34 protein-coding genes (2 of these 34 cut by a window edge) are annotated in these 57671 nt (G+C 48.6%); 22 read left to right on the top strand and 12 right to left on the bottom strand.

Translation table 11 applies throughout. The annotated features are described in order from the left end of the window. Both ACSYSY_RS04220 and ACSYSY_RS04215 read right to left on the bottom strand, forming a co-directional pair. Positions 1 to 790 carry the start of a M13 family metallopeptidase gene (locus ACSYSY_RS04220; RefSeq protein WP_491708050.1) on the bottom strand. Its footprint begins 1328 nt before the window's first position, so only the first 790 of its 2118 coding nucleotides appear in the window; its start codon is at positions 788 to 790; the stop codon falls past the left edge of the window. A gap of 29 nt (positions 791 to 819) precedes the next feature. Next, complete coding sequence (locus ACSYSY_RS04215; RefSeq protein WP_491708049.1) at positions 820 to 1647, bottom strand: acyl-ACP desaturase; 828 nt, start codon at positions 1645 to 1647, stop codon at positions 820 to 822. Positions 1648 to 1767: 120 nt separating this feature from the next. Between ACSYSY_RS04215 and bioB the strand changes: the two genes are divergently transcribed. Further along, on the top strand, positions 1768 to 2769 hold the full coding sequence (bioB, locus tag ACSYSY_RS04210) for a biotin synthase BioB (RefSeq protein ID WP_491708048.1): 1002 nt from the start codon (positions 1768 to 1770) through the stop codon (positions 2767 to 2769). A gap of 49 nt (positions 2770 to 2818) precedes the next feature. Here the strand turns inward: bioB and ACSYSY_RS04205 are convergent, their stop codons facing one another. The 5 genes from ACSYSY_RS04205 to ACSYSY_RS04185 are packed head-to-tail and all read right to left on the bottom strand — an operon-like array spanning position 2819 to position 8403. Further along, positions 2819 to 3592 (bottom strand): hypothetical protein, encoded by a 774-nt coding sequence (locus ACSYSY_RS04205; protein ID WP_491708047.1) that lies wholly within the window; start codon positions 3590 to 3592, stop codon positions 2819 to 2821. Next, on the bottom strand, positions 3589 to 4545 hold the full coding sequence (locus tag ACSYSY_RS04200; protein WP_491708046.1) for an MlaD family protein: 957 nt from the start codon (positions 4543 to 4545) through the stop codon (positions 3589 to 3591). Before ACSYSY_RS04200 ends, ACSYSY_RS04205 begins: the two co-directional genes overlap by 4 nt. Beyond that, complete coding sequence (locus tag ACSYSY_RS04195; protein ID WP_491708045.1) at positions 4545 to 5261, bottom strand: ABC transporter ATP-binding protein; 717 nt, start codon at positions 5259 to 5261, stop codon at positions 4545 to 4547. Before ACSYSY_RS04195 ends, ACSYSY_RS04200 begins: the two co-directional genes overlap by 1 nt. Positions 5262 to 5269: 8 nt before the next feature. Beyond that, the gene (locus tag ACSYSY_RS04190) at positions 5270 to 6079 is read right to left on the bottom strand and encodes an MlaE family ABC transporter permease (RefSeq protein WP_491708044.1); all 810 of its coding nucleotides are present in this window, start codon (positions 6077 to 6079) and stop codon (positions 5270 to 5272) included. Beyond that, positions 6076 to 8403 (bottom strand): adenylate/guanylate cyclase domain-containing protein, encoded by a 2328-nt coding sequence (locus tag ACSYSY_RS04185; RefSeq protein WP_491708043.1) that lies wholly within the window; start codon positions 8401 to 8403, stop codon positions 6076 to 6078. The genes ACSYSY_RS04190 and ACSYSY_RS04185 overlap by 4 nt, the downstream gene beginning before the upstream one ends. A gap of 141 nt (positions 8404 to 8544) precedes the next feature. On the opposite strand from ACSYSY_RS04185, the gene ygfZ reads away from it, so the two are divergent. Further along, complete coding sequence (gene ygfZ / locus ACSYSY_RS04180) at positions 8545 to 9378, top strand: CAF17-like 4Fe-4S cluster assembly/insertion protein YgfZ (protein ID WP_491708042.1); 834 nt, start codon at positions 8545 to 8547, stop codon at positions 9376 to 9378. After that, on the top strand, positions 9375 to 9788 hold the full coding sequence (hisI, locus tag ACSYSY_RS04175; RefSeq protein WP_491708041.1) for a phosphoribosyl-AMP cyclohydrolase: 414 nt from the start codon (positions 9375 to 9377) through the stop codon (positions 9786 to 9788). Before ygfZ ends, hisI begins: the two co-directional genes overlap by 4 nt. Here the strand turns inward: hisI and fghA are convergent. Beyond that, positions 9785 to 10639 (bottom strand): S-formylglutathione hydrolase, encoded by an 855-nt coding sequence (gene fghA, locus ACSYSY_RS04170; RefSeq protein ID WP_491708040.1) that lies wholly within the window; start codon positions 10637 to 10639, stop codon positions 9785 to 9787. The two genes, hisI and fghA, sit on opposite strands and share 4 nt — an antisense overlap. Beyond that, positions 10636 to 11757 (bottom strand): S-(hydroxymethyl)glutathione dehydrogenase/class III alcohol dehydrogenase, encoded by a 1122-nt coding sequence (locus tag ACSYSY_RS04165; protein ID WP_491708039.1) that lies wholly within the window; start codon positions 11755 to 11757, stop codon positions 10636 to 10638. Before ACSYSY_RS04165 ends, fghA begins: the two co-directional genes overlap by 4 nt. A 108-nt stretch (positions 11758 to 11865) precedes the next feature. Between ACSYSY_RS04165 and ACSYSY_RS04160 the strand changes: the two genes are divergently transcribed. The 3 genes from ACSYSY_RS04160 (at position 11866) to ACSYSY_RS04150 (ending at position 15182) form a co-directional block, all read left to right on the top strand. Further along, the gene (locus ACSYSY_RS04160; RefSeq protein WP_491708038.1) at positions 11866 to 12741 is read left to right on the top strand and encodes a bestrophin family protein; all 876 of its coding nucleotides are present in this window, start codon (positions 11866 to 11868) and stop codon (positions 12739 to 12741) included. Positions 12742 to 12794: 53 nt separating this feature from the next. Next, the gene (locus ACSYSY_RS04155; protein ID WP_489805279.1) at positions 12795 to 13385 is read left to right on the top strand and encodes a CarD family transcriptional regulator; all 591 of its coding nucleotides are present in this window, start codon (positions 12795 to 12797) and stop codon (positions 13383 to 13385) included. Positions 13386 to 13616: 231 nt separating this feature from the next. Then, complete coding sequence (locus ACSYSY_RS04150) at positions 13617 to 15182, top strand: tetratricopeptide repeat protein (protein ID WP_491708037.1); 1566 nt, start codon at positions 13617 to 13619, stop codon at positions 15180 to 15182. On the opposite strand, the gene ACSYSY_RS04145 is transcribed toward ACSYSY_RS04150, so the two are convergent. Together ACSYSY_RS04145 and ACSYSY_RS04140 are read right to left on the bottom strand one after the other, a co-directional pair. After that, a complete protein-coding gene (locus ACSYSY_RS04145) occupies positions 15176 to 19354 on the bottom strand; it encodes a translocation/assembly module TamB domain-containing protein (RefSeq protein ID WP_491708036.1) in 4179 nt (1392 codons plus the stop codon). The genes ACSYSY_RS04150 and ACSYSY_RS04145 overlap by 7 nt on opposite strands. Beyond that, positions 19354 to 21327 carry an autotransporter assembly complex protein TamA gene (locus ACSYSY_RS04140; RefSeq protein WP_491708035.1) on the bottom strand — a complete coding sequence of 658 codons (1974 nt, stop codon included), beginning with the start codon at positions 21325 to 21327 and terminating at the stop codon, positions 19354 to 19356. The genes ACSYSY_RS04145 and ACSYSY_RS04140 overlap by 1 nt, the downstream gene beginning before the upstream one ends. A gap of 169 nt (positions 21328 to 21496) precedes the next feature. Between ACSYSY_RS04140 and ACSYSY_RS04135 the strand changes: the two genes are divergently transcribed. From ACSYSY_RS04135 to ACSYSY_RS04065, 15 genes are all read left to right on the top strand, one after another. Then, the gene (locus ACSYSY_RS04135; RefSeq protein WP_491708034.1) at positions 21497 to 22462 is read left to right on the top strand and encodes a lysophospholipid acyltransferase family protein; all 966 of its coding nucleotides are present in this window, start codon (positions 21497 to 21499) and stop codon (positions 22460 to 22462) included. A 95-nt stretch (positions 22463 to 22557) separates the two neighbouring features. After that, positions 22558 to 23940, top strand: coding sequence for a tRNA (N6-isopentenyl adenosine(37)-C2)-methylthiotransferase MiaB (gene miaB, locus ACSYSY_RS04130; RefSeq protein ID WP_491708033.1), 1383 nt, complete (start codon positions 22558 to 22560; stop codon positions 23938 to 23940). Beyond that, complete coding sequence (locus tag ACSYSY_RS04125) at positions 23937 to 25019, top strand: PhoH family protein (protein WP_491708032.1); 1083 nt, start codon at positions 23937 to 23939, stop codon at positions 25017 to 25019. The genes miaB and ACSYSY_RS04125 overlap by 4 nt, the downstream gene beginning before the upstream one ends. Beyond that, positions 24988 to 25494 (top strand): rRNA maturation RNase YbeY, encoded by a 507-nt coding sequence (gene ybeY / locus ACSYSY_RS04120; protein WP_491708031.1) that lies wholly within the window; start codon positions 24988 to 24990, stop codon positions 25492 to 25494. Before ACSYSY_RS04125 ends, ybeY begins: the two co-directional genes overlap by 32 nt. Further along, the gene (locus ACSYSY_RS04115) at positions 25491 to 26408 is read left to right on the top strand and encodes a hemolysin family protein (RefSeq protein ID WP_491708030.1); all 918 of its coding nucleotides are present in this window, start codon (positions 25491 to 25493) and stop codon (positions 26406 to 26408) included. Before ybeY ends, ACSYSY_RS04115 begins: the two co-directional genes overlap by 4 nt. A 61-nt stretch (positions 26409 to 26469) precedes the next feature. Beyond that, on the top strand, positions 26470 to 27102 hold the full coding sequence (locus tag ACSYSY_RS04110) for a thioredoxin domain-containing protein (RefSeq protein WP_491708029.1): 633 nt from the start codon (positions 26470 to 26472) through the stop codon (positions 27100 to 27102). A 14-nt stretch (positions 27103 to 27116) separates the two neighbouring features. After that, positions 27117 to 31664, top strand: a complete 4548-nt coding sequence (locus ACSYSY_RS04105) for an AAA family ATPase (RefSeq protein WP_491708028.1) — start codon at positions 27117 to 27119, stop codon at positions 31662 to 31664. A gap of 127 nt (positions 31665 to 31791) precedes the next feature. Further along, the gene (locus ACSYSY_RS04100) at positions 31792 to 32451 is read left to right on the top strand and encodes a metallophosphoesterase (RefSeq protein WP_491708027.1); all 660 of its coding nucleotides are present in this window, start codon (positions 31792 to 31794) and stop codon (positions 32449 to 32451) included. Beyond that, on the top strand, positions 32441 to 32776 hold the full coding sequence (locus ACSYSY_RS04095; RefSeq protein WP_491708026.1) for a chorismate mutase: 336 nt from the start codon (positions 32441 to 32443) through the stop codon (positions 32774 to 32776). Before ACSYSY_RS04100 ends, ACSYSY_RS04095 begins: the two co-directional genes overlap by 11 nt. Positions 32777 to 32901: 125 nt before the next feature. Further along, complete coding sequence (locus tag ACSYSY_RS04090) at positions 32902 to 33279, top strand: glycerol dehydrogenase (RefSeq protein ID WP_491708025.1); 378 nt, start codon at positions 32902 to 32904, stop codon at positions 33277 to 33279. A 1-nt stretch (position 33280) separates the two neighbouring features. After that, positions 33281 to 35515, top strand: coding sequence for a pyrroloquinoline quinone-dependent dehydrogenase (locus tag ACSYSY_RS04085; RefSeq protein ID WP_491708024.1), 2235 nt, complete (start codon positions 33281 to 33283; stop codon positions 35513 to 35515). Positions 35516 to 35688: 173 nt separating this feature from the next. Beyond that, positions 35689 to 36969 carry a citrate synthase gene (locus ACSYSY_RS04080; RefSeq protein ID WP_491708023.1) on the top strand — a complete coding sequence of 427 codons (1281 nt, stop codon included), beginning with the start codon at positions 35689 to 35691 and terminating at the stop codon, positions 36967 to 36969. A gap of 144 nt (positions 36970 to 37113) precedes the next feature. After that, positions 37114 to 37674 carry a hypothetical protein gene (locus ACSYSY_RS04075; RefSeq protein WP_491708022.1) on the top strand — a complete coding sequence of 187 codons (561 nt, stop codon included), beginning with the start codon at positions 37114 to 37116 and terminating at the stop codon, positions 37672 to 37674. 418 nt (positions 37675 to 38092) lie between these two features. Continuing rightward, complete coding sequence (locus ACSYSY_RS04070) at positions 38093 to 42202, top strand: autotransporter domain-containing protein (protein ID WP_491708021.1); 4110 nt, start codon at positions 38093 to 38095, stop codon at positions 42200 to 42202. Positions 42203 to 42700: 498 nt separating this feature from the next. Beyond that, positions 42701 to 56761: an autotransporter-associated beta strand repeat-containing protein gene (locus ACSYSY_RS04065; RefSeq protein WP_491708020.1), complete on the top strand. Its 14061-nt coding sequence runs from the start codon at positions 42701 to 42703 to the stop codon at positions 56759 to 56761. Between the two features lie 90 nt (positions 56762 to 56851). Here ACSYSY_RS04065 and ACSYSY_RS04060 read toward each other — a convergent pair whose 3' ends face one another. Further along, on the bottom strand, positions 56852 to 57046 hold the full coding sequence (locus ACSYSY_RS04060; protein WP_491708019.1) for a heavy-metal-associated domain-containing protein: 195 nt from the start codon (positions 57044 to 57046) through the stop codon (positions 56852 to 56854). A 183-nt stretch (positions 57047 to 57229) separates the two neighbouring features. Here ACSYSY_RS04060 and ACSYSY_RS04055 point away from each other — a divergent pair, with 183 nt between their 5' ends. Beyond that, positions 57230 to 57671, top strand: partial view of a heavy metal translocating P-type ATPase gene (locus ACSYSY_RS04055; protein ID WP_491708018.1) — the beginning only. It continues 2018 nt past the right edge of the window; 442 of the gene's 2460 nt are visible here — the first part of the coding sequence; its start codon is at positions 57230 to 57232; its stop codon lies beyond the right edge, outside the window.

Genomic DNA, 57671 nt, shown 5'->3' with positions numbered 1-57671 from the left:
CACGAGGCCACTCCACTTTTGCTAAATTCGTTTCAAGCTCCAGAACGGCATTTGCATTGGCTGCAGGGTTATCCCACCCTGCAAGGGTCAGCATATGGGCGATATAATCCTGATAGGCCTTCTTTTTATCCTGAAGTTTGGGATCAGTATAATAGGAAATATCAGGCAACCCCAGGCCGCCGCTCACGCCAATGCTCATGCCTTGATCCACGAGCAACATATAGCGACTGGGATCCCTTTGATCCTGCTCGATATCAACGACAAAAGTGCTGAACATCAGGGAACGGGCAGCCTGACCAAAAACCCTGGCAATCTCACGTTGAGAGGAAAAAGATTTCAAATAGTCCAGATCTTTCTGCAGTGGTTTTGACCCGAGCTTATCTACTGCGTTCTGATCCATAAAGCTGGCATAATAAAGACCCAACTTACCGGCTTCGCTCGTGTCATCCATCTCGGTCTTGGACATCTGGTCCAATAAGTCTTTCTGACGGGCCAGAGACAATTCTGCAAGGATATGAAAAGCCCCATAACTGCTCATATCATCAGGGATTTTTAAATGATCGATATAATGACCATTGGAAAATTTATAAAAATCATCGCCAGGCTTGACGGTCAGATCCATCCCGAACTGATCGAACCCCCACCCGTTCTGATAAGGCTTCACAATATCCACAGTTCCAGCTCCATTACCAGCGGCCTGCGCTCCTGATACAGATAATGAAAGCCCGGCCCCCAGAGCCAGAAGGCTGCTATTATATTTCAAATGACGTATAAAACGTGACAAAATCATAATATCACTCCAGATAGATCAGGGATTTTTCAGCTCTGCAGACCAATTTGCCGGGCATATGCTCTCTGACGCCATTTCATGAGATGAAAGACCATATGGGCAATGGCTTTCTGTACTTTGGAATAAGGCGTCATACCGGACGTTTTGAAGATCATCGCCGTCACACGATCCAGATGTTTCTGCTGATAGAATTTCATTGCCCGGCCCATATAGGAAGCAATGCAGCGCTTGTGATCATAAGGGAGGTTATCAGCGTCATTGGTGATATAATACGCTGTTGCCAGTTCATCATCCTCACTTTCCAGAACGCGACTTAAGGCAATTTTCAGTCGTGCCCATTTCCCCAATTTTTCGCGCTCCAGATAACGGTGCATATGGTCGTAAAATAATTTGAAATGTCGGTATTCATCCGCTGCGATCTGCTTGCATAAGGCTTTGAGAACCGGCTCTTCCGTTGCGTCTGCCAAAGACGTGTAAAAAGAGGAAGTTCCGGTTTCAACCATGCAGCGCGCTATAAGCTCACCTGTTCTCGAACCACGGATAGAGGCAGAAACATCTGTATCAATCCGATAGGCGTCACGATAACGTTGAAACGCTTCCTTATAGTCCCATTCAGGATCGACGAGCATGGCCCACTTTCCCAGTGCATCGCCATGCTGCACTTCTTCCTCGGCCCAGTTGTCGGCGATTTGACTAAAAACGGGATCACCGACAAAAACATGTTTGAGATAAGCCGTATAATCGCGGGCATTACGCTCAACCACAGACGCTGCCTTGATCAGGGGAACAATGTCCGGATTTACTTTTGAGGGAACAAACCCTTCCCAGTTCATCTGTTCTATACGCCAGTGTTTCATATATTTCCCTCGTTTAAAGTGACAAACGATGTGGCTCTTTTCTTCTTGGCACAGAGATTCGGGTGACATGATACATCAATTTTGGGTAAGTGTAGGCACTCAAATGGAGACAATCTTTTCATGACCGATAATTTTCCTGCGTTATCCACCGCAAAAACCCCTCTTCGCCATGACTGGCAACGTGATGAAGTGGCCGCTTTGCTTGCTCTTCCCTTCCCTGAGCTGATTTACAAAGCGCAAACGATTCACCGTCAGTATTTCGACCCTACAAAAATCCAGATTTCCACGCTTCTTTCCATCAAGTCAGGAGGATGCCCGGAAGATTGTGCATACTGCCCCCAGAGTGCCCATCATGAAAAATCTGTTGAACGTGAAGCCCTGCTGCCTTTGGATAAAGTCATTCGCGAAGCAAAAGCCGCCAAGGCCTCCGGTGCTGAACGATTCTGTATGGGAGCTGCCTGGAAAGCCCCTAAAGACCGTGATCTTGATCCCGTCTGTGAAATGGTTAAAGCGGTCAAAGATCTGGGGCTTGAAACCTGCCTGACCATCGGAATGCTGACACCAGCCCAATCAGCGCGCCTCAAGGAGGCAGGTCTGGATTATTACAATCATAATCTTGATACGTCTGAAGAATTTTACGGATCTATTATTTCAACCCGCACCTATCAGGATCGCCTTGATACGCTCTCCAATGTGAGAGATGCCGGTATTAATGTCTGTTGCGGAGGCATTATCGGCATGGGAGAAGATGAATCTGATCGTGTCGGGCTGCTCATGACATTGGCAAATCTCCCCAAACACCCTGAGAGTGTTCCCATCAATCTGCTTGTCCGTGTTGAGGGAACCCCCCTCGGAAACAATGACGCCATTGATATCGTCAGCTTTGTGCGCGTCATTGCCACAGCACGTATTCTGATGCCAGCCAGCCATGTGCGCCTTGCAGCCGGACGAGAGAGCATGTCTGAATCAGACCATGCGCTATGTTTCCTTGCTGGTGCCAATTCCATTTTCTGGGGAGAAAAGCTTTTAACGACGCCAAATCCTGTAAAAAACAAGGATCAGCAATTACTTGACCTTCTGGGCATGACGGCTTCTGTTCCCTCCTGCTCGACCAGTCACTGAGATTTTTCCCCTATCCTGTAAATAAGGATAGGGGACATTCTCCGAAAAACTATTTCATCTCTTCGTCCTGCGCCTCACTGTCCTTTATCTGCTGACGAAGGCGCACAGCGTCCTCATATTGACCATTGCCACTATAAGCCTGAGCCTGAAGCTCCAGAGCCCGTCTCATGGCAATAAGGTCATCATTTTCCCGGCGGAGAGTCACCAGGCTGCGGGCATCCGAAGCGGCTTCCTGCCATTGATGATGAGAAAGTGCGGAAAGCGCTTCCAGCTCCAGAAGATTGGCGTCACCCCTCTTCTTCTCACTTTGTGACAAACGCTGAATTGACGTAGATAAAAGGGCATCATCATTTAAAGAAGCAGCATTATAACCCTCAAATGCCACGGCCTCTTCATATGTTCCCTTATCAGGCGAGGCTTCTGCTGTCCGAGCTTCCTTGATGGATTTCTGATACTCTTTTGTGCGGTAGAATGCAGCTGCCTTAATCAGATGCAAATCATTATTCTGCTTATAATCTCTGTCTTCGAGAGCCGTTAATGTTTTATCGACAGTCTTTAAGGCGTCACTGACATGATTTTGTCTGAGCTGTGAGGTTGCGAGATTAAAACCTGAATCATGGATTGCCTGTGCGTCATCAACCAGAAATGCCCTTTCAAAAGCTTTCTGGTATTTAAATTCCGCCTGAGGCAGACGACCATTTCCCAGAACCGTCGTCGCAACGCTCATATCATTGGCGTAATCTTTATCTTCCCAGGCTGTTTTATGACTGGCACATCCAGCAAGCGACAAAGAGGCTCCAGCGAGTAAAATCAATCGTTTCATGGACGCACCTCTTTGGCTGGAAGACGGTGATGAGCATCTTCCTTACCGCTACCGCCTAAAAGCCATAATGAGCGCAATTGATCCATAAGTTTCCGCAAGCTTGTCGCACTTGCTTCAGCTTCGATCATCAGGCTGGGCAAGTCATCTGACGTGAGCGCTGTGTTGTGAATGATCTTTTTCACATCAGGGGTCGTATTCTTCAAGTCACCTGAGATCTGATGGGCATTCTTGATCGTCCCGTTCGCTTCATTCAGGGCTGTATGAATCTGTTTTTCCAAAGGCTGGATGGCATTTATGGCATCATTTAATGTGCGCAGAACCGTATTGGCCCTGTCATAAATATCACGCTGCGTCACAAAAGCACCGATGGTGCCCTTCCCGGAACGCATATCCTTGATCAGACCATTGATCTGTTCGGTAATGGACTCAACATTGGTCATGGCAGGAACAAGGCGCGCCTTCAGCTCATTAACGATTTGCGTAATCTGGTCTGCCGGGTTCGCCTCGACCTTGGCATTCAGAACCGCATAAGACCAGTCGAGATTTTCATGATATCCCCTTGTCATTTCAATATAGCTGGCCCCCGCCACCACGAAACGCCGCCTGATCGTTGCTGTACTATCCTTACGGACAAAACGCTGAAATTGCGGCTCAATTGTGCCTTCAGCATACATCCGTCCAGAAGCGTTAAGCTCCAGAGCGCGGATTTCGCCTGCGCGAACGCCCATAACCTCAATATCATTTCCAACAGCCAGCCCGGCAACGCCGCTCTGAGGGAGGACGAAATGGATTTTCAAGGACGGTGACAGCCACTGCCGCAAAAGGCCCGTTTCAATAACAGCGGCTGCAAACAGAACCATTGCTGCCAAAACAAGCAATCCTACCCATTCATCAGCATAGCGGTTACGAAATAAAGGTCTGGCAGTATCAGATTCCCGACGCAGATGGAGCATTACATACCTCTCATTGTCATAAGACCACTATCACTCAGGCGAAATTTTTGCATATTATCCTGCTCATAATCCCTCCATGAAAACGCATTGGAGGATATCCAGACAATGGCACATCCCCGTTCCCGAGCCGCTGTCAGCTCACTCAGAAACGCATTATAGAGCTCATCAGGTTCAGACTGGACCGGCTCTTCCAACAACATTAAAGCCGGCTGTCCCATAAAAGCACGAACATATTCAGCGCGGCGTTTATCAAGAGGTGTCAAGCGGGAGGGCAGATCTGTTGGCAGACCGGGCAGCCCAAAACGCATTGAAAGTGTCACGGCCTCACTGATAAGAGAATCAAGTTTCGTCCTGGTATGATAGAGACTGGGCCAGAGAATATTCATCTGCATGGAATAAAGCTCAAGCCACTCCTCACCCTGATAAATGCGGCCGATATGCCCTCTCAGCGCTGACGCGCGTTTATCTTCCAGACTCTGCCAGTCCAACCCCATGCAACGGGCTCGCCCTTCCCCTATGGGCACAAGACCGGAACATAAATCCGTAAAAGCGGCTGCCTGTTGTTTATCTCTGCACTGAATAAGGGCACATTCACCGGCATTGAGTGAAAAATTGTAACGCCCATATGATAAACCCTGTCCCTCAAAAACAGGACGCGCGTTATTAAGTTCCAGAACAGGGCCAAAAAAACCTAATGAAGATAAACGATCTGACATATGCGCGCCTAGAAAATCATATCAAGGACGACATTAATCGCCATGACCGACATGATCCCTCTGGAAAACCCCTTGGGAAGAATGGTTGTAAGATCATCCTCGCTGGTAATATCCATCCCTGAAAGGCAGGAGCTTAAACCAACCGCAAAACCACTTAAAAGGAATTTAAGCGGGATACTGATATAATCCTCCGGATGGACTGAGCTGATCACCTGAAACATAAAGGTCCAGATCGGCATGGTGACGATATTTTTCATCCAGCAGACAAAATATCCCATCGTCAGAGCAATCAGGCTGAATATGATACCTAACGTAAATCCGCTCAGGGTCATGGCCAGGCTGCGTGGCAATAAAAGGGCGATAAACGGGTCAACGCCCTGTCCGTTCATAACCCGTAATTGCCTCTGAAGTGTCAGGTTACCGAGATCTGTCACAATCAGCATCCCTGACCGTCCCAGAAGAATGATCCCGACAAGAACAGGGGCAATTTCACGCACCAGAACGGTTGAAAGAATACTGCCTGTCATTTGCGCCAGACCGGCAAAACCCAGCCAGTACACTGCCTGTGCGACAATCCCGAAACCTGTCAGGGCAGCTACGAACAGAACGCTGACAAGCCCTCCTCCTGTCATCTGGCGTAAATTGCGCCAGAATTCGATCTGCACAGCACGGCGCCACGTTACAGGCTGTACGCCCTCACGTATCACACCCCATGCAGCACCGATCATAATCAGCATAAAACGTGGCTGACTGCGTGCAACATGCCCGAACGTGGCAAGTGAACGCTGGACAAGGGCAAATCTTTCGGAAAATATCATCTGCGACCTGCCATAATGTAACTACGCGTTACACCCTTCCCGGGAAGATAGAAATCACCTCTTGGCCGGAACAGGAAATACCCTCTGAGAAGCGTATAAGCTTGCTCGGAAACCTGTATCTGTCCCCCATCAGGCGCATTATGAGCCATAAGATCAGCCGTGTTGAGAGCGGCCCCCCAGACGTTGAAAACTGCCGGATGGTCCCCGATATGGGCTGCCATAAGAGGGCCGACATCCATGCCAATACGGAACATTATTTTCGTAGATAATCCAGAGATGGCATTGAGGCAGATTTCCCGAATAGTGATGGCGACATCTGCCAATCTCAACACACTGGCAACATCCGGCTTCTGTTGGCAGCTTCCCAGGAAAATAACCCTGTTCCCGGCCACCTGCATTGAAAATAATTCCGCCTTGCGCATAATTTCCTGAATCTGCCCTGTCACAGCATTAATGAGATTCAGATTATGCTGGGCTGTTTCTGCCTGAGTGGCGTATGATTCAAGGAATTCCAGAACCATGACCGGCACTGAAGGATAAAGCCCATCCTTGATCGGCCCATCCTCCTGATGCTCAGGATCCAGCAGGAACCCTGTATTCGTTTGAAATGCCTGAAGATTGTCCGATGTTGATGCGTCTTCAAAACTTTGGACCTTCTCAGGTAGAGACGACGACATCTTCTGATTTCTCTGCAAAAAGCGCAGAGCCTCGATAGAGGAAACCAGGGCAACTGTTCTTTCCAGTGCATCATGATGCGTAGGGTCTTCAATCAGGATAACACCAACCGGATTATGCTGTTCCTGAATGGGCACGATCAATAGATGATGCGCATCAATATTACGCATAAACACATGTTGCAGAGACTTGAATCTTTCGTCCTTTGCAGCGTCCGGCACATCTATATGCTGGGCGTCATTAAGACATTCAAACAAACCGGGATAAACATGCTTTGAAAGTTCCATCCCCGAGCCATGGGCGTCATGCTGACTGTCAAACATATCTTCACATAACAGACGCTCACCATCGGGAAGAAGACGCCATATACTTGCCCGTTTGGCGCCACCGCGGTCTGTCAGAACTTCTGTCATGACAGGTATTTCCTTATCCGGATCCAGCAAGGCGGGCGTATTGGCAATTTTAAGCAGGCCCGCACTTTCCTCCTTAATCTTCTCACGCCCTCTTTTCAGGGTCTTTTGATAACGGATAATCCTCCGCCCCTGATAAATCAGCCCCAAAGCAAGGAAACAGGACAAAGTAATAACGACAAAGGAAAAATAGATATTCTGTTTCTGGACCTTACGCGCAAAGCTTGCAAAATCACTGGCAGGCGCATTCAGCAACAGGACCCATGATTTTTTCGCAACGGTCATGGCTGAGGCAATCGTGACAAACCCCTTGCCTTTAACCTGCACGTAGCCGGCACCATCGCCTCTGATTCTGAAAATGTTCAGTGTGCGCAGGAAAACAGGCTGTGTTGCCTCATCAAGTTCAATCTTAGAGGCATCAAATCCAGGCTTGCTGATTTTCGTCATATTCTGGCCGGCAATGACATGACCATTCACGTCCACAATTATGGCACGACCGCTCTTGCCAACCTTCAGCCCATTCACAAAGTTGGTCAGTTCATTAAGCGAGATACTGATGGCGAAAACCATACGACGCCCATCAGTTGTTTTAAAGGCGGAGGAAGCAGTAAGAATGAACTGATTTGTAGAGAGATATTGATAAGGTTTCCGCCAGAAAATATTTTCCCTGACCGGTTTATTCATACGGCTGATGGCACCCTGATACCAATCATGTTCCTTTGGAATATAAGCGTCGTCCGTATCGATTGAATCTTTACTGACAAAGCGCCCATCAGCATTGGTCACATTATGAAGAAAGGAATGACGACCCTTGCTGCTCTGGTAGGATGTTTCTTCATAATTGCTGGCTTTGCCATCTTTGCTATCGCGCCGGGAGACCATCCAGAAATGCCCCTCATCGTCAGCAAGATAGAAGCTGAACACCTGGGGAACATTTTTAAGAACAGACCGCCCGAGCAGCATGAAATTTGCCGCATTCCGCTCAACATTATCGCTATTGAGAATATCTCTGGCCACCATGGAGGTGGAACGCGCCGGAGACAGATAATTTGTAACTTCCTGAGTGATATAACGCTGATCGCTCAATAACAGGCTTCTGGACAGCTCTATGGCACCGTCACGTGTCGTCCGGAAATTATGTACCGAGACGATGATAATAGCGCTAACCACCAAAATCACGCCCAGAATGGGGATCAGGAATTGAGCGATTCGCCAGCGCCGATTTGATGGGCTGGACATGGGATTGACGATTTCCTCTGCCGGCAAGAGCGTTATCCCCCTCTATTTAAATAAACATACCAGACCATCCTATTATGAATGGGCTGCTTTAAAAATAGACTTATTGTCCTTTATATTAATCTGATTATCATAAGAATCCTTATGAAACAAAACCACATTTCCTGCCGTCACGTTCTTTGCCTTAAAGGCCCGGACCGTTTTTCATTCCTGCAAGGGCTCATCACCGCCGACCTTAATGACTTGAAATCAGGGCATATGACGTTATCAGCCCTGCTGAGTCCACAAGGTAAAATCCGCTATTTATTTTATATTTTCCGCACTGATGAGGCTCTATACCTCGATTGTAGTGAAGAACAGGCGAGTTCTCTTGTTAAACAACTACTTATGTTCAAATTACGCGCTGATATTGAACTTTCAATAACTGAGCTGAATGTTTATGCAGGCGGTACAGAAACGCTCCCCCCAAATGATGCGCTGATTGTGGCGAAAAGCGATGGCATTTTTATTCCTGGATGGCGCGCTTTAAGCACAATGGTGCCATCCCTTCCTGGATCGGGAAACAAAAACTGGTTAAGACGCCGCCTGGAAGCCTGTGTTCCAGAAATTGAAGATATCATCCCTGATAAAATGATTGCCCTGGAGGCTAATCTAGATTGCCTCGGTGCTATATCATGGACAAAGGGATGCTATATGGGACAGGAAGTCACCGCGCGATCACATTATCGTGGTCTCATAAAAAAACGTCTTGCTCCTGTGAAGCTGCAAAAAGGCTCTTTTCCTGAAGAAGGCGGCGTAATTATCTCAGGGGATTATCCTCCTATGCCCCTTCTCTCACGCTCCGAAAATCTCGGGCTTATCCTGCTTCCAAGAGCGTTATGGACCAATGCGGAACTGACCTATGAGGGTGAGGCTGTCACGACGGCTTATCCCCGGGAATTTACTGAAACTTTTTTATCTGAAGGGCCTTTATCATGACATGGCGCGCTCCGGGCATTGAAGCTCTTGAAACTATTTTACAGACTGTAAAATTTGATGAAAATGGTCTGATTACAGCCATTGCGCAGGATGAACATCACAACGTGTTAATGCTCGCCTGGATGAATAAAGAGGCTTTGCAGGAAACATTGCTGACAGGGCGTGTCTGTTATTTCTCGCGCAGCAGACAAAAATTATGGCGCAAGGGCGAAAGTTCAGGTCAGGAACAAAAGCTCATTTCCGCAGCCCTGGATTGCGATGGTGATGCCTTGCTCATGACCGTTCAGCAACAAGGTGTTGCCTGCCATACCGGGCGCAGAAGCTGCTTTTATCAGCAGATTACGCCCGAGGGATTACACCCCAATAGTGAGGTGATTGTCAAACCTGAGATTCTTTACGGCAAAAGCTAACCCTTCAGAAGGGCGGCATGATGAGCCATATGATCTTCGATAAAGCTCTGTACAAACCAGTATGAATGGTCATAACCGTCGTGATGTCTGATTTGTGCCGCTTGTCCTGATTTATCAAAAGCCGTTGCCAGTGTCTCTGGTTTGAGGTCGTTCCAGAATTCATCTTTCAGGCCCTGATCAATCAGGATCGTGGCAGGATGTCTGCATCCCTGATCAAGCAACAGACAGGGGTCATAATGCGTCCATTGCGCGGCATCCCCACCAAAATAGGTTTCTGTAACTTTCCGCCCCCATTCTACGGCAGCAGGATTGCCTATCGGGGCGAAAGCAGAGACGCTTTTCCATTTTTGCGGGTTACGCAAGCCAAATCCCAGAGCGCCCATGCCTCCCATAGAGTGGCCCATGATACCGCTTTTTTCTGGATCTATAGGGAAATAAGTTTCCACAAGGCGGGGAAGTTCCTCACCTATAAAGCTGGCCATCTTATAATGTTTTTCCCACGGCGTCGAAACTGCATCCACGTAAAAACCGGCCCCCGCACCGATATCGGGATCAGCCGTCTCATCTTTTGTGCCTGTGTCACGGGGAGACGTATCAGGCGCTATAAGAGCCACACCCCATTTAGCGGCAAAACGAACCGCGTTTGCCTTGACAATGAAATTCTCGTAACTGCTTGTCAGCCCTGAAAGACAGTAAAGAACAGGGCATTTTTCACCTTCTTTCAGATGAGGTGGCAGATAGAGAGCAAAAGTGGTTTTACTTTGAAGCGTCTCTGAATAAAGACGGATAAAACGCAGATTTCCGCCAAAGCAAAGATGTGACTTCAGTGTTTCAAACAAAATATCACTCATGATTCATACTCCACGACGGTGCGAATACCCTCTCCGCGCTCCATCATCTCAAAGCCTTTATTGATGTCTTCCAGAGGTAGTTTTCTGGTGATCAGATCATCAATATTGATCCGGCCTTCCATATACCAATCCACAATTTTCGGGACATCTGTGCGCCCTCGTGCCCCTCCAAAAGCTGAGCCAATCCAGCGTCTTCCCGTCACCAGCTGGAAAGGACGCGTGCTGATTTCCTGCCCTGCCCCGGCGACGCCAATCACGCAGGAAACCCCCCATCCTCTATGGGCACTTTCAAGAGCCTGCCGCATCAATTTAACATTTCCGACACACTCAAAGGTATAATCCAGTCCGCCACCCGTCATTTCGATAAGGTGCCCGACAAGATCGCCCTTCTCACCCAGATCACGGGGATTAACAAAGTCTGTCAGCCCGAACTGGCGCCCGATTGCTTCACGTTCCGGGTTGATATCAATTCCAATAATGCGTTTGGCACCGACCATTCTGGCCCCCTGCACGACATTGAGACCAATCCCACCAAGACCAAAGACGGCAACTGTGGACATTGGCTCTACTTTCGCCGTGAATAAAACCGCGCCAATTCCTGTTGTCACACCACAGCCAATATAACAGACCTTATCAAAGGGCGCATCGTGACGGATTTTTGCCAGAGCGATTTCCGGCATGACCGTATAATTGGCAAAAGTGGAACAGCCCATATAGTGGTAAACCGGTTTCCCTTTATAGGAAAAACGCGTCGTGCCATCAGGCATAAGCCCCTTTCCCTGCGTACTTCTGATGGATGTGCAGAGATTTGTTTTACGCGACAGACAGGAAGGGCATTCCCGGCACTCAGGCGTATAAAGCGGGATCACGTGATCGCCCACTTTCAGATTTTTTACGCCTGCCCCGATTTCACGAACGATCCCGGCACCTTCATGGCCCAATATGGATGGGAAAAGTCCCTCAGGATCCGCCCCGGAAAGGGTGAATTTATCTGTATGGCATAGTCCGGTCGCCTTGATCTCTACCAAGACCTCTCCTTCCCGTGGCCCCTCAAGCTGGACAGTATCAACCACCAGTGGTTTCCCGGCTTCAAGGGCCAAAGCAGCACGAACGTCCATCAGAATTCTTCCTTTCCAAGATGTAACTTGTAACCATTGCGTAAATACGTCTCAGTATAATTTAGCAGAAATTTTTCAGAATGTTCAGAAACACATGGAGAAAGACTATTGATTGTTAAAAGACGCTATGGCCTGACAATCCTTGTTAAAGAAACGCTTCCTTCCCTGACAATTCTGGCATTATGGGACTTTGTGGTTGTCATCATGTTCCAGATTTATCATCAGGAATGGATGGAGCAGCCGGCACTACCTATTTCGCTTATGGGCTCGGCGCTGGCTCTTTTTCTGGGTATTCGTAATAATGCAGCCTATTCCCGCTGGTGGGAGGGGCGTACGTTATGGGGCAGCATTACAAATAACTGCCGGTCATTCGGCAGGGAGGTCGCTTCCCTGCTGAATGGCAGCCCTGAACTCGTCAAGGCAATGGCGGCCTATCCCTATCTGCTCAAAGCCGCTCTCAGTGATGGTGAAACGGGACCTGAAATTGATAAGCTCCTGGATCAGGGCTTCAAAAAACGGGTTTTTGCGTGCACAAACCGCCCCAATGCCCTGCTTTATGAAATCGGGCTTAAAGTGCGTCAGGAAGTTGACCGTTATAAAATCGACGGGGCTGTGCATGGAACCATTGACCGTATTCTTTCTGATCTGGCCAATGCCCAGGGCGGTCTGGAACGAATTCAGAAAACACCTTTACCTGTACAATATTCTGTTCTTCCCAATATCGTGACGCATCTTTTCTGTATCATGCTGCCACTTTCCGCTGTGCAGACATTGGGCTGGATCACACCGCTCGGCTCCAGCATCATAGGTCTTTTGTTCCAGATGCTCGATCGTAGTGGCCGTGACTTACAGGAACCTTTCAGCAACACCGTCCATGCACTGCCTATGCTCACAATGGCGCGCACTATAGAGAGGGACCTCCTCCAGCCTGTGCAGCTCTCCCCTCACGAAATGGTGGCCATTACCAATGGCGTACAGCCATAGGAATAACAAACCGCCCTAAAGACAGGGACATTTTTTTTTGGTATAATGATATTATGAGCAGCAATTTTAGAATGCCTCAAAGAGGCGGTGTCACTGAAGATATGGCGCGCGATGCAGCCGAGCGTACAGCACAGCAGAAAGATCCCGGCCTGAAAAATGATCCTTTTCAGGTTGGAGATTCGATCGTCTATGCTGCCCACGGTGTAGGACGTGTCGAAAATATTGGCAATGTTGAAGTTGTCGGGACGATGATTGAGATGATTGAAATCTCTTTTCCCGGCAACCAGATGACGTTGCATATTCCCTTGGCTAAAGCGCGTAAATCCGGCCTGCGCAAAATCGCAACACGCGAAATCGTCGATAAAGCGATGGCCGTTGTGAAAGGGAAGCCTCATATCAGCCGTGGTATGTGGGCGCGTCGGGCGATTGCCTATCAGGAAAAAATCAATTCCGGTGACTTGATACAGATTGCTGAAGTTCTACGGGACCTTCGCCGCAATGTGGACAGTCTTGACGGAAGTTTTTCAGAGCGTAAACTTTTTGAAGCTGCACAGGAAAGGTTTGTCGCTGAACTGGCTGTATTGGAAAATAAGGATTCCGAAACAGTTCTAAAAACACTTACAGAAACAATGAAAAAAGCCTGAAAAATAAGTGTGTTCCAGCTGGTCGGTATCCTGCCCTTTCAGCCGGGACACACTCTGTGCTTCGAGCCCGATAAGCAGCACCCTGTAGCCTTACCTGATACTTTATAATAATAGATTGTCCATTATATATTTTGACTATAAGTCAAACTCAGTACAATACTCTATTAAGTTTCTACTCAGACGCGACATATACTGGCACATAAAAGATACGGGGACTTGATGAGGCCACATATGGATCTACAACCTTTGGCCCTGCTTCGTCGTAACCCAAATGAGGCCTTATTATTATCCGTTACAGAATCTCTTCAAAGTGAGGATATACGTTCTTTCTGGAAAGGCTGTTATTATTTCCTCAAAGATGATTATGTACAAGCAGCCCGTCACTTTCGTCAGGCCATGGAAAACGGATTGCACAATCCATTTTCGAGACTTCAGGAAGAATTACAAACCGAGCATGAAGAAAAGACTTTTCTGGCATTGCTTGATACATATGAAACCCTTTACCACTCATCTGAAGCGCTTATAGGGTTAAAAGGGTTGTCACTTGTTCAGCTTCACCGCCTTTATGAAGCTGAGACGCTTATAAGAAACCAGCTGAAATCATCTCCCGACGCTTTTGTTTTAAAAACCGTTCTTGTCCGTATCTTATGTGAACAAGGCGCCTTTGGAGAGGCTCTAAACCTCCTTTACGGCCTTATTGAGCAATTACCCGATAGCTGGAATGTCATGAACAATCTCGGCTATATTTATAACAATACCGGGGCCGTTGAAGAGGCATTAACCCTTTACCACCGTGCCATTGCCATCGCCCCGAATGAACCTCTTTTACGGCTGAACCATTCAATCGCACTTCTGAAAATAGGGCGTTTTTCCCAGGGATGGCATGAACATGAATGGCGCCTGAAACTTCCTTTGCACACCTCTCTGCCTTTCAGCAAACTTCTCCCGACGGTAAGGCCCGGCACATCCTTGAGAGGGAAAAAGATCCTGGTCACCCATGAAGAAGGTCTGGGTGATTCAATCATGTATTCCCGCTTTCTCCCTCTTCTGGCCGAAACGGGGGCTTCTATTCATGTATGGGGAAGCGGGCAGCTTTCTTCACTGATAGGGAAAATCGATGGCGTCATGACCTCACAGGTAGGAGGTATCTGCCCTGAATATGATTATCACTGCCCCTTTATCAGCCTGCCCAGAGCGCTGACAGCCTATCCTTCCATGCCCTTTAGAGCCTCACCGCCCTATTTATCAGTTGCACCCGAAAAATTGGCAAAATGGCGTGAGAAACTGGCTTTTATACCCCCTCATATCCTGAGAGTTGGCCTGGTCTGGTCGGGCGGTATTCATGAAAATGACCGTTCTTCCCGCCTTATTGATTATCATCGTTCCATGAACCTCAAGGAGCTGGAAAGCCTTTTTGTTGGCGATCCTTTTATCCAGTATTTCAGCTTGCAAAAAGGCCCCAGAACGTCTCAAAAAGAGCCCTACTGCCGCCATCTCCTTGATTACATGGATGAGTGTGACACAATGGAGGATACGGCTGCCCTGATTGACGCTCTTGATATCGTCGTTACGGTTGATACCTCTATTGTTCATCTGGCAGGTGCCATCGGCAAGGAAACCATTTTAATGGATCGTTTCTGCAATTGCTGGCGATGGGGTATCCATCAAACTGAAACGCGGTGGTACCCCTCAGTACGGATCATTCGCCAACCTTATTTTGATGACTGGCAACCTGTTGTTCAGCAAATTTCCCGAGAATTGACAGAACGCGCCCTGAACAAGGCCTTGTCTCAATAATCAATACCATAGGACAACCCCAGTGAAGAGCCGGGATCATTCTCAGGTGTTGTAAAACCTGTAATCTGCCCTCCCGTGCCGACGGTTGTATTGAATTTAAGATGTTTTGTTATATCCACCCTCACCTCAGCTTGGGTGTTATTACCGGAAAGCCCTTCTTTGGCACCAACATAGACCCCTTTCATCACATATTTTCCCGCTTCCAGAGTGGATTTTTCTTTCCCATCCTTGCCACCATTCGTGCTGCCAACAGAAAGTTCATCCAGCCCCAGAGTATTTCTGACCATGCTTAACGGATCAAAAGCCGAACCCCCACCTATCTGGACGACAGCCGCTCCCAGAGCAGCAAGCTGGGTGGGAGAAAGGGACGCACGCGTGCTGCCAAACAACAGGACTGACAAGACTTCGTCCTTGGGGCGTTGTGGGGCGGAGACAAAACTCAGTTTCGGCTCGCTGGCATAACCTGACACCAATAAACTGGCGACGATCCCTTCAGCAGAGCGGTCTGCCCGGAAATCAAGGGTTGGATCAAGCCTGTGACCGACACCACTGCCATTAAAGGCAACGCGGCCTTTGGTGAAATTAAGGCTGATCCCCGCCAGATTGAAGTTACCCTGCCTTAAATCGAACCCTCCTGTAATTTCTGGCGCAAGATTTGTGCCTTTGACATGCAGCTTTCCGCTCATTTCAGCAAAAACACCATGCCCCCGGACGAAAAGTTGGCCAGGTGAGGCAACATCCACATTCAGATTCACGATCACGGAAGGATCCGGCTTTTTTTCATGCTCTTTTCCCGGCTTGATAATCTCCAGCTGAGGAACAGAAGCAGGCATGGAATTGGGAATATTAATGTTGGCTTCTGGAATTTTAATCTGTCCATCCACATCGATTTCAGAGCTTGCACGACCATGGACATGAAGTGAGGCATTGAGTGTTTCGATCAGCAGATCACTGATCACAGGCTGGGCCTTATCCATTGAGAAAGTCAGATCCAGTGGAATTCCGGGACGCAGAACACCGATCTGCCCTGCAAGAGACATTGTCCCCTTTCCGGCTTTCAGGTTGAAATTACTGATTTTCAACGCATCATTCTGCGCTGTAATATCACCCTTTATGTCTGTCAGGTGAACGCCCTGTGCATAATGGGTGAAGTCTCCCTGCTGAATGTGAATCCCTCCTGTGAGGTTAGGATGATCGAGCTTACCCTGAGCCGTGATATCCATATCCACGAGCCCTTTCACCCCCATACCGGAGGCCCCTAGGACAGCATTCAGCAAAGTCAGATTCAGTTTTCCGGTAGAATGAAGAGATAAGGCTCCTTCTTTGGAAAGAGGAACCATACCATTTGCACGAACCGTCAGACGATCTCCCGAATGGGCGTCAAGCTGTAACTGTGCCTGCTTGTGAGCAAGATTTGCCTTAAGAGAGAAAGAAGAACGTGGAAGCGAGGCTGCATATCCCATATTCAGATAAAGATTTTGCCCCTCTGCTGTAATTGACCCGGCTGGGTCAGCAAGAGTGCCAGACAGGTTGCCCCTGGCCGTAATCGTCCCCCCTCCCTTTAAGCCCGGCACAAAAGGTGTGGCCAGGGCCGGTGTGACCCGGTCAAGTGCGAAAGTCAGATCAAGCTTTGGTTTAACCTGACCGTTAACAGATAAAAGAGCAGGCACGCTCTGAGGCGACGTGCCAGATAATTTGAGATGTTCAACGCTCAGTAACTTCCCATAATGAATGATCGTCGGTGACTGAAGGCGCAATGTTTCGCCTTTGACAAGGCTCTCCAGTCTGCTCACCGTCACTTGTGACTCTGGAAGGTTCGCAAGGACAGCAAGTTCAACTCTGGCCGGCGCCTTCATGACATTATCAAACCTGCCAGACACATTCAGCCCAAGGGCTTTTTCCGGTCCTTTAAGGGACAGACGGGCCTCTCCATTTATCTCCCTGGCTTTCAGGCCCCCTATCTGGGCTGACAGATCAAAAACAGGGTCCGTGGAAAGATGGTTCACATCTCCATTGATGGTGAAGGAACGCACAGCATAATCAGCCATACTGAGCTGGGATTTAAAATCCAGATGGACCCGTTCCTGCGACTTCTCCCCTTGCTGTTTTACCGTCTGTAACCCCAGGGACAATCCTCCCTTTACAGATTGGCCGATCAAGGATGAAAAATTCTCAAGCCTGGTGATGGAAACATCCATATCCCCACGAGGAATCTTCGCCCCCGCGGGAAGATTAATGAGGCCGTGCCCCTTTAACGTCTTCCAATCCAGCTTATTGAGGATGGCTTCCATATTTCCCTGCCTGTCTTTGTGAAAAGACAGGTCCAAGGCCAAAGGCACTTTATCGAGTTCACCCTGCGCCGTCAGTGTGCCATCGGGGAAGTCGGGTAGATGCTCAATGGCGGCTTCTATAGTGACTGGTCCAGGCGCTATTTTTATCTTTGGTGATGAAGCCCCTGCGATGGTTTTAATATGCACGCTGCTTTTCAGATCATTTAAAGGACCAGTCGCATTGAGCGTGGCCTCCATATGTCCATGCGCAACCGGGTAAAGTGCTTTGAGATCAGACAATGAAAGGGAAAGGTCAGACTTTAGGAAATTATTTTCTTTAGGGTCGAACTGTCCCGCCCCTTTTATGTGTAAGGTCCGTCCAGAAATATCCAGCCCTTCAAGGGCAATCTTTCCCTGTGAGCTCCTCTGCACATTCAGAGCAAATTTACCGTCTTTCCCAATAAGTCCTACAGCCTGTGGCAAACCGGAAAGAACCTGTATTTCCCCTTTTACGGCCGCTTGCTGAGCAAGCTCTTTCTTCCCTGGCAAGGCAAGAGCAACCGCAATGTGCGAGCGCCCTTCAAGAGCGATCGCGCCAATCTTTGCCAATGGCTGAAGATTGGGAAGGGTCAACTCAAGATGCCCCTTCAAAAAAGGTTTAACCGTCCCGTTAAAGGCAATCTGAAGGAGATGATGCTGCACATTTACACTGAAAGGCTGTACTTTCTGAAAAGGCTGATAAAGCGCATCTATCTTAATAGGAGAGGACGCCAGTAACAGTGGTGCCTTTCCCGGAAGTCTCAATCCGGATAATTTTCCCGTTAAGCGCAATTGGCCGTTTTTATGAAATAACTTTTTGTGATCTCCCTTGTACTGCACATCAATAGAGTGAGCCATCACTGAAAAAGCCGATAAATTGGCAAGTTCGATCGAAGCGTCTCCTCCTGGAGCTGTGAAAGCTCCATCCAAAGACGCTTTGAAGGCCAGATGATCCCAGCCAAGATCCGGCAGGATCGTCATTGCAGGAGATATTGCCGTCAGGGCGATTTTCCCACGTTTTTTATAGAGATTAACCCGCCCATATTCACTGACATTCAGCTGTGATTTTAAAGGACTGCCTGCTCTTAAATCCAGCTTTGTATTAAATTTACGGTATGGCCCTTTAAAACTGATTTCCACATTCAAGGGATCGAGCGCCGGCATATGAAGCATGGTTGCGAAGAAACCATTCGCTCCCTCGTTAAATTCGATTTTCCCTTTGGCGCGCCTCCATCTCTTATCAAGCTTGACCGAAAGTGTTGCCGGCTCATCATAACGGTGTGCCACCGCATCAATCATGATAGAGGGGAAATTTTTGACACTGACCCCTTGGATAAAGGGATTTATGCTCGAAATTTTCGTCTTGCCGGAAAGTGAGAGTAGCAGACGTTTTTGCGTTAATTCTGCCCCTATTTCGATATGAGGTGCCGTCAGAGACCTTATATCAACGGCTAATGGCAGATTAAGAGGCTTTGCATCAGGATCGGAAGGAGGCGAAGGTTCACTTGAATAGGGCAGACGCTCAAAAACAAAACGTTCAGCAGTGAATGTCTTCACTTTGGCTTTCATGTGAATCAAAGCCAGAGGCGACCATCTTAAATCCGCCTTGTCCAATTCCAGCCAGACGCCTTTTTCATCAACAAGGGTTAATTTTTTCAAACGGATATGAGATGGGAGAAAACCTGAAATCCCTTCCAGGTGCACCATATTCCCCGTTAAGGAAGGGAGGCTTTTTTCTGCGTAATGCTGAACATGGGGAAGATTCAGGCAGACCAGAAGGGCCGTAACACTCATTCCCGTTACGGTCATGATCAGACCTGTTATCAGGACAAGGATATAATAAAGGCGGCGGGTAAAATACATCAGAATGTTTCTCCCAGCCCGATATAAAGCTCCCATTTATCTCCACGATCAGGGCGGTGCATGGGCAGGGCTATATCCACGCGGATAGGACCGATGGGTGTGAAATAACGCACCCCGGCCCCATAGCCGACTCTCAGCTTGCCATGACCCGGCATTGACCCTCTTCCCACCTGCCCGGCATCAGCAAAAAGAGCCGTCCCGAAGCTTTTGAAAAGCCGCTGCCTATATTCCACTGTTGCTGCGTCCATGGAGCTGCCTCCAATTGCATATTTGCTGTGCCGGAATTGCGGTCCCACCCCTTGATATCTGTAACCGCGAACCGTCGCCTGCCCACCTGCATAAAGACGCTGGTCAGGCGGAATATCCCACGTTGTAGCGCCCTGGATGGAGCCAACAGACCCTCGCAGAGCGATAACACTCCGCCCGGGACGCGAAAGGCCAATATTATGCAGATCAAAATAGGTCGAAATCTGGCCATTCAATATAGCAAAAAATGACGTTTTATGTTCCATCGATTCCGATGGAGATGCTGAAATGGATATTTTGACGCCGTGAGTTGCCGGTTCAATAGCATTGGGGCGATGGGTCGTATCATAATCAGCCCCTATGGGTAATGAGACGATAAAATAATCTCTCGAACTGCCGAATTGCCTGATTTTTTCCTGCTCGAGTGACAGAGCGCCATTAACGTTCCATTCATCCCCGACAGGTTGAGAAAACCCGGCTTTTACCAGAAACGCGGTCTGGTGATAGGAATATAATAATTGCCGAACAGCCTCTACTCTTACATTCAAATCACGCCCACGATCGAAAAAATCCGGTTTGCTGAAGTCAACATAGCCATCATAGCCCAACCCTTGCTGAGCAGAACCTCCCAGACCTGTAGCCAGAGCAGAAACTTTCAGACGCTCTCCGCGACCAAGAAAATTACGGTGCAGCCAGCTGGCCCCGAGACGTCCTCCAAGATCAGTTGAATAGCCAACCTCCCCGGAAACACGCCTGCGTTTCCCTTCCTGGAAATCAAGATTGAGCGGCATGGCCTTATCGATATCCTTAACCTCGCTCTTTCTGGATGGGATTGTGATTACAGGAGGCGCGTTATTAATCTGAATTGATGAAAAAAGACCGGTACTGCTTAAATCCAAACGTGCTTTTTCAATGGCTGAGGGCTGATAAAGCTCACCCTGATGCAGGAGAATGCGCTTTTGCACATAATCCTGCCTGACATGTTTCAGCCCTTTAAAGGCAAGGGGACCAATGACCAGTCTGGGACCTTTATCAACAAAGATCCTGACCGTAATGACATATTTTTCCTGATTCAGGATTGCCTGTGGCCGGGAAACATTTGCTGTGCCGTACCCTTCTTCGAGGAGAAAATCACCTAATCGGGACTGTGACGCCAGAATCTTTGCGGCGACAGCCTCATCTCCCACCTTTATTCCCAGTGCCTCATTTTCCTTATGAGACAACATGATGTTTCCACCGGTGCTTTTATCCCCTTCTTTCGGGGAAGGCTTTATCTCGATCGCCCCTATATGGAAAATCGGCCCTAACGTGGCAGAGACGGCAATCTTAATAGTTGTTTTGCCTGTTGCCTCCTCAAGGGCTGCCAACATGGCCGGATCACGCCCTTCATAATCATGTTTCCCGATTGTGACGGTAATCTTGAGCTGACCGGCGTAATATCCCTGCGACTGCAACGCACCATTGAGACGGTCATAATCACTACGGATACGTCCGGCGAGCGCATAGGCCCCTACCTGATGTGTTTTCTGCAAGGTTAAAAGTTGGGAAGACGCTTTCAGGGCATCATCTACTGCCTCATGAGACGTTGATTTGATCGTCGTCTCATAAGCGAAAGTGATTTCCTTTTGCCCTGATACCTCACTTTCCGCAAAAATCTGCCTGGCCCCACAAAAACTGCATGCCAGAAGCATCAGACACAAACCAGACGTCCTTAATAATCTCACCATCTCTCCTTGACGTGTTCTCTCTCTTTTATCATGTCAGATACGCCCGCTCTTTTCCACTGCTTCCGATATGATCGATAGAGGGCAGCAAGTCTATTTGCTTATTGTTTTCTTTCGCTCTATGGGTGGATTAAGATTGTTTCCGCACTGAAAAACCCTTATCAATCGCATTATGTCCGCTCCATACACGTCTCCGCACAAACATAAACCGGGATCCTCTTCCCGCCCTGTTTTCGATCCTGAAGCTCTTTTTGACAAAAATGAGCCCACATCTCCGCGTTCGATCGGCCGTAACCTGCGTTGTGTGGCCAGACTTCTGGCTGTTCTGCTCTGGGGCTTCCTGGCGTGCTGCCTTCAGGCCTTTCTCATCCGGGTTCCAGGCCGCCTTCATGTGAGATTTCCCTGTTTTTTCTGGAAAATCGTCTGCAGGATTATGGGAATTCAGGTGAACCCTATAGGAAACCGGGCTGGAGGGATTTATACGGAACGTGACCTGAAAAACGGTAAAAAGCCCGTTCTCTTCATCGCCAATCATACATCATGGCTTGATATTCTGGTTTTAGGGTCCGTGCTTCCCACCTTGTTCATTTCAAAGCAGGAAGTGCGGAACTGGCCTTTGATTGGCATTCTGACCCGTCTGGGCGGCACGATCTATATCAGCCGGAACCGTCAGGAAACGGGACAGGAAGTCACAGAAGTCACCAACAGACTGAAAGAAGGTTATAATATCGCTCTCTTTCCGGAAGGGACATCGTCTGATGGAATGCGGGTCCTGCCATTTCTTTCCTCTCTTTTTGCCATTGCAAAACCTGTCAAAAAACGTGGACTGACCGAGTTGGATGATGCCTCTCTGCCCCCTCCACTGCTCGTCCAGCCTATTTCCGTTGTTTACGACCGGCTTGAAGGGCTTCCCGTTGGGAAAAGCAGACGCGCTTCGGTTTTCTCATGGTTTGGAGATATGGATCTGGCGCCACATCTCTGGGCTTTGGGAAAATGGCGCTCCATGCGGGCCAGCGTCTATTTCCATCCCCCTCTGGATCCAGATCACTTTCCTTCCCGTAAAATGCTTGCCAACAAGACCTATGAGGTCATCGTTCAGGGAACTGAAGACCTGAGACAGAATCGTCTCGAAAGCTGATTTTTATAAGTCATGATCTGATTTGAAGCTTGATTTGAAGGCAGGCTTCTTATTATTGAAAGATTTTTCCTTCAGGGATGGTGTCTCAGTTCCTTATGTCACAGCACTCAGCGTCTTCACAAACAGTTCGTGGTCTCCATATCATCACATGGGGGTGCCAGATGAATGTCTATGACAGCGCCCGTATGGCTGACGTTCTGCGGCCCTTGGGATATGGACCTGTTGATCGTGCAGAAGATGCTGACATGATCATTCTCAATACATGCCATATCCGCGAACGTGCCGCAGAAAAGGTTTTTTCTGAACTGGGGCGCCTGCGCCTTATCTGTGAAGCACGCCAGTCAGAAGGTCATGAAACTCTTCTGGCCGTTGCAGGGTGCGTGGCACAGGCTGAGGGAGAAGAAATCCTGGCTCGTGCCCCTTATGTTGACCTGATCCTGGGGCCACAAACCTATCATCGCCTCCCTGAAATGGTGGCACGTGTTGCCAGAGCAGGGAAAACAGTCATTGATACAGACTTCCCAGTTGAAACAAAATTTGATTTTCTCCCTGAAGATTCTGCCCCGCAAACCTCTGGAAATCTGACAGCCTTCCTTACCATTCAGGAAGGGTGCGACAAATTCTGCTCATTCTGCGTAGTGCCTTATACGCGTGGTGCAGAAACAAGCCGACCGGTCCCCTCCATTATGGCGGAAGCCACCAGACTAGTGGAAAGTGGCGTAAAGGAGATCACCCTTCTGGGTCAGAACGTCAATGCCTTTCATGGGCAGGAAAACGCTCAGACAGTCAATCTGGCAGTGTTGGCTGAAAGACTGGCGACCATTCCCGGGCTGAAACGCATCCGCTATACAACGTCTCATCCACGCGATATGGAACAGAGTCTGATCGATGCCCATAGGGACAATCCCCTTCTGATGCCATTTCTGCATCTGCCCGTGCAAAGCGGCTCTGACCGGATCCTCAAGGCCATGAACCGCAACCATACAGCTGATGAATATCGGGAAATCATCCATAATCTCCGCAAAGCACGGCCCGATATCGCCCTCTCTTCTGATTTTATCGTGGGACATCCTGGTGAAACGGATGAGGATTTTGAGGCAACAATGCAGCTCATTCGCGACGTTACCTTTGCGAGTGCCTATAGCTTCAAATATTCTCCAAGACCTGGCACCCCTGCTGCTGGACAGCCTTTTCAGGTGGATGAAGAGGTTAAAAACAAAAGACTGGCAGCGCTTCAGGCACTTTTACGTGAACAGCAGGACGCTTTTAACGCTTCCCTTCTGGGAACAACCCAGGATATCCTGGTAACAGGGACCGGGCGGAAAGCCGGGCAGCTGAACGGACGCTCACCCTATCTTCAGCCTGTCCATTTTGAAGGTGACCCGTCACTCATCGGCCAGATTGTCAAAATTCACATTACAGAACAGCTCACAAATTCTCTTGGTGGTATTTTAAAGGAAGGGATGAAAACCCTTTGACAGACTTCTCTTCTCGTTCAGCCTCTTTTTCTCCCACATCTGACGATAAACGTTCCGTCACGTTGCGTTTTGAAAATAATGTGCTTTTAAAGCGGATTCTGGGCGAGCATGACCGACATCTTGTTCAGCTCGAACAAGGGCTGGGAGTGCGCCTTTCCTGCCGGGGCAACCGCGTGGCTATTACAGGAATCCATGAAGCCGTTTCGCAGGGTCAATCAGCTTTTGAGGCCTTATATAATCTGGCAGAACGAGAAGAACTTATCGATTCCGAACAGGTTGCAGGCGTTATAAGGCTTGTTTCCATGCCGACTTTACGCCCCTCCCGCCTTGAAAAAAGCAGCGAGCCCGCTCTTGCGCAGCTTCCTGCCTTTCAGACCAAACGAGGTGTTATTACGCCGCGTTCTCCGGGACAGGCTGCCTATATGTCCAACCTGGCAACAAAAGAGCTCGTTTTCGGGCTGGGACCTGCCGGCACAGGAAAGACCTACCTGGCTGTGGCGCAGGCCGTCTCGCTTTTTCTTTCCGGCCAGGTGGAGCGGATCATTCTGTCACGACCTGCCGTTGAAGCCGGAGAGAGATTGGGCTTTCTCCCAGGTGACATGCGCGAAAAAATCGATCCTTACCTTCGTCCTTTATATGATGCCCTTCATGACATGATGCCTGGCGACCAGATCACCCGGCGCATGGCAAGTGGCGAGATCGAAGTCGCCCCTCTTGCCTTTATGCGGGGGCGCACATTGTCTCACGCCTATGTCATTCTTGATGAAGCGCAGAATACAACACCTGCACAGATGAAAATGTTTCTGACCCGTATGGGGAATGGAACACATATGGCCATAACCGGTGATCTCAGCCAGATTGACCTCCCTCCAACCATCACGTCCGGCCTGAAAGAAGCCCTTGCAACATTGGAGCATGTTCCCGGGATCGGCTTTTCTCACCTGACATCATCTGACGTTATTCGCCACCCACTTGTCGCCAAAATTATTGACGCTTACGATCAGGCTGATAGTGTTTCCTCACATAACCCTTACTCAAGAGTTCGTCATGCTGCCCCGACATCTTCTCTCCGAAGATAATGACTATTCAGATATGTCCATCCTGGTTGATGACAGGAGATGGCGCCTTTTGGGGAGCAATCCTGAAAGATTGGTCCATAGGGCACTAAAAGCAACGCAGCGTCTTCTGGGGGCTGATTTTATGGACCATTATCCGGAAGTCGTTTTTTCAACAGACCGCACTGTTAAAAAACTCAATGCCCGTTTCCGCACAAAAAACAAACCGACCAATGTCCTGACTTTCGAACCCACTTTTCCCGGAGAAGGTGGCAGCATTATCCTCGCTTTTGAGACAATACAGCGCGAGGCACGGGATTCCGGTAAATCCCTGAAAGCTCATATAACCCACCTCATCGTACATGGATTTTTACATCTTGCCGGTTATGACCACCATCACCCAGGTGAAGCCAGAACCATGGAAATGCAGGAAACACGGACTTTGAGGATGATGGGATTTGCTGATCCCTGGAAAACTGGACGGAGGTCACTTTCATGACACATCACTCTCCTGAACGATCCAACCTTCTGAAGTTTTTCGGCCGCAAATCCCGCTCTCCCAATGTGCGTCAGGCTTTGACAGACCTCGTCAAGGATTCTGCCTCTCTTCCCAAAACAGCTGAAGACCCTCCTGAATTTGACCGTCAGGAACGCGCTCTTTTACTGAATGTTCTTCGCCTGAGAGACATCACAGCCGATGATGCCATGGTCCCCCGGGCAGATATCGTCGCTATGCCCGATGACCTTTCCTATGAAGAGGCGCTGGCCCTTATGAGGACGGAAAATCACTCCCGTCTGCCGGTTTACCATGAAGAGCTGGATGATGTTGTCGGCATGATTCACCTTAAGGACCTGATCTCCTATAATGGTCCGGTGAGTGAATTTGACTTGAAAAAGCTCCTCCGCCAGCCTCTTTTTGTAGCCCCGACCATTCCTGTCCTGGACCTCATGCTCCAGATGCGCCAGCGCCGTACTCATATGGCTCTTGTTATTGATGAATATGGCAGTATTGACGGACTTGTCACAATCGAGGATCTGATTGAAACAATTGTTGGCGATATTTCTGACGAACATGATGAACCCGTCACAACGCCCTGGCGTGAGAGAGCTGATGGGGCTATTGACCTTGATCCCCGCCTGCCCATTGAAGTCCTGGAAGAAAAGCTCGGCCCTGTTCTGACGGAAAGTGAACGTGAAGCAGAAATAGAAACAGTCGGGGGACTTGTTTTCAGATTGGCTGAGCATGTTCCAACCCGCGATGAAGTCATAACCCATCCCAGTGGTTTGATCTTTCGGGTTATGGATGCTGATACACGCCACATTCTTGCTTTGCGGATGCGTATCCCCGATGATTGGACCGAAAGACATAAAAATGGTACACAAACAGGAAATGATGACCATCAAGTTACTTGACGTTTAACCGTTTCCTGCCTTCATTCAGACACTCTTACTGAATTTATTGTAAGGATATATTATGGAAAAACTGTTTCTATCCCGCCGCACTCTCCTGAAAGCCGTTCCTGCTCTGACGATCAGTGCCGGTTTTGCCGGTGTGGCACAGGCTGCTGATTCCAAACCTGATCCGAGATTAAGTGAACGCATTATTGGTGACCCCAAGGCCCCTGTTCTGGTGCAGGAATGGTTCTCACTGACATGCACTCATTGTGCTCACTTCTCTACTGAAGAATTCCCAAAGGTTCGCAAAGAACTCATTGAAACAGGAAAAATCCGTTATCAATTCCATGATTTCCCTATGGATCGCGTTGCTCTGACAGCATGTATGGTTGCCCGGTCCCTGCCGGAATCCCGTTATGAAGCTTTTATCAGCTCCTTATTTTCAAGGCAGATGAAATGGGCTTTTTCTGATGGCGATCCCTTGCAGCATCTTCGTCAGGAAGCCGCTTTAGCAGGCGTTTCCAGTGCTCAGTTTGATGCGATCCAGAATGATCAGGCCTTTATCAAAGCCTTGTCAGACCAGATCAATGCTGACACAAAAAGATATGATATTCAGGGAACACCCTATTTCCGCTTTAATAACACCCCTTACGCACAGGACCCTGAAACGTTCGAAAAATTCTCTGAGCTTGTCAAAGAGGCTTCGAAATAATCTCATAAACCCACGTGACAGCCATTAAGCCCCCCCATTTCACTCGCCTGACAATCGCCGGCTTCAAAAGTTTTGCAGATGAAGTAACGATAGAGATTCTGCCAGGATTAACGGGAATTATCGGGCCTAATGGCTGTGGGAAATCAAATATCGTTGATGCACTGCGTTGGGTCATGGGGGAAAGTTCTGCCAGGGCTCTTCGTGGGGGCGATAGTGACGATCTGATTTTTGCGGGCACAAATGCCCGTTCAGCGCGTAACCTTGCACAAGTTTCCGTCCAGATTGATGATGCGAAAGGGTTGGCCCAGCCCCCTTTTCAGAACTGCACTGAGCTTGTCATTTCACGTCAGGCAGAGCGTGGGAGCAATAGCACCTATAGGCTAAACAATACGGTTGTTCGTGCGCGAGATATCCAGATGCTTTTTGCTGATATGGATTCAGGTGCGCGTAGTTCTGCCATTATCAGCCAGAACCGTGTCAGCCAGATTATTGAAGTCAAACCTGAGGAAAGACGTGTTCTGCTTGAAGAGGCCGCCGGCATCAAAGGGCTTTATGTCCGGCGAAAAGATGCAGAAATAAAGCTGAAACAGGCACAGACCAATCTGGATCAGGCACAGCTTAATCTTGACGCCCTTCATAACCGTATAGCCCTGCTTTCTGAACAGAGTGAACAGGCAAGGACTTACCGCGCTTTATCAGAATCCATAAGAAAAACGGAAAAAGCACTTTTATTTTTTCGTCATAATCAGGCACATATCAGGGTTACAAACGCCCGGAAAGAGCTCACAGAGGCACAAGAGGCCTTAGCAAAAGCTGCTTTGCTCCTTCATGAAAAAAAGACAATTTTCGAAAATCTGCAGCATGAAGAAAGCGCCCAGAAAGAGCATATTGAGCATCTTCGTCCCCGTCTGTCAGACCAGAAACTACAGATGGAAATTGCCCAGAATAATCTGTCCCATCTCCAGAATTCCTGGAATGAGCGAGCCGGGCAGCTGAATGACTTGAAGACCGCTCTGAATGAAAAAAACACTCAGCTGGATGCCCTGCTGAAACAGGAACGTGAGTATAGCGACAGCGTCACACTCTTGAAAAAAGAGATTGATCCCTCCCTCGATCTTTCCTCTGAAAAACAGAAAATCGAGAGAGAGGAAAAAGCTCTTGATGATACGAAATCAGCCTATGACACAGCCAGAGAAGAATATCATCAGGCGTCATTTCGTTACGAAACAGCTAAAAACAAATGCGATGATATCCGCCAACGCCTGGAGCAAGGTCAGGCCTCACTGACACAGCTGGCCTCTGAGCTGGAAAAAACTGAACAAAAATGTGCCGATTCCTCTCTGATCACTGAAGCTGAAGAACAGGTCAGGGTAGCGGGTTTCAACGTTACGAAAGCAGAACAGGATAAAACGGCTTCCAGTACCCTCTGTCAGGAACAGAAAATTGTCGTTGAAAAAGCAAAATCCGCTCTTGAGGCCGACTTGCAACGCCAGAAACATCTCTCTTCTCAGGGAGATTTAATTTCTGAACGGCTGAAAACACTTGAAAACCGAAAGCAGAAAACGCTCTCAGAGCAGAAATCCCTTGAATCTTCCGTCATTTCTCCTGAAAAAATAGAAGAGCAGAAACAGTCTTTATCTGAAGCCCGGGCCCTATATGAACAGGCTCTTTCCAAAGAAAAAGCCACCAATGATGCCAAAGAGAAACAAGAGGAAATCTGGCTGAAAGTCCGCACGCATCAGAAAGAAAAAATCCAGAAGAAAACCCTTCTTGAGCGTGAAATTGAACGGCTGAATCATCTTCAACAAACCACAGCACAACATCTTGCTCACGCTCATAAAGCACTTCTGGAAGCCTCATCAGAAAAAGAGTCCTATAAAGAGCTGGAGGAAACGCGCACAAAGCTTGCAGATCAGCAGAAACTTTATGACGCTGTCTCACAGGAATTTCACTCCTCACAGGCACTCCTCAAAACATCTCTGAACAAACTCAATAATACGCGCAAAGAGCTTCATCAGCACGAATCAGAGCTTTTACAAATCAAAAGCGAAGCAACCGGGCTGGAACGTTCGCTCGAAATTCCATCAGAAGATAACAGCATATCCCTCCTCACCTCTCTTGAGGTTGATGCTGACTATGCTCATGCCCTTGCTGTTGCTCTGAATGAAGGCCTCAATGCCGTCGTCATCAGTCATGAGCCACCGGAGAAAACGCTTTCCTATAAGCGGGCCTGGCGCGACCTTCCTCCTGAAGCGCACCCATCCTCTCCTCTGGAAGGCCTTCGGACTCTTGCTGATTTTGTAAAAGCGCCCCCTGCTTTATCACGAGCCTTAAACGCTATTTTTGTTCTGGAAGATACGTCCCAGGCGCCTGCTTTGCAGGCTCTGCTCCCATCCGGGACTTCGCTTATCTCCCAGGACGGCTCATTATGGCGCTGGGACGGTTATATTCAGAGTTCTGCTGTAGAATTGTCAGAAACCAGGAAGCTCCAAAGCCTTCAGAGATTACGTGACCTTCAAAGCCGCGCAACGTTACTGGAGGAGACAACCGGAACCGTACGCTCTCTGCTTGAAAATGAACAGAATGAGAGCAAAGCGCTTCAGGACAAAATCGAAGAACAACGCGGTGAATCCACCCAGCTTGAACACGCTCTTTCTCACCTTCGTTTCCAGATTAAGGAGAGAGAACATGGCCTGGAGCTTGCTGAGAAGAAACTGCAATACGCTCAGACCCAATTGGACAAGCATATTGCGGGCGAAGCTGAGATCAAAACAAATATTGCAGAACTGAAAAACACTCTTGATGAACTGACCCATGAACCTGACGAAAGCCAGGCAGAAGAACAAAAAACCCTTGCCTTGCGTGAAGCAGCGATTGAAGCCCAGACTCTCCGCGCTGAAAGACATCGCAATTTCAGCACGATTGAACGCCATTATACCCAAATTCAACTTCAGTCTGAGAATATTCAATCCCGCTTAAAAGACATTGACGGGGCACTCAAGCTGATTGATGCCGACTTCCAAACCCTGTCAGAACAGAAAAAAACTTTTGAAATTGAACTCACCCATCTGAATGTGGCCGAACATCAGAAAAATCTTGCTGAGCAGCAGAAAAAACTTGAGGAAAAGCTTTCAATATCAGCGCAGCTTGAAACAGATTATCTGGCTTTTCGGGGTGAGTCCGAACGGGCCCGGAATAAACTTAATATCCTGACGCAGGAACAATCCGCTTCTTTGGCAAGACGCGACACGTTGCAGCAACAGGTCAGAGCCCAGAAAGAAATCTGCCTCTCTCTTGAAAAAGATCTGAAACAGGCTTTGGACGTTCTGGAGGACATGCCTTCATTGGAGGAATCTGTCGGAATCCTTGAAACCCGGCAGATAAAATTTGAAAAAGACCGGCTTTCTTTTCAGGAAAATCGGGTCCGTTATGAGACGCTTGAACAGAAGACGCGCACTGTTACGGGGGAATTACAGACCCTGTCTCTTAAATTACAGACTCTTGAAAATGATAAAACGCGGCTTTCTCATGAAGTTCACGAACTGCAGCAAAAGAAACAGCTTTGCGAATTAGCCCTGCAATCTCAGGAAAACCCTGCCCAGCTATCACAGCAGGTCGAGGCTCTGAAATCAGCCTATGAAACCTTGAAAAACCGGTATGATGAAAATGATCAGAAACTCTCAGCTTTAAGTGACACCTTTGAAGCAAGCCGTAACGAATTATCGTCCCTGCAGGAGCAGCACGCACTATTGCGGGAAAAAACAAGTGGATTAACCGAACGTTTAACCCAGGCTCAAAATCAGTATGAGCAATTGAAATTGCAGGAACCCCTTCCCTCACCGCCAGACAATGACTCCCTTTCAGAAAATAAATTATCTGGCAAAAATGAAGCGTCATTACGCCGTGAGATTAACAAACTCCAACAGGAGCGTGATCAGTTAGGTACCGTTAATTTAAAGGCGCAAGCGGACCATGAAGCCGCCACAAAGGAAGCTGAGGAACTGCTAAAGGAGCTCTCTGAAATCACAGAAGCGATCGATAAACAACAGAAAATTGTTACGACCATCAACCGGGAAGGCCGTGCCCGGTTAAGCGCTGTCTTTGCCGATGTTGATCAACATTTCCAGACACTGTTTTCACGCATATTCGGGGGAGGAAAAGCACATCTGGCCATGATTGGCAGTGATGACCCACTTGAAGCAGGACTGGAAATTTACGCGCAGCCCCCGGGGAAAAAACTTTCGACATTGTCCCTGCTTTCCGGCGGGGAGCAGGCCTTGACGGCCTTGTCACTTATCTTTGCTGCCTTTTTCTGCAATCCCGCACCTATCTGCGTTCTTGATGAAATTGATGCCCCTCTTGATGAAGCCAATGTGGAGCAATTCTGCCGCCTGATTATCGACATCAATAAACAGACTGAAACGCGTTTCCTCGTTGTCACTCACCATCAAGTGACCATGGCTCATATGAACCAGCTTTATGGCATTACCATGCAGGAACGCGGGGTCAGCCGGGCATTATCGGTCAGTCTGAGTGAAAGTTCGAAATTTATAGGGAGTTGACGCTTTACCCTTTCAGAGAGCAGAATGGGAGACCTATCTTTAATTTTTATAAGAGGTCGCCTCTATTCTCACGATCCCTACCCTGAATGAAACTATTTTAAAGCGTATTCGCGAGCATGGCGTACGCGTGGTGGGAGACGTGCATGGTGATATAGAGGGATTTCGCCACGCTATCGCAACAGAACGTTACGTTATACAGCTCGGGGACCTGGTTGATCATGGTCCTGACAGTGCCGCTGTTCTGAAATTGATGCTTTCCATGCTGGATGAGCAAAAAGGGATGTTCGTCCTTGGCAATCATGACCGTAAACTGGCCCGCCTCCTAGAAGGCCGGCAGGTGCATTATGATCAGGCGCTTGAAACAACCTTACGTCAGGTTAGAGAGGCACCGCATAAAGATTTCGAGCTTGATATCTACCAGATGATTGCAAAAGCACCAGTCTGGCAGCGAATCAATCAGACTTTTTTTCTGCATGCCAGTTTTCATACGCTCATGATTACCATGCCCCCTCCTGAAACAGGAATCAGCAAGCTTTCAGCACCTGTTTCACGTGCTCTCTTCGGGGAGACAACCCGCCAGTTACAACCAGATGGCTACCCCGAAAGACGGCTGAACTGGATTCATCGAGTGCCGCAGGGTATGACTGTCTATGCAGGTCATGATCAGAGATCGACAGATGGCCGCCCTCACCTCAAAGAAGGGAAACTGGGCGGCAGAACGATCTTCATGGATCTTGGTGCCGGCAAAGGTGGACACTTAGCATGGATTGACATTAATGACTTCTGATCAGGTAAAAGATACCGACCTCGAACCATTATGGCGCCTGCGCCAGAGCATTGATAATATTGACGCCGCAATTATTTACATGCTTGCAGAGCGTTTCAAATGCACACATGAAATAGGCCGCTTCAAGGCAGCTCATAAACTCCCCCCTACTGATAATAAAAGGGAAGCCAGGCAATCAGAACGGTTACGTTCATTAGCGCAGAATGCACATCTGGATCCAGATTTTGCTGAACGGCTTTTCAGAACAATAATCGATGAAGTTGTTCGCAATCACAAATCTGTACAGAATGCAATAAATTTAATTTCTCACAAAGAAAACAAATAAATATAGTGTCGTAATTAAATATTTTGTTTTTGCGCACGAAAATGTGTACCCTTTAAAGGCTTTTCTCAAAGCTTAAAATCCTTCAAAAAGGGGGACAGGTCTAACACCTGTTATGAGGTGCTCATATGCTCTCTTCTACAAACTCGACACAAAGTCCTATGACTATAGGCGGCTTGCTCGCCATGCTCGTAGGTCTGATCATTCTTCTCTTCGGCCTTTACTTCATTTACTACGGTGCAGTTCTGGTCAGTTTGGGAGGGTCTTTCTACTATATATTAGAAGGTCTTCTTTTCCTCACTCCAGGTGGCATTCTCATGCTGATGCGCCGTCCGTTGGGGTGCTGGCTTTATCTCCTGGGATGGTTTCTGACGATCCCCTGGACGATCTATGAAGTCGGTTTCGATTGGATCGGTTGGCTTCCACGTGTGATGGGACCTACGCTCATCGCTTTCCTGGTCGTTATCTGCCTGCTCATGCTGAATGGGCGTAAAAGGAGCGCTTAATATGCGTAATTCTACGATTTTCAAGGCGCTCTTTCTGAGCACCGCGCTAGGCTCCGTCCCTGCTCTGGCACAAGTGCCTCCCACTGATGCCCCTCCGGGACCAGGTAATGCTGGTGAAGCTTTCCATCCCAACCCTTATCAGGGTGGGCCCTATGCCGCTGCGGCTAAGTCTTCAGTCTTCACATCACCTGACCCATTGACACCGCAACCTCCTGGCATCAACCCTGCCAAGATCCCTGACATTGGTGAAATTGACCCAAGTCAGATCCCGGCAATGGTCCCGCAGGAAAGCGCCAATCCGAAACCTGAAGACTGGCCTGCTTATGGTCGCGATGAATATGCCAGCCGTTATTCGCCACTCAGCCAGATCACACCTGAAAATGCATCACAGCTGAAAAGAGCCTTCGTCTACCATACGGGTAGCCTGGTTCCTCCAGGAAAAGCCAATAAATGGGCCGCTGAAACCACTCCCATTAAAGTTGGTGACTCCCTGTATCTGTGTTCAGCACTGAACGACATGATGCGTGTTGATGCCACAACTGGTAAAGAAATCTGGCGTTATAAAGCTGGCGTTTCTTATGACAGCATCCCCTATACAGCGGCTTGTCGCGGGGTCGTGTATTATACCTCCTCCACAGTTCCTGAAGGACAGCCTTGCCATAACCGTATCATCGAGGGCACGCTCGATATGCGCCTCATCGCAGTTGATGCGCAAGACGGCAAACTCTGTGAATCCTTCGGTCATGGTGGTCAGGTTAATCTGATGCAGGGCCTCGGCTATGCTGTTCCTGGTCAGGTCTCCCTGACAGCAGCACCGCCAATTGTTAATGGCGTTATCGTCGTTAACCATGAGGTTCTGGACGGGCAGCGTCGTTGGGCACCATCTGGTGTGATCCGTGGTTACGATGCGGAATCTGGTAAATTTGTCTGGGCATGGGATGTCAATAACCCGACAGACCACCACCAGCCTGCACCAGGCCACGTCTATAGCCGCGGCACGCCTAACTCATGGACAGCGATGACAGGCGATAATCAGCTTGGTCTTGTTTATGTCCCGACAGGCAACTCTGGAGCGGACTATTTCAGCGCCATGCGTAGCCCTGCAGAAAATGAAGTTTCTTCTGCTATTGTCGCGCTTGATGCCAAAACAGGTGAAAAACGCTGGGTCTTCCAGACTGTTCATAAAGACGTCTGGGATTATGATATCGGTTCACAGGCAACATTGTTTGACTATCATGCAGATGATGGAACAATCATTCCTGCTCTGATCCAGCCAACAAAACGTGGACAGACCTTCGTTCTTGACCGCCGTACGGGTAAACCACTCCAAGGCTTCAAAGTCGAAGAAAGACCTGCTCCTTCACCTGGCAATATTCCTGAAGACCCACGTTCACCAACACAGCCATGGTCTGATGGCCCCAATGGCGTGCCAAGACTGGGACTTCCTGAATATAAAGAAGCTGATATGTGGGGCGTTTCACCTCTCGACCAGCTTTATTGCCGTATCAAATTCCGTAAAGCGGATTATGTCGGTGAGTTCACCCCCCCAAGCATCAAACGCCCATGGCTGGAATTCCCTGGCTATAACGGCGGCAGCGACTGGGGCAGTGTCTCTTACGACCCGAAAACAGGAATCCTTCTGGCCAACTGGAGCAATACGCCCATGTATGACCAGCTGGTGGATCGTAAAACAGGTGATAAACTGGGTTATATCCCCGTTGACTCTCCTCAATATAATCCTGCTGGTGGTGGTGCTGAAGGTAACGGTGCTATGGGTGATACACCTTATGGTATTTCCGTCAGCCCGTTCTGGAACAGCTTTACGAAGGTTATGTGTAACAAGCCACCTTATGGCATGATCACAGCCATCGACCTCAAAGCACATAAAGTCCTGTGGCAGAAACCACTGGGAACAGCCCGTGCCAACGGTCCATTCGGCCTCCCAACCTTCCTGCCTCTTAATATCGGCACACCTAACAATGGTGGCCCGATCCAGACAGGTGGTGGTGTTGCCTTCGTTGCAGCCGCAACTGACAACCTTATCCGTGCCATTGATATGAAAACGGGTAAAGTTCTCTGGAGTGACGTGCTGCCAGGCGGTGGTCAGGCAACGCCTATGACCTATTCGGTCAATGGACGCCAATATGTTGCTATTCTGGCTGGTGGTCACCACTTCATGATGACGCCAATTTCAGACGCACTGGTTGTCTATGCACTTCCTGAAGGAACAAAATAACATTTTGTTCTCTTGAAGAGTTCTTGCAAAATAGAGGGGGTAGCGGGTTCATCCTGCTGCCCCCTTTATTAATTTTAGAATTCTTAATCTTTATTACTTGCAATTATCCGTTTCTTTACCGAAACTAGTTAAATTGGTTTTTCGCATCGGTAATATGAGAGGACTCTGCAGTAATGTCTGATGAAACAAGTGAAACTCTCTCTTTCACCTTTCCCGTTATCCATGGGACAATGGGCCCTTCTGTTCTGGATCATCGACGTTTACCGCAAGAAGCCGGCTTATTCACATTTGATCCAGGTTTTGGCTCCACAGCGGCCTGTAGCAGCAAAATCACCTATATAGATGGCGATAAAGGAATTCTGCTTCATCGTGGTTACCCTATAGAGCAGCTTGCCCTCCAGACCGATTATACTGAGACCTCATATCTTCTTTTATACGGGGAATTACCCACGAAAGAACAATATGAGACGTTCTCTGCTGATATGGCCACACAACGGTTATTGCATGAGCAAATTCGCAACTTCTTTAACGGATTCCGCCGTGACGCTCATCCCATGCCCATTTTATGCGGGACAGTGGCAGCATTATCGGCATTTTATAGCGATGGCCTTAACATAAACGACCCTGCACAACGTGACCGCTCTGCACGCAGGCTCATTTCCAAGGTCCCGACCATTGCAGCCTGGGCCTATAAATACAGCCGTGGAGAACCTTTCGTTTACCCGGAAGAAGAACTCTCTTTTTCTGAAAATTTTCTGAATATGCTTTTTAGTCGCCCCGGGCGACACTATAAAGTCGATCCGGTCCTAGCGCGCGCTCTTGACCGAATTTTTATTTTACATGCTGATCATGAACAGAATGCTTCAACGACAGCTGTCAGATTGGTCGGTTCGACAGGGGCCAATCCGTTCGCCTGTATTTCAGCAGGCATTGCCGCACTCTGGGGGCCGGCACATGGCGGGGCCAATGAAGCCGTCCTGAATATGTTTGATCAGATTGGAACAAAAGAGGGAATTCCAGACTTTCTTGAAAAAGTGAAAAATAAACATTCAGGCATAAGGTTAATGGGATTTGGCCACCGTGTTTATCGCAACTTTGACCCTCGTGCGAAATTAATGCGCGCTACCTATTATGAGGTTATTGAAACGCTCAATATTAAAAGAGATCCTTTCTTTGACCTCGCCATGGAACTGGAAAAAATCGCCACTGAAGATGAATATTTCGTCAAACGCAAGCTCTACCCCAACGTCGATTTCTATTCAGGCCTGATTCTCAAAGCCCTGGGAATTCCAACGACCATGTTTACTGCCTTGTTCGCCGTGGCCCGAACCGCAGGTTGGGTCAGCCAATGGCTTGAAATGATGGCCGATCCTACGACGCGTATAGCACGACCGCGTCAGCTTTATATTGGTAAAAAAAAGCGTGACGTTATAGCAATGTCAGAAAGGACATAATCCCAAGAAAAAATAAGCGACGAATTAACCGGAGAAATGCTACACTCCCTCAGTAATGCCTGTGAAAATTTGAGGTAAAACTCTTTTACATCAAAAACATAAAACCTTTTACCTGTTTCCATTAAGCAAAAGAGGAAGAATGAAATGCGTTCCTATCAAATTTATAGTTTAGCATTTATTGCAGCTTTTGGACTTTGCGCGACGGCTGTTCCCTCTTTCGCAGAGGAAACAAAAAAGGCTGCAGAACCGACAAAAGCTGAAAAAAAAGCAGAGAAGAAGGCCGCAAAAGCCGAGAAAAAGGCGGAAAAAAAGGAAGAGAAGAAAGCGGAGAAAAAAGCTGCAGCCATCCCTGTAGGACGCGTCCATTTCATGACACATTCAGCCGATTTCGGAGTTGGATATACATGGGGCGACGGGACCCTCACCTTCCAGGGGAAAAGACATCACTTCAGCATTAAAGGCGGCAATATTGCTGCACTGGGCTATTCCAAAATCAACGCTACTGGTGAGGTCTTCAATCTCAAGCATCTATACGATTTTGATGGTGAATATGGGGCGGCCTCTGGTGAAGCGACCTTTGATAAAGGCGTGGGGGCTGCTGTCCTTTCCAACACCAATGGTGTGCGCCTGAAAATAACATCCTCAAACCGTGGCGCGCGCCTTGCAGCCAGCCTTCAGGGACTACAATTCAAGCTGAAAGACTAATGTAAAAAAGAGAGCTCTTTTGTTTGATAGAGCTCTCTTTATTGTGTTTTTAAATAAAAATTATAAATAATATATCACGTTAATATTAAAATTACTTTACGATAAAATAATTTCACTTATATAATTATTAAAAATAAAAACCTATCCTGATATTGATTTTAAAAAGGAGTCCAGACTGCATTTTATTCTGGATTTGTTCTTATCAATCACATAGAAACAGCACCAAATTTATCTTTAATTTAAATTTAAGGTTTAAACGGTGCATAAGACTATTTCTCAAACATATACGCAAAAGCCTGCCTTTCTAAAAACCATATCAGACAACTCTCATAAAAAACGTCCTTTAAACCATATCAGAATTTCAGCCAGCATCCTCACTTTACTAAGCGGAACGGCCCTTCTTACCGGGTTTTCCCATATGGCTTATGCCGATGATACGCTCCCCTCTTCCTCGGCTCAAAGTCCTGACGTTACAATTCATGCTGGCGAGAGCCAAAGCTTTAATGGTGAGATCATCAATGGAAAATTAGACATCCAAAAAGATGGAAACATCACAGTTGCGGATAAAGGTTTAATTGCCAATTCCCTTTCAGGGGCTGGCAATGGTGTTATTAATAGCAGCAGCCCAAATGCAACCTTTCTCACCCTTACCAATGCATCTGATGACTATTCAGGTTCCCTTTCAGGCACAGGAGGTCTCTCTCTTCAAGGTGGAACAGAAACACTTTCTGGTAATAACAGCTATACTGGCAGCACAAATGTTGCTGGATCCAGTACGCTAAACATAACGGGCTCCGTCACGAGTCAAATATCAAATAATGGCGGACATATTGATGTCAATAACGGAACGGCAACAGGTAATATATATAATTGGGGGGATATAACAGCTGAAAACGCTACATTAACGGGAAATGTCAATAACTATAATGGCATAAACGGAAATATTTCCTCATTCACAGCAACTGGGGGAAAAATTCTAACAATCGATAATTCCGGCGTAATGACACTGCAAGGCGGCAATGAAGTCACTGAAGGCGTCTCCTCTGACAAGGGCAGTCTCACACTGGATGGAAATATTATTGACGGAACCTTAAGCGTAACAGGAGGAGATACCACTGTCACCAAGAACAATACATCTATTGGCTCCTTAAGTGGTTCTTCGAATATTAAACTTGAAGGCAATATCACTCTTACAGACGCATCTTATAGTACATATTCAGGCGAAATGTCCGGCGATGGTCGTTTCACTTTATCAAAAGGAAATGAAACATTATCAGGGAATAATAGTTACACCAGTGGAACAGTCGTCGGTCCCGATGGTACCTTGATGCTAACAGGCACCATTATCGGAGGCATTGAAAATAATGGTACCACGGATGTTAATAACACCACACTTTCAGGCACTATTACAAATACGCACACCGTCACTGCTGAAAACGCCACTTTAGAAGACATTGTTAATAATGCGGGATCAGTAACACTCACAGGTGGCAGTGCAGGAACAGTCACAAACGCCCAAAATGCATTTTTCACCGCACATGGTGCAAAAATCGACACGATTAATAATAGTAGCTATGCGACATTAGACCAAAAGAGCGAAGTCACTGGTAACGTCTCCCAATCAGACGGCTATCTAACGCTTGATGATGCCACAATTGATAAAACTCTGGACGTAACAGGGGGCTCAGTAGACATTACGCAGAGTGGCGCGACTATCGGCTCTCTTTCCGGGTCTGCCCAATATACCACACTTGAAGGCACCCTCACCCTTACCAATGCCTCTGATACCTATTCTGGTTCAATAACGGGCACTGGAAACCTCACTATATCCGGTGGGACCGAAACTCTAACAGGTAAAAATACCTATAGTGGTGGAACAACTGTTGAAAAAAATGGCACTTTAAACGTCACTGGTGCAAACGCTGCCATCGGCACCCTGGTCAATCTTACAGGTTCATCACTTAATAATGAAGGAACTACCAATGTCACTGAGGGTGGCAAAGTTAGCGGTCTTACGACGAATACTGGCACACTTACCGGTAAAAATGCCACATTTTCAAATATTGACAATAATGCTGGAGAAACAACTTTAACAAATAGCTATGCTGAAGATGTCACCAACGCTAAAGGAGCTATTTTCGGAGCAACCAGTGGCACGATTAATAGCTTTAAAAATAGCGGGACTATGACCCTCGATGGGACCCGCATCGCGTTTTCTTCCAGTAATTACAGCTCTCTTAATGCTCATAACGCCAGATTAGCAAGTCTCGACAATAATGCCGGAAAGACCACATTAATCAATAGCAATGCCACAAATATCACCAACGCTATTGGCGCTACGGTCGAAGCAACTGGAGGGATGGCCGCAAGCCTTATGAATGATGGCATCGTAAAACTCGATGGAAGCGACGTCTATGGGTATGTCCTAAATAATGATAATGGGCAATTTGATGCCAAAAATGGAGATATTGAGGAGATTGAAAATAGTGGCACCATGGCGTTAGAGACCGGCAATAACGTCGAGAGCAGTGTCACCAATGATACAAATGGACAGCTCACACTTGATGGCGATACCATTCAAGGAAGCCTGATTGAAGCTGGCGGGAATTTCACAGTCAGCAAGAATGGCGCTTCAGTCGGTTCCCTTACTGACATGGTAGATGATAGCACTGGTGAAATAACAACTGGTGATGGGGAACTTGATGGAAACCTGACCCTTACCGGCGATCCTGATGCCTCTGTAGGTATCTATACAGGCACCATGAAAGGAGAAGGAGGCCTCATTATATCAGGCGGCACAGAACTCCTTTCCGGCAATAATAGCTATAAAGGAGCCACATTAATTAATAGTGGTGCCGAGCTCATTATTAATGGCGATCAGAGCGGCGCCACTGGGGATACCTCCGTGTCTGGTACGTTACGCGGCGATGGTACAATTGGTGGCAATGTCACCATAGAGTCAGGCGGAACTCTTGCGGTTGGAAACGCTCTTTTAAACAAAACGGCTGAGACGCTTCACATTAAAGGTGACCTTACCTCGAATAAGGACTCTGTCCTGCGCATTCGTGGCACCACTGATAAAACTGGCAACAAGCTTAATGAAGCCCATAATTATCACCCTGATGAGCTTGCTTCAGACCATGTTCTTGTTGACGGGAAAGCAACGCTCAATGGCGGCACTCTTGACCTCCACGTCTCCGATCCCAGCAAACTTACGTATGATGAGGCCTATCACGTCTTAAACGCCTCCAAAGGGGTTACGGGCCAATATGATAAGCTCGATACCAATTTAGGTGAGCAATATGCCTATCTGGCTCCGACCCTTACCTATCATGCCAATGATGTAGAGATCGTCCTTAAACGTGGTCAGCAAAAATTTGAGGCCCCTGCCGTTACATCGACACAGACTGGGGTTGGAATGGGCCTGGACTCGTTAGAGCGTATGTTAACCCTGGACACCCCTCTTCTCTCAGCCATGACTGATCTGACCAAAAAGGATGCCCCGAAAGCCCTGGATAACCTCTCAGGAGAAGTACACGCCTCGATCCGCACAGCCCTGATCCAGGACAGCTTCTTTATCCGTAATGCCGCCCTGAACCGTCTTGCCAATAGTGACTGTGACTATACAGGCGAGGGTCAGAGCACTTATGACATGAAAACCGGTAAGAAAAATGATGCCTGCTCGTCAGAGCACACCATCATGTGGGGTCAGGCTTACGGAAGCATCGGTCATAACAGTGCCACTGGCAATGCTGCGACCATGCATGACCGGACAACAGGCTTCATTATGGGCGTTGATACCCCTATCCGTAACAGCAACTGGCGCGTTGGAGGCCTCTTCTCCTATGGGCACTCCATGTTCAATATCAGTCAGGGGCGCTCTTCCTCCGGTAACAGCAATAACGTGACGGTCGGCGGTTATGCTGGAACCCATTGGGGACGGCTCAATCTCCGCCTCGGCGTTGCCTATAGCTGGAACGTCATCAATGCACGTCGTGATGTGATCGTGGGGGCCTATAACCATAAGATTACAAGCCATTATCTTGGTGGAACGGCCCAGAGCTTTGCTGAACTCGGCTATAAAATGCACCAGTGGCACAGCGTTTTTGAACCTTTCATGAACGTCGCCTACGTCAATATGCAGACCAATGGCTATCGTGAGCATAATGGCGATGCTGCCTTGCGGGGCCGTGGAACGGACACCGGTGTGACATTCGCAACCTTCGGAATGCGGGCTTCAACCCGGTTCAATATCGGCAAGATGATCTTCATGCCGCATTTCATGGCCGCTTATCGTCATGCGTTCGGAGAACTGGAGGCCCATCAGCATGAAGCTTTTGCTCTGACTGGTGGCAATAATGATATGGAAATCGCTGGATCCAAACTCTCAAGCAATGCGGCGATCATTGATACAGGCATCTCAGCACGCCTGACAGATACGATGGCTCTGGATCTTTCCTATATCGGCCAGTATGGCGATCACTCCACCGAAAGTGGGGCAACAGGCTCTCTGAAAATCAACTTCTGATCATCAGAAAAGAGAAGCTTTCTTTAAGAGAAAGGGCGGGTGGGGATAATCTCCTCACCCGCCCTTTTTGCCTGGCTGACAGATTATGAGCCAGCCTTTCCAACCCACTTCACAGATATTTTATATAAAGCATAAATAGACCTCAAAAAGGTAATTTACATCCTAAGAAATCAATATAATTTTCAATATAAACAGTAAGTTATAATATAAATACGTGTTCTAATCCATTACGATCGAAACAGTCATTTTTTAAAAACATAACAAGTTAAATCTATCTCTCATTATATCACATAAAGCTTTATCAATATATGAGAGTCACCATCACTTTACCACGCGATAACCTCAAGAAAAAATGGGAGATTATTAACAAAAGATTAAATAAATCTGTTTTTTTGTCAAAAATAGGACTAATCCATATTTATATCTGGATTCTTAATTTTTAATGATATAGAAAACGGGACCAAATTACTCTTGAATAAAAAGTAAGGGTCTTTAATCATGGCTAAAAATACGTTTTTGTTCGGCAAGAAACTCTCTCATGCAGTTAAAGAAACAGGCACTCAAAGCCGTAAGATTAATGACTCTTACAAAGGGAAAAGAGCCCACTCGAGCTCTATTGGCGTTTCAGTCAGTGTCATTGCTTTATTAAGCAGCACAGCACTCCTCTCGGCTCTTCCCGATATTGCTTATGCTGATAAGACCTTCACTCCCGCACAGGGACAGACTGATACCGTAACGGACGCCTTTAACGATTATAACGGGTCCCTTATACATGACGGCCCCGGAACAACCATCCTCACGACCTATAATGATTATCACGGCGCCACAGATATCAAACAGGGAACCCTCGCCCTCTCGGGAGATGGAAGCATTGCAGCGACATCCGGCCTTACGATGGCAGATGGGGCAACATTTGACATAAGCGGCACAAAGAGCAGCGGTACTTCGCTGAATGCTCTGAATGGTGCCGGCACTATTCTTCTCGGTGACAAGACACTGTCCCTGGCAAATGCGAATGCTGATAACAGTTTTGCAGGCACGATTTCAGGAGCTGGCGGTCTGAACCTGTCCAATGGGACACAACATAGCCTGACCCTGACCGGAACAAATGATTATACCGGCGCAACAAATATCATAAATGGCTCACTCTCTCTTTCCGGCAGTGGCAGCATTGCAAATTCAGGCAATGTTTTTGTTTCAACCAACGGAACATTCGATATTTCAGGGGCCACTCAACCAGTCACTATCACCAATCTGAATACAAATTATCAAAAGGATGAGAAGGGACATATCATAGAAGGCGCAGACCCAACGATCAATCTTGGGTCAAATAATCTTATCATAACGAACGCTGATTCCATTGGAAAAGATGGTGATAGTGACCAAGGCGTTATAGCTGGTACAATTACCGGAAGTGGTACTGTAAAAGTAATTGGTGCGATCGTTACAGATCCCGATAATCCTGATACCATAAATGAACACGGTAAAGAGGTTTTTGGTTCTGGTGACCATGGTACACTTACGGACCAGGTAAGCCTGGATGTAGGGAAAACCAATGTTGGCGTCGATCTGAATGGTGCGAACACCTATACAGGGACGACAACGGTTGAAAATGGCGGACAGCTCTTTGTTTACGGAAGCACCGACGGCACAAGTAAAGTCACCATAGAAGACGGAGGAACCCTGGCAGGAACCGGTTCCATAGGGGCAGCCGGCAGCACGACGACCATAGAGCATGGTGGCACCCTTACATTCAATAAGGTAAAAGCCTCCAAGCTGGAAATTGGTGGCAATCTGGACATGGAGGGAACGTCTGATTTCACAAACCTCAGCGACTCATCTGACTCAGGGAAAGGAAAAGAGGGGTCTTTTGTTGTTGGTGGTAATCTGACACTCAATGGCACCATCAACACAACGGATCTGTCCTCATCATTAGGATCCGGCGTCCAGAATCTCTATACATATAATGGCGATCTTACATTAGGTAAAAATAACCGCCTGCTGATTGATGGTGTCGATAAAACAGACCAGCTCCAGACCGGTCAAGGCCGCGTCAATGTCGTCTTCACGAATGGGTCAGATAAGCTTTCTTTCTGGGATGGAAGTAATTCTCCATCAAATAACATAATCGATGGGGGCGATGGCGTCTGGAAGCAGAATGCGGATGACACGACAAACTGGACTTCAGCTGACGGAAGCAAAAATGCCTCATGGCAGAGTGGTGATTTCGCCATTTTCCAGCATAATGGCGGAACCGTAACAGTACAAGGCAATGTTGATGTTGGCGGTATGCAGTTTGATCCTTCTAACGGCACCAATTTCACAATAGCCGAAGGAGACGCAGGCAAACTGATCCTCCACGGCAGCCAATATGCCAGCCCCCCAGTCGCCGATAGCACCTCTTCCGATGACGCAACTTCCAACGGAACAAAGCCCGATGGCACAGCCTCCAATAGCACTCCTTCCGGTGACGTAACTTCCAATGAGACAACCGCCAATGGCACCTCTTCCAGTGATGCAAAGCCCGATGCCTCCGACTCTAATAACAAGATTCCTTATGGCACAAAGCCTAATGAAGAATATTTTGGCGTAACAAATCAAGGTTCCAAAGAAGACGCAGAGAAAAACGGATATCTCTATAACTCTTCCAATCTTGTTTCCACCATACGTGTCGGCAATGGCACAGAGACAGGCTATACTGATAACGCGGTCATCAATGCCACCATCGCTGACGCAGACGGTAGCCCCACCACGCTGGTTAAAACGGATAAAGGAAGCCTCACTCTCGGGGGACAAAATACCTATAGGGGCGGCACTGTTATTGCTGATGGATCACTCGCCATTTCTGACGACCATAATCTGGGTGCCGCTGGTACAGAACTCGCCCTTAATGGGGGAACTCTTGAACTCACGAGTGATTGGAACCAGGGACAGCCGGTTAATCAGGGAAATGAGACAACTCGAAAAATCGTTTTAGGAAATAATAAGAACATCATCCAGATCGATGACGGTCACACATTTACGACCAATGAGGACATCACTGGCACTGGTGGCGTGAACTATGTGATCCCCGCCTCTGTCGCTGCCGGGACTTCCCAAAATGCAACACTCAACCTGAAGCATGATAGCAGCTATACAGGCGGCACAACAATCTCGGGGTATAAAACCAGCTATGACGATACTGATCCCTCACATTATTATTTCACCGTCAATGTCGACACCCTGAATCCGTTTGGCGCCTCTACTGCAGATAATCACGGCGGAAAAGTCTCTTTTGACGGCTCCAACATCAATATGAATGCCGGTTCCTCTCTCGGCTATCATGACGTCTCAGTGTCCGACAGCTCTGTACTATTTGATGGGGACAACAGCACAGCTGGTAATGCCACTATTTCGTTAAATGACTCTGACCATTTCCAGTTTCAGAATCACGGTACTGCTGGTGCCGCTCATATCACATTGTATGATTCAAGCCTGCTAGAGTTTGATACTGATGCTGATGCAGGGACTTCAACAATCGATATAGTCACTCCTAATGAAAGAAAAGATGCCAGCCAAGTCCAATTCCTTGGAAATAGTAGCGCCAAAGAAGCCACCATCAATGTATATTCTGGAACTTCTCTTCTTTTTAAAGATTACAGCAAAGGTGGAAGTGCAAAGCTAAACACAAACTATCCTAACAGTAGAGATACAAAAATTGTATTCACGGATCATAGTGACGCAGAAAATGCATCCTTCTTTATAAAATCAGGAAGCCACCTATACTTTAAAGATAATAGTAACGCTGGACAATCAACCATATATTTGGATGGTGGCGACAACGCATTTTTCGAAGATAACAGCTCCGCCGACCATGTATCGATGCGTGGTTATGGGAACGTAATTTTTTCCGGAAATACCACGGCCAATAATGCTATTATCTATGATATGCATGGACAAATAGATATTTCCAAAGTTACCAACCCTAATGGATTATCTATTGGTTACATTGACACTAATAGCAGTATTTATCTTGGAGGAAATACCTTAACCATTGGTACATTGGACACACTACCCGGTAACAATACAATAACAAGCAGAGATGGTACAATCAGAGGGACAATTTGGGACGATAGCCAAAATGGTGGTACTGGCGGAAGCATCGTAAAAGTCGGAACAGGAACAGAGACACTTACAACTGAAAACACCTATACAGGCAGCACAACGGTTAAGGATGGAACACTCGCCCTCACTGACGACGGCAGCATTGCCTCATCCAGCCTGGCGATTGACTCTGGGGCACAATTTGACGTCAGTGGCTCAAAGGATGGCAAAGCGGCTGTAAAAAGCATTGAAGGGGAAGGAAACATCTTCCTTGGTGGCAGCAAACTGACGCTGACCGATGCCAATTCTGACAAGGTTTATTCCGGCGTTATTTCCGGTGATGGGGGTAGTCTGGCCATTACAGGTGGCACACAGACACTTGCAAATAACAACACTTATACGGGCGATACATTCGTTGGAACTGGTGCGGGCCTGAATCTGACAAGTTCAATTCAGGGCACTTTGACCAATGAAGGCACAACCGATGTCAATAACGGAAAAGCTGCTGGCGCCACAACAAATACAGGCACATTCACTGCTGAAAACGCCACATTGGCTGATATTGCCAATAATGCCGGCACTGCTGAGTTAAAAGACGGTACCACTGCCAACACTGTCACCAATGCTCAGGGCGCGGCCTTCACCGCAAATAGCGGGACGATCGCCAAGGTCACAAATAGTGGCACCATGACTTTGGGGTCCGATGATAATGGCAACCATAATGAAGTCACTGGTGATGTTACCCAGTCAGATGGTACCCTCGCCCTTAATGGAAATGTTATCGACGGCACTCTGGACGCAGAAGGTGGCAACTTCACGGTATCTGCTGCCGGTGCTCAAGCAGGCTCCCTCTCCGGCTCCGCTGGTGGTGAACTTGACGGAACCCTCACCCTTAATAACGCATCCGGCACCTATTCAGGCGTCATGGACGGAAATGGTGGTCTCACGGTAGCAGGGGGAACAGAAACCCTTACAGGCACAAACAGCTATAAAGGCGATACAACCGTCAAAGCAGATGGTGGGCTAAACCTCACTGGCGCCAATGCCGCTCTTGCAGGGACCCTTAATAACGCTGGAACAACGACCCTAACCAGCGGAACCATTGCAGGAGTAACCACAAACTCCGGCACCTTCACCGCTCATGGTGGAACGCTCACCACTGCCGATAATAGCGGGCATATGACCCTGGACACCGATGCAAACGGGACAGGTAATCAGGTCACTGGTGATGTCACAAACCATGATGGTGCCGATCTGACACTCAATGGTGATAGCATTACTGGCAAGCTCGATAATGCCGGTACCGTCACCGCTGATCACGCCACGCTGTCTGATATTGACAATCATGCCAGCACTACAGAACAGCTCAGTAATGCCACTTTAACGGACACCACTGCCGGAACCGTCATCAACGATAAGGGCGCTACCTTCACCGCACATGGTGGGACCATTACCAATGCTGAGAATAGCGGCACCATGACCCTGGACGCCGATGCAAGCGGGACAGGTAATCAGGTCACTGGCAATGTCACAAACCATGATGGTGCCACTCTGACACTTAATAGTGATAACATCACTGGAGAGCTCGATAATGCTGGCACAGTCAACGCTGATCACGCCACATTAGAGACGCTTGACAATCATGCAGGCAGTACAGACGAATCCAGTCAGGTCATAATGACTGACTCCAACGTCTATCAACTCACCAACGATAAAGGCGCTACCTTCACCGCACATGGTGGAACAAACGAAGTGATCACGAATAGCGGCTCTATGACGTTAGATACGGGCAATTACGCCTCTGATGTCACTAATAAGAACAGCGGTGAACTGACGCTCAATAATGCTACCATCAATGAGACGCTTTATAATGATGGTGGAACTTTCACCGTTGAAAAAGATGGGGCTACGGCAGCCTCCCTCAAAGGCTCTGGTAACGGCACACTTATCGGAACACTTACCCTCAATGGGGTCACAGATACCTATTCCGGATCACTTTCAGGCACTGGCGGTCTCACCATATCAGGGGAAACAAAAACGCAATCTCCTGATGAAAGGCTGCTTCATTATGCTGGCGGTGACACCCCGACCGAAATAGAAACCCTTACAGGCACGAACAGCTATAAAGGTGAAACAAAAGTCTCGGGAAAAGCCGAGCTTGACGTTAATGGCGATAATAGTGGGGCAACAGGCCAGACCACTATTACGAACGGTGGCACATTGCGCGGCACTGGCACTATTGGCGGGGATGTCACCGTCAATGACAGTTCTATCCTCGCTGCAGGAACCGCTGATTCAACAGGCACTCTTAAGATTAAAGGGAACCTGACACTGGGAGAGAACTCCACCCAGCGCTTCCGTCTGGGGCAGGCAAATGTTGCAGGTGGCCAGAATAGTGACTACGTCACTGTCGGTGGTAACCTGAACCTGGCCGGAAATATCGTCCTGGAGGTCAATAATAACGACCGCTCTACCACAAATAATGAGCTGGGAATCGGCCTTTATCACCTCTATGGTTATAAGGGAAAGCTTGATCTCAATTCCTCAACCTCACTTTCTATGGGAAGTGGATACACCACGCAGGATGGAAAGGACCCAACCCTTCAGACGGCCATCCAGGGCCAGGTTAACGCCATAGTAGGTGGCGATAAACTCACTTTCTGGGATGGTGATGATACAAGCCACCGCACTGATGACGGCAGTGGCAATGGCAAAATTGATGGTGGTTCCGGTACCTGGACTGCCCCTGAAGTCAGCAAGACCAATAACTGGACCTCAGAAGATGGCATACCCAATGCGCCATGGGTCTCTGGCAATACTGCCATCTTCTCTGGAGATGCTGGAACCGTCACAGTTCAGGACAACCCTGATGCGCACGTCTATTTCTCCAAGCTGCAATTTGCCAATACGGATGGAAAAACCTACGTCATCAAAGGTGACAAGCTCTATGCCACACAGGCTGATACAGTTATCCAGGTTGGCGCCAGCGCTCCCGGCACCTCAGGCAGTGATGTCGATAAAAACACCACCGCAGAAATTGATTCCGTCATTGATGGCAGCCTGGTTGAAGGCGGGACAGGAACAGCCCTACATAAAACAGATGCCGGGAAACTGATCCTGACCTCTGACAATGACTTTGCTCAGGGAACCCAGATTGACGGCGGCACAGTGCAACTCGGTAATGGCGGCACAACCGGCTCAGTCGGGGACCATGATATCGCCGATAACGGCACATTGGTCATCGACCACAGCAATGATGTGACACTCAACCAGGTCATTTCTGGCAATGGCAGCTTTATCCAGCAGGGAACCGGCACAACCACACTCGCAGGAAATAACACTTATACAGGTGACACTGATGTCACTGGCGGAACGCTGAACGTCACCGGCACTATCGCCGGGAACCTCAATAACGCCACCACAACCACTGTCACGGACGGAACTATTGGGGGTAAGGTTACCAACAGCGGCACTTTCACCGCAGATGGTGCGACCATTGCCAGCGCCGACAATGGCGGCACCATGACCTTGGGAACCGACACAAACGGGAAAGGCACCAGCGTCACTGGTGACGTCACAAACAAGGATGGCGGCGACCTGAAACTTGATGAGGCAACCATCAGCGGTAATCTGGACGCAGAAGGTGGCAACTTTACTGTCTCTCCTGCCGGTGCCCAGGCAGGCTCCCTCTTCGGTTCCGCTAACGGAGCACTTGACGGAACGCTCACTCTTAATAACGCTTCCGGCACATATACCGGCGCCATGGATGGAAAGGGTGGCCTCACCGTCTCAAAAGGAACAGAAACCCTTACAGGCAATAACAGCTATACAGGCGATACAACCGTCAGCGCAGATGGTGGGCTAAACCTCAATGGTTCCAATGCCGCTCTTGCAGGCGCCCTTCTTAACGCTGGCAAGTCTGACGTAAATGGCGGAACTGTCAAAGGAGACACAACAAACTCCGGTACCTTCACCGCTGAAAACGCCACACTGGCTGATCTCAACAACCACGTAGGCACCGCAACGCTGGCAAGTAACGTCACACTGACTGACGGAACTGCCGGAACGGTTACCAATGACAAGGACGCTACATTCACCGCTAATGGCACAACCATTGCCAAGGCTGATAATAGCGGCTCCATGACTTTGGGAACCGACACAAACGGGATAGGCACCAGCGTCACTGGTGACGTTACAAACCATCAGGGTGCTCACCTCACACTTGATGGCAATAGCATCACTGGAAAGCTCGATAACTCCGGTAACGTTGACGCTGAAAACGCCACATTGTCTGATATTGCCAACCACGCTGGCACCGCAACGCTGGCAAGTAACGTCACACTGACTGACGGCTCTGCCGGAACGGTTACCAACGACAAGGACGCTACACTCACCGCTAATGGCACAACCATTGCCAAGGCTGACAATAGCGGCTCCATGATTTTGGGAACCGACACAAACGGGATAGGAACCAGCGTCACTGGTGACGTCGCGAACCATCAGGATGCCCACCTGACGCTTAACGGCAACAGCATCACTGGAAAGCTCGATAACTCCGGTAACGTAGACGCTGAAAACGCCACACTGGCTGATATCGACAACCACGCTGGCACCGCAACACTGGCAAGTAACGTCACACTGACTGACGGAACTGCCGGAACGGTTACCAACGACAAGGACGCTACATTCACCGCTCATGGCACAACCATTGCCAAGGCTGATAATAGCGGTTCCATGACTTTGGGAACCGACACAAACGGGAAAGGCACCAGCGTCACTGGCGACGTTACAAACCATGACGGCGGCGACCTGAAACTTGATGGTGCCACTATCGGAGGTAATCTGGACGCAGAAGGTGGAAAATTCACCGTCTCTGCTGCCGGTGCCCAGGCAGGCTCCCTCTCCGGCTCCGCTAACGGCGCGCTTGACGGCACTCTCACCCTTAATAACGCATCCGGCTCCTATTCGGGCGCAATGGATGGAAAAGGTGGCCTCACAGTCTCAAAAGGAACAGAAACCCTTACAGGCAATAACAGCTATACAGGCGATACAACCGTCAGCGCAGATGCTGGGCTAAACCTCAATGGTTCCAGTGCCGCTCTTGCAGGCGCCCTTCTTAACGCTGGCAAGTCTGACGTAAATGGTGGAACTGTCAAAGGAGACACAACAAACTCTGGCACCTTCACCGCTGAAAACGCCACACTGGCTGATCTCAACAACCACACAGGCACCACAACACTGGCAAGTAACGTCTCACTGACTGACGGAACTGCCGGAACGGTTACCAACGACAAGGGCGCTACATTCACCGCTAATGGCACAACCATTGCCAAGGCTGATAATAGCGGCTCAATGACCTTGGGAACCAATAAAGACGGGAAAGGCACCAACGTCACTGGTGACGTTACAAACCATGATGGCGGCGACCTGAAACTTGATGGTGCCACCATCGGCGGTGATCTTGACGCACAAGGTGGCAACTTCACCGTCTCTCCTGCCGGTGCCCAGGCAGGTTCCCTCTCCGGCTCCGCTGGTGGCACACTTGACGGCACTCTCACTCTTAATAACGCTTCCGGCACCTATTCGGGCGCCATGGATGGAAAGGGTGGTCTCACTGTCTCCAAAGGAACAGAAACCCTTACAGGCAAAAACAGCTATACGGGGAATACGTCCGTTGGCCAAAATGCTACGCTTATCGTTAGTGGTGATAATAGTGCCGCCAAGGGCGACACCTCTGTCGATGGCACATTGCGCGGCAATGGCACGATCGGTGGGAATGTCACCATCAATGATGGTGGCACTCTCGCAGCCGGAACAAATGATGCAACTGGCACCCTCACTATTGGTGGCGACCTGACACTGGATAAAAATTCCACACAGGATTTCCGTCTGGGAGAAGCAAATGTCTCAGGTGGTCGCTATAACGATTATGTCAATGTTAGCGGTAACCTGAACCTTGCCGGCAATATCGTTCTCCATTCCAATGCTGCTAGTTCTTCTGTCACTGGTGGCACTTTGGGAGCTGGCGTCTATCACCTTTATGGGTATGGCAAGGAACTTCACCAGGATGCTTCAACGACACTGTCAGTTGATGGCAGCAATAAGGGGATTCTTCAGACATCGATCGACCATCAGGTGAACGTAGTGGTGGGTGGAGATAAACTCACTTTCTGGGATGGTGATAATAACAGTGGCAACGGCAAAATTGATGGTGGTAACGGTACCTGGTCCGCCCCTGAAGTCAGCACGACCAATAACTGGACCACAGAAGACGGCACAATCAATGCGCCATGGACTTCCGGCAATAGTGTGATCTTCTCTGGCAATGCCGGAACCGTCACCGTTCAGGGAAGTCCTGATGCACATGTCAGCTTCTCCAACATACAATTTGCCAATACGGATGGAAAAACCTACGTCATCAAGGGTGACAAGCTCTATGCCACAAATGCTGATACGGTTATCCAGGTTGGCGCCAGCGCTCCCGGCACCACAGGCAGTGACGTCGATAAAAACACCACCGCAGAAATTGATTCCGTCATTGATGGCAGCAACGTTGAAGGCGGGATTGCCCTGCATAAAACAGATGCTGGGAAACTAATCCTGACCTCTGACAATGACTTCGCCCAGGGAACCAAGATTGACGGCGGCACATTGCAACTCGGTAATGGCAGCACAACCGGCTCAGTCGGGGACCATGATATCGCCGATAACGGCACATTGGTCATCGACCACAGCAATGATGTGACACTCAACCAGGTCATTTCCGGCAATGGAAGCTTTATCCAGCAGGGAACCGGCACAACCACACTCGCAGGAAATAACACTTATACAGGTGATACTGACGTCACTAGCGGAACGCTGAACGTCACCGGCTCTATCGCAGGCAACCTCAATAACGCCACCACAACCACTGTGACAGACGGAACTATTGGGGGCAAGGTTACCAACAACGGCACCTTCACCGCAGATGGTGCAACCATTGCCGGCGCCGACAATAGCGGCACCATGACGTTGGGAACCGACACAAACGGGAAAGGCACCAGCGTCACTGGTGACGTTACAAACCATCAGGATGCTCACCTCACACTTGATGGCAGCAGCATCACTGGAAAGCTCGATAACTCCGGTAACGTCGACGCTGAAAACGCCACACTGGCTGATATTGCCAACCACGCTGGCACCGCAACGCTGGCAAGTAACGTCACACTGACTGACGGAACTGCCGGAACGGTTACCAACGACAAGGACGCTACATTCACCGCTAATGGCACAACCATTGCCAAGGCTGATAATAGCGGCTCCATGACTTTGGGAACCGACACAAACGGGATAGGCACCAGCGTCACTGGTGACGTTACAAACCATCAGGGTGCTCACCTCACACTTGATGGCAATAGCATCACTGGAAAGCTCGATAACTCCGGTAACGTTGACGCTGAAAACGCCACACTGGCTGATATTGCCAACCACGCTGGCACCGCAACGCTGGCAAGTAACGTCACACTGACTGATGGCTCGGCCGGAACAGTTACCAACGACAAGGACGCTACCTTCACCGTTAATGGTACAACCATTGCCAAGGCTGATAATAGCGGCACCATGACCTTGGGAACTGACACAAACGGGATAGGCACCAGCGTCACAGGTGACGTCACAAACCATCAGGATGCTCACCTCACACTTGATGGCAACAGCATCACTGGAAAGCTCGATAACTCCGGTAACGTTGACGCTGAAAACGCCACATTGTCTGATATTGCCAACCACGCTGGCACCGCAACGCTGGCAAGTAACGTCACACTGACTGACGGAACTGCCGGAACGGTTAGCAACGACAAGGACGCTACATTCACCGCTAATGGTACAACCATTGCCAAGGCTGATAATAGCGGCTCCATGACTTTGGGAACCGATAAAGACGGAAATGTCTCTCAGGTTACAGGTGACGTTACAAATCATGATGGCGGCGACCTGAAACTTGATGGTGCCATCATCGGTGGGAATCTGGACGCAGAAGGTGGAAAATTCACCGTCTCTGCCGCTTCTTCTGACGTTTCTCAAGCAGGCTCCCTCTCCGGCTCTGCCAATGGCACACTCGACGAGACACTCGCCCTTAACAATGCTTCCGGCACTTATACCGGCGCAATGGATGGAAAAGGTGGCCTCATGGTCTCCGGGGGAACAGAAACCCTTACAGGTAATAACACCTATACAGGTGATACAACTGTCAGAACTGACGCCAAACTGATCCTGGAAGGATCTATCAGTAGCGTCTTATCGAATGACGGTACAACTGACATAAATGGCGGCACCGTTTCTGGTATGACCACCAATTTCGGCACGGTTACAGCAGAAAATGCCACATTAGGCCAAGTCGGGAATTATGCAGGTCACTCCTTCACCGCAACAGGTGGAACCATCGAGTCGATCGATAATGTTGGCACTATGCACCTAAAGGGTGGGAACACTGTCACAACCGACGTCTATAACCAAACTGGCGGCGATCTGACACTCGATGGTGATACCATCAAAGGTACTCTGACTGAAGATCATGGAAACTTCACTGTCTCTGATAAAGGTGCTTCAGTCGGTTCACTTTCGGATGGGGTAGACAAAAATACTGGTGAACCCACGACCGGCGATGGCAAACTTGAGGGAACACTGACCCTCACGAACGCCTCTGGCACCTATTCCGGCTCAATGAGCGGGAATGGAGGCCTCACTGTGTCGGGGGGTACAGAAACACTCACAGGTAAGAACAGCTATCAAGGTGAGACAATCGTCGGAGGAAAGGACGGAACGAAGGCTGAGCTCATCGTTAATGGTGATAATAGTGCCGCCAAGGGCGACACCTCTGTCGATGGCACGTTGCGTGGTAATGGCACCATCGGGGGTAATGTCACCCTCAATAAAGGGGGCACTCTCGCAGTCGGAACAAGTGATGCGGATAAAGCTGTAGACACCATTCATATTAATGGTGACCTCACAACAAGTAAGGACTCTGTCGTCCGTATCCGCGGCACGGCTGATAAAACCGGGAACAAACTGACTGAAGCGGATCATTATAGCCCCAATGAACTGTCTTCAGACCATATTCTGGTCGGCGGCAAGGCAAATCTGAATGGTGGCACGCTGGATCTGCATGTTTCCGATCCATCCAAGCTGACTTATGGGGAAGCTTATCATGTCCTGAATGCCACTAACGGGGTCAGTGGCCAATATGACACATTGAACACAAACCTGGGCGCGCAATATGCCTATCTGGATCCGACCCTCGTCTACCACACCAATGACATTGATATCGTCCTGTCACGTGGGAAGCAGAACTTTGGCTCTGCCGGGCATACCCGCAACCAGATTGAAACAGGTCATGGGCTGGATCATCTGGAATATATTGCTTCAGATAATCCCGTTATTACGGCAGTAACGGGTCTTACCAAAGACCAGGCACCAAGAGCGCTTGACAGTCTCTCCGGTGAAGTGCACGCCTCGATCCGTACAGCCCTAATCCAGGACAGCTTCTTTATCCGTAATGCCGCCCTGAACCGTCTTGCCAATAGTGACTGTGACTATACAGGCGAGGGTCAGAGCACATATGACATGAAAACCGGTAAGAAAAATGATGCCTGCTCGTCAGAGCACACCATCATGTGGGGTCAGGCCTATGGAAGCATCGGTCATAACAGCGCCACTGGCAATGCTGCGACCATGCATGACCGGACAACCGGCTTCATTATGGGCGTTGATACCCCTATCCGTAACAGCAACTGGCGCGTTGGAGGCCTCTTCTCCTATGGGCACTCCATGTTCAATATCAGTCAGGGGCGCTCTTCCTCCGGTAACAGCAATAACGTGACGGTCGGCGGTTATGCTGGAACTCATTGGGGACGGCTCAATCTCCGCCTCGGCGTTGCCTATAGCTGGAACGTCATCAATGCACGTCGTGATGTGATCGTGGGGGCCTATAACCATAAGATCACAAGCCATTATCTTGGTGGAACCGCCCAGAGCTTTGCTGAACTCGGCTATAAAATGCACCAGTGGCACAGTGTTTTTGAACCTTTCATGAACGTCGCCTACGTCAATATGCAGACCAATGGCTATCGTGAGCATAATGGCGATGCGGCCTTGCGGGGCCGTGGAACGGACACCGGTGTGACATTCGCAACCTTCGGAATGCGGGCTTCAACCCGGTTCAATATCGGCAAGATGATCTTCATGCCGCATTTCATGGCCGCTTATCGTCACGCGTTCGGAGAACTGGAAGCACACCAGCATGAAGCTTTTGCTCTGACTGGTGGCAATAATGATATGGAAATCGCCGGCTCCAAGCTTTCAAGCAATGCGGCGATCATTGATACAGGCATCTCTGCGCGCCTGACGGATACGATGGCTCTGGATCTTTCCTATATCGGCCAGTATGGCGATCACTCCACCGAAAGTGGGGCAACAGGCTCTCTGAAAATCAACTTCTGATCATCGGAAAAGAGAACCTTCCTTTAAGATAAAAGGGCGGGTGAGGATAATCTCCTTACCCGCCCTTTTTGCCTGGCTGGCAGAGTATATTCAGAGGGCACGCGCCTCATAACCATCAGCCTTAAGAGCCTCTTCAATCGCAGCAGAGCTGGCTTTACTACTCACTGTAATCTGCTTTGCCGCAAGATCAGCTTCAATCTGAGCATGAGGATCCAGCGCACAAATTGCCTGTGTTATGTGTTTAACACAGGCGTTGCAGGTCATATTCTCAACGTGAAATTTCATGAAACATCTCCTTTGTTTCTGCTAATGCTTTACAGACTACCCCTTCCAATCATGGGAAAGTCAATCAATTCCTGATAATATGTCCGATAGAGCAAATTTTTCCTCCACGCCTCTTGACCTTCCTACGATTAGAATCTGCACATTCAAGGAAACCCCGAACAATGAGGGAGTAAGGTGGTAGCTATGATGGATCGTGAAAATCAGAAAATTTTGACTATTACCTTACCCGTTAAAGGCATGAGCTGCGCTTCCTGTGCTGCGCGTATTGAACGTGTTCTGAACAGGATTGAAGGTGTCAAAAAAGCTAGTGTTAATCTGGCAACTGAAAAAGCCACGGTTGAAGCACAGCCTGATGTCACCAGAGCAATGCTTGTCAAAGCCATTGAAGAAGCCGGTTATTCTGTACCTTCAGATCATATCGAACTTGATATAGAGGGCATGAGTTGTGCCTCCTGCGTGGGACGGGTAGAGCGTATTCTGAAAAAAATTCCCGGGGTTACTGAAGTTTCCGTCAATCTGGCAACCAATCATACCCGCATTACCGGGACAGCCGATGTGCAGGAGCTGATTCAAGCCGTTACCAAAGCCGGCTATAAAGCAAGGCAGATTAATGCGATGGCTGTCC

The organism is Aristophania sp. ESL1100, assembly GCF_058511235.1.
The sequence above is the reverse complement of the archived record's forward strand: the minus strand, read 5'-3'. Positions and strand labels throughout refer to the sequence as shown.

Coding starts and splice junctions, on each gene's coding strand:
- ACSYSY_RS04215 (WP_491708049.1), bottom strand. CDS start 1,647: ATGAAACACTGGCGTATAGAACAGATGAACTGGGAAGGGTTTGTTCCC.
- bioB (WP_491708048.1), top strand. CDS start 1,768: ATGACCGATAATTTTCCTGCGTTATCCACCGCAAAAACCCCTCTTCGC.
- ACSYSY_RS04205 (WP_491708047.1), bottom strand. CDS start 3,592: ATGAAACGATTGATTTTACTCGCTGGAGCCTCTTTGTCGCTTGCTGGA.
- ACSYSY_RS04200 (WP_491708046.1), bottom strand. CDS start 4,545: ATGCTCCATCTGCGTCGGGAATCTGATACTGCCAGACCTTTATTTCGT.
- ACSYSY_RS04195 (WP_491708045.1), bottom strand. CDS start 5,261: ATGTCAGATCGTTTATCTTCATTAGGTTTTTTTGGCCCTGTTCTGGAA.
- ACSYSY_RS04190 (WP_491708044.1), bottom strand. CDS start 6,079: ATGATATTTTCCGAAAGATTTGCCCTTGTCCAGCGTTCACTTGCCACG.
- ACSYSY_RS04185 (WP_491708043.1), bottom strand. CDS start 8,403: ATGTCCAGCCCATCAAATCGGCGCTGGCGAATCGCTCAATTCCTGATC.
- ygfZ (WP_491708042.1), top strand. CDS start 8,545: ATGAAACAAAACCACATTTCCTGCCGTCACGTTCTTTGCCTTAAAGGC.
- hisI (WP_491708041.1), top strand. CDS start 9,375: ATGACATGGCGCGCTCCGGGCATTGAAGCTCTTGAAACTATTTTACAG.
- fghA (WP_491708040.1), bottom strand. CDS start 10,639: ATGAGTGATATTTTGTTTGAAACACTGAAGTCACATCTTTGCTTTGGC.
- ACSYSY_RS04165 (WP_491708039.1), bottom strand. CDS start 11,757: ATGGACGTTCGTGCTGCTTTGGCCCTTGAAGCCGGGAAACCACTGGTG.
- ACSYSY_RS04155 (WP_489805279.1), top strand. CDS start 12,795: ATGAGCAGCAATTTTAGAATGCCTCAAAGAGGCGGTGTCACTGAAGAT.
- ACSYSY_RS04150 (WP_491708037.1), top strand. CDS start 13,617: ATGGATCTACAACCTTTGGCCCTGCTTCGTCGTAACCCAAATGAGGCC.
- ACSYSY_RS04145 (WP_491708036.1), bottom strand. CDS start 19,354: ATGTATTTTACCCGCCGCCTTTATTATATCCTTGTCCTGATAACAGGT.
- ACSYSY_RS04140 (WP_491708035.1), bottom strand. CDS start 21,327: ATGGTGAGATTATTAAGGACGTCTGGTTTGTGTCTGATGCTTCTGGCA.
- ACSYSY_RS04135 (WP_491708034.1), top strand. CDS start 21,497: ATGTCCGCTCCATACACGTCTCCGCACAAACATAAACCGGGATCCTCT.
- miaB (WP_491708033.1), top strand. CDS start 22,558: ATGTCACAGCACTCAGCGTCTTCACAAACAGTTCGTGGTCTCCATATC.
- ybeY (WP_491708031.1), top strand. CDS start 24,988: ATGCTGCCCCGACATCTTCTCTCCGAAGATAATGACTATTCAGATATG.
- ACSYSY_RS04115 (WP_491708030.1), top strand. CDS start 25,491: ATGACACATCACTCTCCTGAACGATCCAACCTTCTGAAGTTTTTCGGC.
- ACSYSY_RS04110 (WP_491708029.1), top strand. CDS start 26,470: ATGGAAAAACTGTTTCTATCCCGCCGCACTCTCCTGAAAGCCGTTCCT.
- ACSYSY_RS04095 (WP_491708026.1), top strand. CDS start 32,441: ATGACTTCTGATCAGGTAAAAGATACCGACCTCGAACCATTATGGCGC.
- ACSYSY_RS04090 (WP_491708025.1), top strand. CDS start 32,902: ATGCTCTCTTCTACAAACTCGACACAAAGTCCTATGACTATAGGCGGC.
- ACSYSY_RS04085 (WP_491708024.1), top strand. CDS start 33,281: ATGCGTAATTCTACGATTTTCAAGGCGCTCTTTCTGAGCACCGCGCTA.
- ACSYSY_RS04080 (WP_491708023.1), top strand. CDS start 35,689: ATGTCTGATGAAACAAGTGAAACTCTCTCTTTCACCTTTCCCGTTATC.
- ACSYSY_RS04075 (WP_491708022.1), top strand. CDS start 37,114: ATGCGTTCCTATCAAATTTATAGTTTAGCATTTATTGCAGCTTTTGGA.
- ACSYSY_RS04070 (WP_491708021.1), top strand. CDS start 38,093: ATGGCTTATGCCGATGATACGCTCCCCTCTTCCTCGGCTCAAAGTCCT.
- ACSYSY_RS04065 (WP_491708020.1), top strand. CDS start 42,701: ATGGCTAAAAATACGTTTTTGTTCGGCAAGAAACTCTCTCATGCAGTT.
- ACSYSY_RS04060 (WP_491708019.1), bottom strand. CDS start 57,046: ATGAAATTTCACGTTGAGAATATGACCTGCAACGCCTGTGTTAAACAC.